The organism is Mesorhizobium sp. 43Arga (genome assembly GCF_053714255.1).
The window spans coordinates 280763-335953 of record NZ_JBSKBO010000004.1 but is presented as its reverse complement, the minus strand read 5'-3'; the positions used below and the strand labels follow the sequence as shown (position 1 = coordinate 335953).

The following is a 55191-nucleotide window of genomic DNA, read 5'->3' as shown; positions in this document are numbered from 1 at the left end:
AGCGACATCGCCGTCAACGCCTGCTCTCCGCCGGACAAGAGCGTCATGGTCTGCGGCTTCTTGCCGGGCGGGCGGGCCAGGATTTCAAGCCCTGCCTCGAGCGGATCGTCGGATTCGATCAGCTGCAATTCCGCCGTGCCGCCGCCGAACAGATGCGAGAACAGCCGCTGGAAGTGGCTGTTGACCACGTCGAAGGCTGCCAGTAGCCGCTCGCGGCCTTCGCGGTTGAGGCTCTGGATCGCCTGCCGCAGCTTGCGGATCGCCTCGATGATGTCCTCGCGCTCGGATACGATGGTCTCCAGCCGATCGGAGAGCTCCTTCTGCTCTTCCTCGGCGCGCAGATTGACGGCGCCGAGCCGTTCTCGCTCGATCTTGAGCCGGTCGAGCTGGCGTTCGATCTCGGCCATCTCGGGCATCGCGTCGTCGGCTTCCAGACCGGTATGGCGGATGACCAGGTGCGGCGGCGTGTTCAGCGTTTCCTGGATGCGCGCCTCGACCTCGAGCCGGCGCTCGTCGGCCGCCGTCAGCCTTTCCTCAGCACGGGCTCGGGTCTCGCGCGCCTCGGCCAGCGACTGGATGGCTGATGTGGCTCCCTTGTCCAGTTCGGCCTGCCGGTTTTCCGCTTCCTGCAGCCGGTCGGCGGCCGCCTTGCGCAAGGTCTCGGCCTCGGTGAGCTGCGACAGCAATGCGCGCCGCTTGGCGTCGATCTCATCGGGCGCATCGGCCAGCCGTTCGCGCTCTGCCTCGGCCTCGGCCTTGCGTTCGCCGAGCGAGGCGATCTGGGTCGAGGCGTTTTCGGCGCGTACCAGCCAGTTGCTGCGCTCGGCCCCGATGGCATCGAGCCGGCGCGTACGCGCCTCGGCCTCGCGCCGCAGCCCTTCATGGACGGCCCGCGCATCGGCAAGCGTGGCGCGGTCGCGCGAGACATTGGCTGAGGACTGTTCGAGCTGCAATTGCAGGTCGCCGAGATCGGGCGCGTCCTGCAGCAGCATTTCGGCTTCGACGAAAGCGGCCGAGGTTTCCTCATGGCTGTCGACGATGCGCGCGCGGGCCTCGTCGAGCGCCGCGCGACGGCTCGCCAGTTCGCCACCGGCCTTTTCGGCCTCGGCCAGCGCGTTGCGAGCCGCGTCCAGCCGGTGCTGGGCGTCGCGTCCGGCCTGGCGCGTGTTGCGTTCGGCCTCGCTCGCCTGGCGAAGCGCCTGCTCGGCCTGCGCCAGCACCTCCTCGGCCTGGCGCAGCACATGCATCGCCTGCACAGCTTCGGCATCGAGTTCGGCGAGCCGGTTCTTCTGCGCCAGCCTTTGCGCCGCGGCTGTCGGCGCATCGGCGCTGGCGGTCAGGCCGTCCCAGCGCCACAGCGCGCCTTCACGGCTGACCAGTCTCTGGCCGGGCGCAAGCAGCGCCTGCAGCCGGCGGCCGTCCGCGGCCTCGACAATGCCAATCTGCGCCAGGCGGCGGGCAAGCTGCGTCGGGGCGCCCACCACGCTCGCCAGGCTCTTGATGCCCTCCGGCAGGGCCGCGTCGCCGGGCTGGATATGGCTTTCGCCCCAATGCGCGGGCGCGCTGCGGTCGAGCGGCACGTCGAGGTCTTCGCCAAGTGCAGCACCCAGTGCCGTCTCGAAACCGCGCTCGACGCTGATCTGCTCCAGCACCGAAGGGAAGAGATCGCCACTGGCGGCATTGAGTATCTTGGCCAGCGTGCGCGCTTCGGTCTCGATCCGCGCCAGCTCGGCCTTGGCGTCCTGAAGCGGCGGGCGGGCAGCACTTTCGGCGGCGCGGGCGTCGATGACCGCCTGCTCGGCCTGCGTCGCGGCGGCCTCGGATTCTTCCAGCAGCGCCATGGCCTGCTCGACAAGTTCCTGCTTCTCGGCCGGATCCGGCAGGCCGGCGACCTTGGAGAGGATGTCCGACAATTCGCGGTCGACTTCGGCGAGTTGGCGGGCGAAGCGGTCGCGGCGCTCGGCGGTTTCGCGCAAAGTCCGTTCGATCTGATGGCGCGAGGCGGCGGCTTCGGCCCGTTCGGCGGTCAGCGCTGCGAGCCTGGCTTCGCTTTGCGCCAGCGTCGATGCCGCCTGTTCGAACGCCGCGCGGGTGGTGGCCTCGCGCTCTGCGGCGCCGGCGTTCTCGGAATTCAGCGTGGCCTCTTCGACGCGCAGACGTTCGAGGACATCGGTATTGTCGCGCACCATCCGCTCCTCGCGGGCGATGTCGCCGTCGAGTTGCTGCAAGCGGCGCTCGATTTCGGCCTGGCGGTTGCGGATGCGCCCGGCCTCCTCCTCGATCTGCGACCTGGCGATCGACAGGCGCTGGAAGGCGGCGGCAGCGGCGGCTTCCGCGTCACGGAGGTCGGGCAGGCGATGAGCGCTGATGCCCTGCTCCTTGGCCGCGTTCATCTGCGCGGCGGCGCGGTCGCCGACCAGTGCCGTGGCAACAGCCAGCGCGGAACGCGCCTCGCCTTCCTGCGTCTTGGCCAGCGTCCAGCGCAGATGCAGCAATGTCGCCTCCGCCTTGCGGATATCGGCCGACAGGTTCTTGAAGCGCGATGCCTGGCGCGCCTGGCGCTTCAGGCTTTCGATCTGGCTTTCCAGCTCGCCGACGACATCGTCCAGGCGTTCCAAATTCTGTTCGGCCGCCTTCAGCCGCAGTTCCGCCTCGTGGCGGCGGGTGTGCAGGCCGGAAATGCCGGCCGCCTCTTCGAGCAACGCACGGCGCGCCTGTGGCTTGGCCTGGATCAGTTCGCCGATGCGGCCTTGCCCCACCATCGACGGCGAGCGCGCGCCGGTCGACTGGTCGGCGAACAGAAGCTGCACATCCTTGGCGCGTGCTTCCTTGCCGTTGATACGGTAGAGCGAGCCGGCCTCGCGCTCGATGCGGCGCGACACCTGCAACTCGTCGGCGTCGTTGAAGGCGGCGGGCGCCGAACGATCACTGTTATCGAGGAAAAGCGTGACTTCGGCGGTGTTGCGGGCCGGCCGCGTGCCTGAACCGGAAAAGATGACGTCGTCCATGCCGGACGCGCGCATGTTCTTGTAGGAGCTTTCGCCCATCACCCAGCGCAACGCCTCGACAAGATTCGACTTGCCGCAGCCGTTAGGCCCGACAATACCCGTCAGGCCGCGCTCGATGACGAACTCGCCGGGCTCGACGAAGGACTTGAAACCAAGGAGGCGAAGGCGCGAAAACTTCATTCGCGCCGCCCCATGGAGATGGGCACGCCGAAGCGCTGCCGCTTCAGCGCTGAGCTAGCGTCAGAGCAGAGGGTCGATGATGGCCGACATTTCCTCAATCGACATCGCCCCTTTGTAGGTCTTACCGTTGATGAAGAAGGTCGGTGTCGAGTCGACCTTGAATTCATTGGCGCCGCGCTTCTGGACCGATCTCACATCGTCCAGAAGTTTCTGGTCCGTCAAGCAGGCCTCGAAGGACTCCTGTGTAAAACCGGCGAGCTTCGAGATTTGCAGCAGCGCGTCCTTGGTGTTCGACACGCCAACCCAGTTCGGCTGCTGCCTGAACAGGACGTCCACCATCGGGAAATAGTTATCCTTGGCGCAGCGCGCCAGCATGAAACCGGCTTCCGCGCTCGGGTCGAACGGGAATTCGCGCAGGATATAGCGCGCCTTGCCGGTGTCGATATACTTCGTCTTCAGCTCCGGGAAGGTGGTTTCGGCGAAATGCGCGCAATGCGGGCAGGTCATAGAGGCGTATTCGACAATGGTGACCTTGGCGTCATCCTTGCCGAGCTGCTTGTCAGGCAGCGCGCCCGGCTTCAGCAGTTCCACCATGTCGACGGTGCCCTGGGACTCGGGAACCTTGGCGGCAGCCGGCGTGGCCGGCTTTGCGGGAGTGGCCGGGTCCGCGGGCTTCACATCCGCCGCCTTGGCCTGTTCGCCGGAGTCGCTGCAGGCGGCGAGCAGAGCCACCGCCGGAATGGCGGCCAGCGAAGACAGGACGTTTCTGCGAGACAGACTTTTGCCGAACGGAGGACGGTTCATACGAATCACCTGACAAGGGTTGAATTTTGCAATGCAAAGGCACGAAAAGGCGAGAGTTGGCGCGAATTAAGGCATCTCCATCCCCAATCCAATCGTGAAACCTGACAAAGGTGATCACGAATGCGAGATGTTGACGACAAATCCATGACTGTCTTCAGGGGGTTTTTGACTTCCTTTCACCCAAAATGGTTGCGCCAAGCCTTTCCAGCGAGGCGCGCAGCCCTTCATCCTCGATCAGTTCGACCGTATTGGACAATCTGGTCTGTTCCGCCGCCGTCAAGGGCCTGAAGGTCGGTTTAGGCCGTCCTTTGTCCGTCGTCACCGGTTTTTGCACGATCCTGATGCGGCCTATTGCCGTAAAGCCGAGGAAAGCGTTGACCCGGTTGATGATCTCGCCGGTCTCATGCTGCAGATGAAGTGCGGCCATGCCTTCGCAGGCAATGACCAGCACTGCCGGCTCGAACGGATCGTCCTCATGCAGGCGGCGCGGCCACTGGATCTTCTCGGGCCGCGAGCGGCTGGCCAGGCGCGGACCGGCGATCTCCTCCCAGGACTGGACGAGACCAATCGAGATGCCTGCCCGTTTGCGCAGCACCGGGTCGAGGATTTTGGTGGCAAGATCGCTCACCGGGACGGGATTGCCGTAGGGCGTTCTCCCTGCCATGTACGTTCTCCAGCCACGACCCCAGCAGATTACCGGCCAGGCCAACACACGATCAATGGCACCAGCAGACCAGACCCGCAAGGCCCAGACACGCCAGGCCCAGACACTTGAGGCCATGCCGGACGACACCGCGTCGCGCCTGCTTGCCTGGTACGACGTGCATCATCGCGAGTTGCCGTGGCGGGTGAGCCCGCGCGAGCATGCACGCGGCGTGCGGCCCGACCCCTATCGCATCTGGCTGTCCGAAGTCATGCTGCAGCAGACCACCGTCGAGGCGGTGAAATCCTATTTCCGCGCCTTTGTCGAGAAATGGCCCGATGTCGAAGCGTTGGCCGCGGCGCCGACCGAGGACGTGATGAAGGCCTGGGCGGGGCTCGGCTATTACTCCCGCGCCCGCAACCTCAAGGCCTGCGCCGATCTGGTGGCGGCGCGCGGCGGCCGGTTTCCCGACACCGAGGCCGGTTTGAGAGACCTGCCCGGCATCGGCGCCTACACTTCGGCGGCGATCACGGCGATCGCCTTCGACCGCCCCGCCGCCGTGGTCGACGGCAACGTCGAACGCGTCATATCGAGGCTGTTTTCGATCGCGACGCCACTCACCGAAGCCAAGGCCGAGATACGCGCCCATGTCGAGGCCATGGTGCCGGCGGCAAGGCCGGGCGATTTCGCCCAGGCGATGATGGATCTGGGCGCCACGATCTGCACCCCGCGCCGGCCGCGCTGCATGCTGTGCCCGCTGCGCGAGAACTGCAGCGCCGTCGTTTCAGGCGACCCTGAAAACTTCCCGGTGCGGCTGCCCAAAGCCGACAAGCCGCAGCGGCGCGGCGCTGCTTTCGTCGCGGTGCGCTCGGACGGGGCCATACTTCTGCGCAAACGGCCGGAGAAAGGTTTGCTCGGCGGCATGACCGAGGTGCCGACAACGGCCTGGACGGCGCGGGTGGACGGCGCCACCACACAGGCGGCGGCGCCCTTTCCCGGCGAATGGCGGCACGCCGGGACAATCACGCAGATCTTCACCCATTTCGCCCTGGAGCTCGAAGTCTTTCACGCCCACGTCAAAGGGGATGCGCCGGCAGGGCATTTCTGGTCGCACGCCCACGAGATTTCCGGAGAGGCCCTGCCCACTGTCATGAAAAAGGCAATCGAGGCTGCGATACCCGGCGCGACGAAAAAGCAACGCCCGCATTGAAAGAGGCTTCATGATCGAGATCCGCCACATCGTTTTCGACATCGGCCGCGTGCTGATCCATTACGATCCAAACATTCCCTTCAGCCGCCTCATCCCCGATGCCGCAGAGAGAAAGTGGTTCTTCGACAATGTCTGCACACATGACTGGAACATCGAGCAGGATCGCGGCCGGAGCTGGGAAGAGGCAGAGGCGCGGCTGATTGCGGACTATCCCGACCATGCGGAAAACATCCGCAATTTCCGCCGCCACTGGCACGACATGGTGCCGCACGCCTATGACGACAGCGTCGCCATCATGCTTGGCCTGATCGAAAGCGGACACGATGTGACCATGCTGACCAATTTTGCCTCCGACACTTTGGCGGAAGCCCGCGAACGCTTCGATTTCCTCAATCGTCCGCGCGGCGTGACCATCTCCGGCGAGATCGGCAAGATCAAGCCGGATCGTGAGATCTATGACCATCACGTGGCTGCGTTCGGGCTCGAACCTTCGGCGACGCTGTTCATCGACGACAGCCAGAAGAATGTCGACGGCGCCAAGGCAGCGGGCTGGCAAGCCGTGCTGTTCACCGACGCCAAGACGCTTCAAGCAGATCTTGAGCGCTTTGGAATCAAGGCGCGATCTGAATCGCTTGCGGCGATCCGCTGAGATCTTGATTCAACGCGATACGCGATAATTCGGCAAGGGTTCAGCCCCCTGCCCGTTCCATGCCGAGACGGGCGATGCGCCGCAGTTCGTCGATCGGGGTCAGCCCGCCGCTGCGCTCATAGTGCCAGAAGGTCCAGCCATTGCAGGCATCCAACCCCTGCACCTCGGCGCCGATCTTGTGGATCGAGCCGGCACTGTCGCCGATCGCCACCGTGCCGTCGGCGCGCACCTTGGCCGCCCAGCGTTTCTTGGCGTCGTAAAGCGTGGCGCCCGGCTGCATCAGCCCGGTGTCGAGCAGGCTGACAAAGGCAACGCGCGGTTCGGCGCGCTTGCCGGTCAAGACCGTCAAATCGGCATCCTCCAGCGGCCGTACCGCATCGATACGCTCGTTGGCGGCGTCGATATAGGCCTGCTCGCGCTCGATGCCGACGAAATGACGGCCGAGGCGTTTGGCGACCGCACCTGTCGTGCCGGAGCCGAAGAAGGGGTCGAGCACGATGTCGCCGGGCTTGGTCGAGGCCATCATGATGCGGGCGAGCAGCGCTTCCGGCTTCTGTGTCGGGTGCAGCTTGTCGCCATTGTCGTTCTTCAGCCGCTCGCCGCCGGTGCAAATCGGAAACAGCCAGTCCGAACGCATCTGGATGTCGTCGTTGGACGCCTTCAGCGCCTCGTAGTTGAAGGTGTAGCCCTTGCCCTTCTGGTCACGCGAGGCCCAGATCATCGTCTCATGCGCGTTCTGGAAACGGCGGCCACGGAAATTCGGCATCGGGTTGGTCTTGCGCCAAACCACATCGTTGAGGATCCAGAAGCCCAGATCCTGCATCTTGGCGCCGACGCGGAAGATGTTGTGATAGGAGCCGATGACCCAGATGGTGCCGTTGGGCTTGAGCACGCGGCGCGCCGCCAAAAGCCAGGCGCGAGTGAAGGCATCGTAAGCCTCAAAATTCTCGAACTGGTCCCAGTGGTCGTCGACCGCGTCGACCTTGGACTGGTCGGGCCGGTGCAGATCGCCCTCAAGCTGCAGATTGTAGGGCGGATCGGCGAAGATGACGTCAACCGACTTTTCTGGCAGGCGGTCGAGGGCCGCGACGCAGTCGCCCTTGAGGATCGTGTCCAGCCATTCGGATTGCTGGGGAGCGTGGGACAACTCGTGGAGAAGACGCACGGCAGACATTTTTACACCCAAGGCACGCGTTACTGTTTACTCCCCGTTATGGTTACCGATCAGCGTAAATATTCGGTGAAGGCTCGCGGATAGGCCCGCCAGGTTTGCGAAGGCCGGGCCATTGGTGTATGCCGCGCCGCCCGAGGCCCTCACGGCCGCTTTCATCCTTTCTTTGTCCGGATCACCATGCCCCAGCCAGACCTTGTCATCTTCGATTGCGACGGCGTGCTCGTCGATTCCGAAATCATCGCCGCGCGGGTCGAGGCCGAACTGATAATGCTCGCCGGATATGAAATCTCGGCCGAGGAGATTGCCGAGAGCTATGCGGGCCTGACGTTCAAGGACATACTGATGCGGATCGAGGAGAAGTCCAAAATCCCGTTCCAGGCGTCGCTGATCGACCGCGCCGAAGAACTCGTCGACCGGAAACTGCGCAGCGACGTTCGTGCCATCGAGGGCGTGCGCGAAGCGGTCGCCTCGGTCACGGCGCAGCGCTGCGTCTGCTCCAACTCACGCTCGGAGCGGATAGAATTCATGCTGGAGAAGGTGCATCTGCTGCCGTTTTTCGCCGGCCGCATCTTCTCGGCGTTGGAAATACCGAGCAAAAGGACCAAGCCTGCGCCGGACGTGTTCCTGCTCGCGGCGGAAAAGCTCGGCGCGAATCCGGCGAACACTTTCGTGATCGAGGATTCCGTGCACGGCGTCGCCGGCGCCAGGGCAGCCGGCATGCGGGTGATCGGCTTCACCGGCGCCAGCCACAGCTATCCAGGCCATGCCGACGCGCTGACCGAGGCCGGCGCCGAGACGGTGATCCGCCGCTGGGTAGAGCTGAAAAGCGTGATCGCGGCGCTGTCGGAATGGTCGGCCGACGCCTGACCACCGTGCGCCGCGACGCTCGTTGCCCCATAAACTACCGGGACTAGACTGCGACTAGTTTATCGCCGCGGCCCTCTTCCTGTGGGTCTTCTTCGGCTTGTCCGGTGCCTTCGGCGCGGTTTCGTCATAGCCGGCATAGGCCTGATAATCCTGCGCCGTCGGCGCTGGCACGACGACATTGGAATCGGTGAAGACGAACTGGGTGGCGACCGAGGGATCGGTGACCTGGACCTGATACTGGTGAATCTGAGAGTAGAGTACGTCGGTGCCGTGCATCACCGCGGTACGGATCGGCATGGTGATGGTGCCGGGCGTAAACTTCGGTCCCGGCACGATCTTGCCGGCAACCGCGATCTTCATGGTCAGCTGGCCATCGGCACGGCTGCAGTCGCGGGTCACGTCGGCAATCGACGCCTGGTAAATGACCCTCGCGGAATCGTCCGGCGGCGTGGCAGCGGCGGCGTCAGCCGCGGCCTGGGCAGCGGCGTCGCCGGTCTTCTTGAGCTTCGGCTTGGCCTTCTTGACCTCATTGGCATAGGTGTTGAAAAACGCCGTGCCGTCGCGCACCGTCACCCGCGGGCAATAGGCATTCAGCTGGCTGGCGAGAATCTTGGGATCCTGCGGGGGCGGTGGTGCCGTCGGGTCCTTCTTGCCAAAACCGAGGTTCAGGATGCCATTGTCGCCCGATTGGCAGCCGGCGGCGGCGAGCATAAAGCCGATGAGCGCAAGACCCGCCAAAAAGCGGCCACTGAGTGTACGAAACGCCATGAAACTGCACTTCCCTCTCGTAAAGCTGGTGACGTATATCAACGCCGCGGCAAAAATGCGACTGGAGCCGGCACAGAAATTAACCACCTTGTGGTGAACGGAAAAGCCAAGCGGCAACGGGACTGAGACATGCAATATGTGAGTACACGCGGGGAAGCACCCGCGCTTGGATTTTCCGACACCGTGCTGGCTGGGCTGGCGCGCGATGGCGGGCTTTACGTGCCGCGCGAGTGGCCGCGGTTTTCAGCTTCCGAGATCCGCGCCATGCGTGGCCTTGCCTATCCCGATCTCGCGATCCGTGTGCTGTCACCGTTCCTTGGCGGCGAAATTGCGGCGCCAGTCTTCGAACGCCTGGTGCGCGAAGCCTACGCCACGTTCCGTCACGAAGCGGTCTGCCCGCTTGTGCAGACCGGCCCCAACACCTTTGTCCTCGAACTCTTCCATGGGCCGACGCTGGCATTCAAGGATGTGGCGATGCAGTTGCTCGCCCGGCTGATGGACCATGTGCTTGCCGAACGCGACCAGCATGCCACCATCGTCGGCGCCACCTCGGGCGACACCGGCGGCGCGGCGATCGACGCCTTTGCCGGGCGCAGCCGCACCGACATCTTCATCCTGTTCCCGCATGGCCGCGTTTCGCAGGTGCAGCAGCGCCAGATGACGACGTCCAAGGCCGAAAACGTCCACGCGCTGGCGATCGAAGGCAATTTCGACGACTGCCAGGGGCTGCTCAAGGACATGTTCAACGACCACGCCTTCCGTGATCGGGTGGCGCTGTCGGGGGTCAATTCGATCAACTGGGCCCGCATCATGGCCCAGATCGTCTATTATTTCTCCTCGGCCCTGTCGCTCGGCGCGCCGGACAGGCCGGTGTCGTTCACCGTGCCGACCGGCAATTTCGGCGATATCTTCGCCGGCTACGCTGCCAAGAAGATGGGCCTGCCGATCGAACGGCTGGTCATCGCCACCAACGACAACGACATATTGGCGCGTACCTTCGCGACCGGCGAATACCGCACCAAGGGTGTCTTTGCGACCACCTCGCCGTCGATGGATATCCAGGTTTCGTCGAATTTCGAACGCCTGCTGTTCGAAGCCTCCAACCGTGACGCGGCGACCGTGCGACGCTACATGGAAGGCCTGAAGCAGTCCGGCGCCTTCACGATAGAAGCCCGCGAAATCAGTGGGATGCGGTCCGAGTTCGACGCCGGCCGTGCCACCATGGACGAGGTCGCCGCCACCATCCGCTCGACGCTCGCGGCCAGCAATTACCTGCTCGACCCGCATACGGCGGCTGCCGTGCATGTCGCGGCGGGCAGGGCGGCAAGAGCCGTGCCGATGGTGGTGCTGGGCACGGCGCACCCGGCAAAATTCCCGGCCGCCGTCGAGGCCGCCAGCGGCGTCTCGCCGGCCCTGCCCGCATGGCTAGGGGGATTGATGACATTTGAGGAAAAATACACGGTACTTCCATCCGACCTGAAAATGGTGGAAGATTACGTCAGCCGCCGCGCGCGGGCGGCGCGTTAGGGAGTACGAACCATATGGGTGTTGAGGTAAGCCGTCTGTCGAACGGCCTGACAGTCGCCACCGAAACCCTTCCAAGTATCGAATCGGTTGCCTTGGGTGCCTGGGTCAAGTCCGGCGCCCGCAATGAACGTGACGAAGAGCATGGCATGGCCCATCTGCTCGAGCATATGGCGTTCAAGGGCACGAAGCGGCGGACGGCCTTCGAAATCGCCTCGGAGATCGAGGATGTCGGCGGCGAGATCAACGCCGCCACCAGTGTCGAGACCACCTCCTACTATGCCAGGGTGCTGTCCGACGATGTGCCGCTGGCCGTCGACATCCTCGCCGACATCCTTCAGGAGTCCGAATTCGACCCGCAGGAGCTCGAGCGCGAGCAGCACGTCATCCTGCAGGAGATCGGCGCCGCGCACGACACGCCAGACGATATCGTCTTCGACCGTTTCACCGAGACGGCCTTTCGCCACCAGACCATCGGCCGCTCGATCCTGGGCACGCCGGAAACCGTCAAATCCTTCACTTCCAAGCAGCTGCACGATTTCATCGAACGCCAATATGGCGCCGAGCGGATGGTGATCGTGGCTGCCGGCGACATCAAGCACGACAATTTCGTGCGCGAGGTGGAGAAGCAGCTCGGCGGCTTCCGCAGCAAGGCCGACAGCACCATCCCGCAATATGCGCAATATGTCGGCGGCGATTTCCGCGAGGACCGCGACCTGATGGACGCGCAGATCGTGCTGGGCTTCGAGGGCCGCGCCTATCACGTGCGAGACTTCTATGCCTCGCAGGTGCTGTCGATGATCCTCGGCGGCGGCATGTCGTCGCGCCTGTTCCAGGAAGTCCGCGAGAAACGCGGCCTGTGTTATTCGGTCTATGCCTTCCACTGGGGCTTTTCCGACACCGGCATCTTCGGCGTCCACGCCGCGACCGGCCAGAGCGACATCGCCGAACTCGTGCCCGTCATCATCGACGAGTTGCAGAAGGCCGGCGAGGACATCCTGCAGGAAGAACTCGACCGCGCGCGCGCCCAGTATCGCGCCGGACTGATCATGTCCGCCGAAAGCCCGGCCAGCCGCGCTTCACAGATCGCAAGGCAGCTGCTTTTGTTCGGCAGGCCGATCGCCAAGGAAGAATTGATGGAGCGCCTGTCGGCGCTGACGGTGGAGCGGCTGACCGACCTGTCGTCGCGGATGTTCTCGACCAAGCCGACGCTTACCGCTGTCGGGCCCGTGGGTACGCTGGCACCATATGAGGCGATCCTCGATTCGCTTCCGGGTACGCAGACCACGGCCCGCAGGCTCGCCGTCTAAGTCCCCAAAGCGCCGTGTTCGCGCTCCCTTTCTTTCGCCGTGACCTGCCGGCGCTGAAGGGCAACCTCGTCACGTTGCGCGTGCCCTACACCAATGACTACCGGGAATGGTCGACGCTGCGCGGCGAAAGCCGGGCCTTCCTGGAGCCGTGGGAGCCGCGCTGGACCCCCGATGAACTCGACCGCACGGCATGGCGCCTGCGCATCAGCCGCTATCGCGAAGACTATGCACAGGGAACCGCGATCGCCTTCTTCATTTTCGAGAAGTCGAGCGGCAAGCTGGCCGGCGGCATCACGCTCGGCAACATACGCCACGGTGTCTCGCAAAGCGGCCATGTCGGCTACTGGATCGGCGAACGCTTCGGCGGCCGCGGCCTGATGACCGACGCGGTCAAGGTCGTGGCCCGCTTCGCCTTCGATACGCTGAGGTTGCACCGGATCGAGGCGGCCTGTATTCCCGACAACATCCGGTCGATCCGCGTGCTTGAAAAAGCCGGATTCCGGCGCGAAGGACTGTTAAGATCCTATCTCAGGATCAACGGCATCTGGCAGGACCATTACCTCTACGCCCGGATCGTGGACGATCCGCTGGACGCAGGAACGAAGGACTGATTTTTGACGAATTTCCTGCGAAACGGGCCGCTGTTCGCCTTTGTCCTCGCGGCAATCCTGACGCTGTGCGCGGCTTCGTCGGCCTTTGCCGTCGAACCGATCAAGATTGCCCGCGACGACGTCGCGCTCGACCTGTCGCGCGCCTTCGAGATCTACCGCAACCAGGGTGAGAATTTCCAGGTGTCGACCGCGCCCGGGCCGGACGGCATCGTGCGGCGCATCGAGGTCGAGGCCAATGACGCGCGCTCGACCGGCGACTGGGCGGTGTTCGCGCTGGCCAACACCACCGACCAGCAGCTCGACAGGCTGATCGTGGCGCCGCATTTCCGGCTGGTCAATTCCGGCATCTTCTGGCCTGATCTCGGCGCCACCCGCATTGCCGCGATCACGCCAAGCGAGGGCTTCGCGCTCGACCGCCAGACCAGCCCTGACGCCGATGTGTTCCGGGTGACGCTGAACCCTGGAACGGTGATCACCTTCATCGCCGAACTGGCCTCGCCCAAGCTGCCGCAGGTCTATCTGTGGGAGCCGGAAGCCTACAAGGACTCGGTCAACTCCTACACGCTGTTTCGCGGCATCGTGATCGGCATTGCAGGCCTTCTGGCGCTGTTCCTGACCATCCTCTTCGTGGTCAAGGGCACCTCGATGTTCCCGGCGACCGCGGCCCTTGCCTGGGCGGTGCTTGCCTATATCTGCGTCGATTTCGGCTTCCTCAACAAGGTCATCGAAATCTCGCCCGGAAACGAGCAGATGTGGCGGGCTGGAACGGAGGTGGCGCTTGCGGCGACCTTCGTGGTCTTCCTGTTCGCCTATCTCAACCTCAACCGATGGCACGGCCATTTCAGCTACGGCGCGCTGGTCTGGATCCTCGGGCTGGTGCTGATTGCAGGCGTGGCCATCGTCGATCCGGCGGTCGCCGCAGGCATCGCCCGCATCTCCTTTGCCGCCACCGCATTGACCGGGCTCGGCCTGATCATCTTCCTCGGGATTCGTGGTTATGACCGCGCCATCATGCTGGTGCCCAGTTGGGTCATGGTGCTGTTGTGGCTATGCGGGTCGTGGATGGCGATCACCGGCATGCTCGACAATGACATCGTCCAGCCGGCGCTCGGCGGCGGGCTGATCCTGATTATTCTGCTCATCGGCTTTACCGTCATGCAGCACGCCTTTGCCGGCGGTGCACTGCATCAGGGGCTGTTCTCCGACCTCGAACGCCAGGCGCTGGCGGTTGCCGGGTCGGGCGACACGGTGTGGGATTGGGACGTTCTGCGCGACCGCGTCGTCACCAAACCCGACGTCAGCATCCAGCTCGGCCTCGCGCCCAACAGCCTTGGGGGTGCGGCGCGCAACTGGCTGCCGGTGCTGCATGCCGACGACCGCGACACGTTCCGCACGACGCTCGACGTAGTGCTGGAGCACCGGCGAGGCCGGGTGGCGCAGAATTTCCGCCTGCGCGGCGCCGACGGGCACTATCACTGGTTCGCCTTGCGGGCGCGGCCAGTCATCGGATCGGACGGCGAGGTCATACGCTGCGTCGGCACTATGGTCGACGTCACCGAGCAGAAGAAGTCCGAGGAGCGGCTGCTGCATGACGCCGTGCACGACAATCTGACCGGCCTGCCGAACCGCGAATTGTTCATGAACCGGCTGGAAGCGATCATCTCGATCGCCCGCACCGAAGAGAAGGTGCGACCGACCGTCTTCGTCATCGACATAGACCGCTTCAAGCAGGTCAATGACGGGCTCGGCATCTCGGCCGGCGACACCATCCTGCTCACCATTGCGCGGCGCCTGCACCGGTTGCTCAAGCCGAAGGATTCGCTGTCGCGCTTTGCCGGCGACCAGTTCGCGCTGATGCTGTTGTCCGAACAGGACCCCGCCCGCATCGCCGGTGTGGCGGACGCCATCAAGCATGCGATCAACAACCCGATCACCTTCGCCAAGCGCGAGATCGTGCTGACCGCCTCGATCGGCCTGATCACCTGGACCTCGGCGCAGACCTCGGCCGAGGACATGGTCAAGGACGCTGAACTTGCCATGCACCAGGCCAAACGCTTCGGCGGCGACAGGATCGAACCGTTCCGCCCGGCTTTCCGCACCGTCGGCACCGACCGGCTACAGTTCGAATCCGATTTGCGGCGCGCCATCGAGCGGCGCGAATTCACCCTTGCCTACCAGCCGATCGTGCGGCTGGAGGACGGCAGCGTCGCCGGCTTCGAAGCCTTGCTGCGCTGGGACCATCCGCGCCGCGGCATGATCCCGCCGGCGGATTTCATTCCGGTAGCCGAAAGTTGCGGGCTGATCGTGCAGCTTGGGCTGTTCGCCATGCAGCAGGCGGCCGAGGACCTGGCCGGTTGGCAAAAGCAAATCGGCGACGCACCGCTCTCGGTCTCGGTCAATTTGTCCAGCCGCCAGTTGATCCGCCGCGACCTGGTCAGCGATGTCCGCTCGGTCATCGCGCGGGCCAATCTGAAGCCACGCTGCTTCCGGCTGGAACTGACCGAATCGCTGGTGATGGACAATCCCGAACAGACCGCCCATGTGCTGACCAAGCTGAAGCAGCTCGGCATCGGCCTGTCGCTGGACGATTTCGGTACCGGCTATTCGTCGCTCGCTTATCTGACAAGATTCCCATTCGACACGATCAAGATCGACAAGAGTTTCGTCGACGACAACACGCCCAAGCGCGCCGTTCTGCTCAAGTCCATGGTCAACATGGCGCATGAGCTCGGCCTGTCGGTGGTCGCCGAGGGCATTTCGGACGAACGCGATGCGCTGGAACTGCGCCAGATGGGCTGCGAATATGTGCAGAGCTTCATGTTCGGCGCGCCGATGCCGGGCGACCAGGTGCTGAAGACGTTGAAGGAACAGTATCCGCTGACGCAGGCCTGATGGGGTTCAGGCGCGTTGCCCAAGCGCGATAGCCTAGCGAGAAAAGGCCTCGGCGATTGGCCGAGACATTACTCGTTTCGTCATCCACGGGCGAAGCAAGGAACGAAGCGACGCGGCGGAGACCCTAGGATGACGAAGGTGGGGGACGGCTTCGGCTAATCTCGAACGTTGGCTGGCTTCAGGCGTGTCCGGCGGCCAGGCTGAGATGGGCCAGATCGATACCGATCGAGGCGAGGATGCGATCGTATTTGCGCTCGATGTCGGCGTCGAAGAGAAGCTCGGGGGTGGCCGGACAGGTCAGCCAGCCATTCTCGGCGATCTCGGTTTCCAGCTGGCCGGCGCCCCAGCCGGAATAGCCAAGCGCCATCAGTGCGTGACGCGGGCCGCGACCCGACGATATGGCGCGCAAAATGTCGACCGTCGCGGTCAGGCAGATGTCGTCGGAAACGGTCAGCGACGATTCCACGCGGTAGTCGCCCGAATGCAGGACGAAGCCGCGGCTGCGGTCGACAGGCCCGCCATTGCGCACGACGAAATCGCGCGCCTGCGCCGGCAGGCGGATCGCCTCCTGCTCGTTCATGATGCCGAGCTGCACCAACAGATCCGGAAATAGCATCTGCTGTGTCTGGTTGATGATCAGGCCCATCGCGCCTTCATCGCTGTGCGCGCAGATGTAGATGACCGAGCGCGTGAAGCGGTCGTCCTTCATGCCGGGCATGGCGATCAGGAACTGATCGTCGAGAAAGCCGCGTCCAGCAGCCGTCTTCTTGTGGCGCAACAAATCCATGGCAGCGAGGGTACCGTGTTTCCCCGGCGTCGAAAAGATGCGCCGCGCCGGATTCGACCAAAGCCCATGGTGCCAGGCCGCGATGGCTTGCCCGCGAAGGTCACGCAAATATGATATCAACAAAGCCGTGAAAACATTGCGCGGCCACGAACGGACGATCAAATCAGCGACATGCAAAGCCTGAAAATCCTGCTGCTCGGCGCCGCCATCGGATCGGCGAGCGTTCTCACCGCCTCCGCCTCCTCGTCGGCCTGGTACAATAGCGAAGGCGGCAAGGTGCGGCTGGTGACATCAGGCAAACCCGACGGGGCCGGCCGCATCCAGGGCGTTCTCGACATCGCGCTCAAGCCGGGCTGGAAGACCTATTGGCGCGATCCGGGCGACGCCGGCGTCCCGCCGCAGCTCGATGTTTCGGCCAGCACCAATATTGCCGATGCCACACTCTCGTTTCCGGCACCCCAACGCCACGACGATGGTTATGGCAAATGGGCAGGCTATAATTATCCAGTTTCGCTGCCGGTGGTGTTCACGCTGTCGGTGGCGAAGGATACGGCCGTCATCGACGCCGACGTCTTCCTCGGCATTTGCGAAACGATCTGCATACCGGTGCAGACGCGGCTGACGGTCGACCCCGGTTCCGACCCCGACAATGCGGACGATGCAGCCCTGGTGAAGGCGAGTTTCGCGGCGTTGCCGGCACCCGCGAGATCAGATTTCGGCATCAATGTCCTGCCGGGAGATCACGAGACGCTGGTTGTCGAGGCGCGTTTTCCCGGTGACCCCGAGGCCGCGGATTTCTTCGTCGCCGGTGAGCGGGACTACATGTTCGGCGCCCCTTCCCGCAGCGAAAAGGACGGCAAACTCATCTTCACCGTGCCGATCCTCGACCGCCCCTCGGCTACGCCAACGGATGGCGGACTTCACTACACACTGACGAGCTCGGCGGGCGCGGTCGAAGGGCTGCTGCCTTTCCCTTGATCCAGCTTGCCCGAACGGTTGCAGGACGCCGCTGAGTTCGCTACGCAAGCATGCATCCTTCCTTCCCATCCCCAAGCGAGGAACTCATGACCATTTCCGTTGGCGACAAGCTGCCTGATGCGACCTTCAAGACGATGACCGCCGACGGCGCCAAGGCGATCACCTCGGCCGAGATTTTCCCGGGCAAGAAGGTGGTTCTGTTCGGTGTTCCCGGCGCCTTCACGCCGACCTGCAGCAACAACCATCTGCCCGGCTATCTCGAAAACCATGACGCCATCCTGGCCCGCGGCGTCGACACCATCGCCGTCGTTTCGGTCAACGACGTTCACGTCATGGGCGCCTGGGCGCGCTTCACCGGCGGTGAGGACAAGATCCTGTTTCTCGCCGATGGCAGTGGTGATTTCGCCAAGGCGGTCGGCCTCGACAACGACCTTTCCGCAGGCGGCATGGGCCTGCGCTCGAAGCGGTTTTCGATGATCGTCGACGACGGCAAGGTCACCGCGCTCAATGTCGAGACCAAGCCCGGCGTCGACGAGTCCGGCGCGGCTCACATTCTGGGACAGCTCTGAGCTTCAACGGTTATGTCGGGCGAGGCCGCACGGCCGGCCTCGCCCGATGACCGCTTGCGCTTGAGAATTGCCCGCTTTCGGGGGGATTCCAACGATGTTCGACGTCTTCTGGCGCGCTGTCGCGATCGGCGTCGGCGCCACCGTGCTGATGGATCTCTGGGCGATCCTGCTTCACAAGGCGTTCGGCCAGCCACGGCCGAACTGGGGACCGGTCGGCCGCTGGGTCTGGCATCTCGGCGACAAGGTGTTTCACGATGATATCGGCGAGGCGGAGCCTTACGCGCATGAAGTGGCGCTGGGCTGGGCGTTTCACTATTTCGTCGGCATCGTCTACGGCATCATCCTGGTCGTGCTGGCCGGAACAGGCTGGCTCGCCGCACCGAGCTTCCTGCCGGCCTTCATCCTAGGCATCGTCACCGTCGGCGCCGGCTGGTTCCTGCTGGCGCCTGGCATGGGCGCCGGATGGGCAGCCTCGAAGCGGCCCAATCCCATGCGGATCCGTGCGCTGAACCTGGTGGCGCACACGGTCTTCGCGCTCGGGCTTTGGGGCACGGCGCTGCTGATCCGCTGAGGGTCTAGGCCTGTTCCGGCCTGTCGATCGGCCGCCATCCATGGACGACGCGGCGCGCACCGATATCGTAGGCAAAAAAATTGCCGCCGCCCGCCGGCTGATCCGCCTCGCGGCTGATCTCCCGTCCGCTGAGAGACAGCAGCAAGAGCGTTCCGACGCCGCCATGGCCGACAAAGGCTATGTCTCCGGCCCCGCTCTCATCAAGCACGGCCTCGACCTCACTCACAATTCGTTGCTGCGCGTCGATGGCCCGTTCCCATCCGCGAACGCTTTCGTGCGGGTTGGCGAAGAACTGGTCGGCAACCGCTTCGAACTCCGGCGGCGGCAGAAAGCCGGTCGCGGACCGGTCATTCTCATGCATGCGTTGCCTGACCTCGACAGCAAGGCCGAGAGGGCTTGCCAGGATTTCGGCCGTTTCCATTGCCTTGCGCTCGCCCGAAGACACGATGCGCCGGATTGCACCGACCCATGGCTGATCGAGCATGGCAACGGCTCTCGCCCTCCCGACGTCGGACAGCCCCCATTCCGGCACGGGAATAGCGGCGTCGATTTGAACCTGGGGATGCGTGACATAATAGAGGATCGGCACGATCGAGTTTCCCCTGCCCGAGAAGTCGGCCGGCTGCAGGAACTCAGTAGCTCTGGGTCGAACGACGCGCTTTCGTGGCCGGCGGCTGCTTCAGCTGGGCATCCGGCTTCGGCGCTGAAACCGCCGGCTTGAACGAGCCCTTCTTGAACGGCGCCATGCCTTCCCTGGCCAATTCGTCGGCGCGCTCGTTCTCGGTGTGGCCGGCATGGCCCTTGACCCAGTTCCAGGTGACCTTATGGCGCCGGTTGGCTTCATCGAGGGCCTGCCACAGTTCGCCATTCTTGACCGGCTTCTTGTCGGCGGTCTTCCAGCCGTTCTTCTTCCAGCCATGGATCCACTTGGAAATACCGTCCATGACGTATTTGCTGTCGGTGTGAAGCTCGACAGTACAAGGCTCCTTCAGCGCATTCAGCGCCGAGATGGCGGCCAGCAGTTCCATGCGGTTGTTGGTCGTTTCGGCCTCGCCACCGGAAAGCTCCTTGGTGGTGCCGTTGAAGCGCAGGATAGCGCCCCAGCCGCCAGGGCCGGGATTGCCCGAACAGGCGCCGTCAGTGAAGATTTCAACCCGTTTGCTCATGATACCCCATATCAGGCCAATCCATATTCCGAAGCCGATTTGATCGCCCGATGAAACCGCATTCGCCTGATATATTCGGTCGGGTCGCGCTTCATGACCAGGCCGCCATCGGGAACCGTCAACCAGTCGTAGAGCCGGGTCAGCATGAAGCGCAGCGCCGAACCGCGCGACAGCATAGGCAGCGCCGCCTTTTCCTCTCCGCTCAGCGGGCGCACGCTCTGATAGCCGGCGAGCAGTGCCTTGCCTTTGGTGAGGTTGAAGGAGAAATCCTTCTCGAAACACCAGGCGTTGAGGCAGGTGGCGACGTCGTAGGCATAGAGGTCGTCACAGGCGAAATAGAAGTCGATCAGGCCGGACAGTTTTTCACCCAGGAAGAAGACGTTGTCCGGAAAAAGATCGGCATGGATGATGCCTGCCGGAAGGCCCTTCGGCCAATCTTGCTCGAAATCGGCGAAGTCGGCATCGACCTCGGCCGCCAGGCCCGGCTCGACCTCGTCGGCTCGGTCGCGGGCCGCCTTCCAAAGCTTGCGCCAACCGTCGATGGCGAGCGAATTGGGGCGGGTCATCGGAAAATCGGCGCCAGCCAGGTGCAAGGCGGCCAGTGCCTTGCCGACCTCAGCGCAGTGCGTCGCCGTCGGCCGCCGCAGTGAGAGGCCTTCGAGAAAGGTGATGATGACCGCCGGCCGGCCGGCCAGCGTGCCGATGACGCTGCCGTCATGCGCGGTCACCGGCAGCGGACAGGACACGCCCTTGTTGGCGAGATGGCCCATCAGCCCAAGAAAAAACGGCAAATCGGCCTTCTCGACCCGCTTTTCGTAGAGCGTCAATATGTAGGAGCCGCTGGAGGTGTGAAGCAGGAAGTTCGAATTCTCAGTGCCTTCGGCGATGCCCTTGTAGGACAGGAGATCGCCGACCGGGTAGTGCTTCAGGAAAGCGCCGAGTTCGCCCTCCGCAACGTCGGTATAGACCGCCATCTGCCTTACGCGGCCCCATTGACGAAGGCCATGTCGGCCGGCGTGAGTTCGACATCGCGCAGTACCCGCATGACCGGAAAATCCTCTGTTTCGGTGGCCGTGATGGCCAGGTCGATGGTGACATCGAAGCGCTGGCGGAACGCGTCGATGATCTCGTCGACGATGATCTCCGGCGCCGATGCCCCCGCCGACAGGCCGAGCGTCGAAATGGTGCCGATGTCATTCCACGGAATTTCGGCGGCGCGCTGCACGAGAAGCGACATGGTGGCGCCGGCACGCTCGGCCACTTCGACAAGGCGGCGCGAATTGGAGGAATTGGGGGCGCCGACGATCAGATAGAGATCAGCGCCCGGGGCGGTGTCCTTGACCGCTTCCTGGCGGTTGGTGGTGGCGTAGCAGATCGATTCCGCCGCCGGTGCCTGCAGATCGGGAAAGCGCTCCCGCAGCGCACGGATGATGCCAGCGGTGTCCTCGACCGACAGCGTGGTCTGGGTGACGAAGCCAAGCGCCTTCGGATCGGCGGGCACGAGCCTGGCGGCATCGGCCTCGGTCTCGACCAGCGTGACGGCGCCCTCCGGCAATTGGCCCATCGTGCCGATCACCTCGGGGTGCCCGGCATGGCCGATCAACAGCACATGGCGGCCAAGCCGCTGATGGCGCATCGCCTGTTTGTGGACCTTCGAGACCAGCGGACAGGTGGCATCGAGATAAAACAGATTGCGCGCCTGCGCGTCCGCTGGCACCGATTTCGGCACGCCATGCGCCGAGAACACGACCGGCGACTGCCGGTGTTCGGCCGGGATCTCTGACAACTCCTCGATGAAGACGGCACCAAGGCTCTGCAGCCCTTCGACAACGTAACGGTTGTGCACGATCTCGTGGCGGACATAGACCGGCGCGCCATATTTCTTCAGCGCCAGCACGACGATCTGGATGGCACGGTCGACGCCGGCACAGAAACCGCGGGGCTGGCAAAGCCGGATCGTCAGCGGAGGCTTGTTGGTTGTCTGAAGCATTAAATCCTAGCCGGTTCGTCAGCGCCGAAATGAGGTGCCTACCCCTGTTCTGTCAAGAGCAGGTCCTGTCAAGGGCGTCGGTAGAAAGGGGGCGCTGCTTGCGTTCATTCCTCGTTCGCGGGACGGCGAAGCCGCAGGATGAGCACGGCGGCGAGTGCTGCTGCAAGCCCATACCAGGTCATCGCATACTGCAGATGGCTGTTCGGCAGGTCGATGATGGTGACGCCGCCTATCGGCAAACCGCCGGGATTGGGCGTCTTGTCGGCATCGATGAAGATCGGCACCAGCGTGAACCCGGCCGGCAGGCCGGCGCTCGCCGCCATGGCGTCGCGGTCCTTCCAGTAGAAGATGTTCTTCGCCACGTCATTGTCGGGAAGCATCATTGACGGCTTTGTCGGCAGCGGATTGCGGGCAAGCCCGGTGATGATCACCTTGCCTGGGATCTGCCCCTTGGCGCGCTTGGCCGGGTCTTTCAGATCATAAGGTATGAAACCACGATTGATGAGGACGAAGCGGCCGTCGTCAAGGGCAAGCGGCGTGTAGACGTTGAAGCCGGCGTCGCCTTCCCAGGTCGCGTAGAAATGCCGTTCGCCCGAATGCAGGAACGTGCCGGAGACCGTGACCGGCGTGTAGTCGACGTCACCGGTCGAGGCGAATTCCTTCTCGACTTCGGCCAGCGGGAGCGGCGCCGAATGGGTGCGCTGGTCGATGGTCTGCAGGAGACCTTCCTTCCAGTGCAGGCGCTGGACCTGCCAGGTGCCGAGTGCCAGCAGGATCAAAAGCAGCACCAGGCCAAGGCCAAGCAGCAATGCAGATCGTGGCCGCGATCGGCCGGCACCTTTGATGGATGCCTCGCTCATTCGCCGTGGTCCAGCCGGCCTTCGGCCGCCTTGTTGGCATATTGGAGAGTAAGCAGGACGCCCTTGATCAGCCGCAGCGCCGTCAGGCACAGCACAAGGGCCAATGGGATCCAGACCAGCAGATGCAGCCACAGCGGCGGGCTCAGCGTCACCTCGACCCACAGCGCCAGGCCGACGATGATGAAGCCGATGATCAGGATGACGAAGACCGCCGGTCCGTCGCCGGCATCGGCAAAGGAATAATCGAGGCCGCAATTGACGCAGCGTTTGCCGACGGTGAGGAAGCCGGAAAACAACCGCCCCTCGCCGCAGCGCGGGCAGCGGCCGTGCAGGCCGGCCGAAATCGGCTCGATCGGAGGCCAGATCGCCTTGTCTTCACTCATGGATTGGGCCGCCACTCATCCCTATTGCTTGATCTCGATCGGTGTCCCATCGGCCACCATTGCCCAGATTTCGTCCATGTCAGAGTCCGTAACCGCAATGCAGCCATCAGTCCAGTCGACCAATTGAAGCAGCCAGCCCCACCAGCCGAAACCATTCGGCTGGCCGTGGATCATGATCATGCCACCGGCGTCGACATTGCGCGCCTTTGCCGCCGCCAGATCGTCGGCATCGGGATAGGAAATGTGGATCGATCTGTGCGCGATGCTGTTGGGATTGCGCCAGTCGAGCATATAGCGCCCCCTCGGGTGTGCGCTGGTCGCCCTCCTGGTCCTTGTGGCCGACGGGATCCCCGCCAAGCGCGATACCATAGCTGCGCAGGGCTTTGCCGTCGCTAATCAGCTCCAGCCGCCGCTCCGCCTTGTGGACACGCACCAGATCGACCTTCTCGGCCGCAAGGGCCGGAAATGCCAGGAGGATGAATGCGCAGATCGCCCAGGGAATTGTCAGCCGCATCGGCGATCGATCGGCGATCATGGCGCCGAAAAGAAGAAGGCGGCCACGTCGCCGCGTCCGCCCCTCCCTGAAATCCAATCCCAAAGACCGGATCAGTGGCCTTCGATCACCGCACCAGCCGATCCCCAGACATAGATCGCTGAGAACAGGAACAGCCAGACCACGTCGACGAAGTGCCAGTACCAGGCGGCCGCCTCGAAGCCGAAATGCTGTTTGGGGGTGAAATCGCCCTTCATCGCGCGGATCAGACAAACCAGCAGGAAGATGGTGCCGATGATGACATGGAAGCCGTGGAAGCCGGTCGCCATGAAGAAGGTGGCGCCGTAGATGGAATCCTTGAAGCCGAACGGAGCGTGTATGTACTCGTAGGCCTGCACCATGGTGAACAGCATGCCGAGGCCGACGGTCAGCACCAGGCCGTTGATAAGGCCCTTGCGATCGCCATGGATGAGCGAATGGTGCGCCCAGGTGACCGTGGTGCCCGACAAGAGCAGGATGATGGTGTTGTAGAGTGGCAAATGGAAGGGATCGAGAACCTCCATGCCCTTCGGAGGCCAGACACCACCGGTAAATGTGTGGCGCGCATAGTTCTGCACCTCGCCGGCAAAAAGGCTGGCGTCGAAATAGGCCCAGAACCAGGCGACGAAGAACATCACCTCCGAGGCGATGAACATGATCATGCCATAGCGCAGATGCAGCGACACGACCCGCGTGTGGTGACCCTCATGCGCTTCCTTGATCGTGTCCGACCACCAGGCGAACATGGTATAGAGGATGATCACCAGGCCGATGAAGAACAGCCACGGATTGGCGATGTTGTGGCCGAAGATCGGGAACGATCCGCCCTTCAGATATTGCATCAGGGCAACACCGCCAAAGGCCATGACGAGCGCGCCTATCGAGCCCAGGAAAGGCCACGGGCTCGGGTCGACGAGATGATAGTCGTGATGTTTTGCGTGCGCGTCTGCCATATCAACCCCCGAGATTTGCTTCGGTATCTGAAATTGTCTTGCTGGTGCCTTGGACCGGCTCCGAAGAGGCGACCGGCTTGTTCTTCTCGACCGGGAACATCGTATAGGACAGCGTGATCGTCTTCACGTCCTTCAGTTCCGGCACGTTCACGATATCGGGGTCCACATAGAACAGGACCGGCATGTCCAGCGTCTCGCCGGGCTTCAGCGACGTATCGGTGAAGCAGAAACACTCGACCTTGTTGAAATACGGACCCGCCAGTTCCGGCTGCACGTTGAAGGTGGCGCGGCCGGTGACGGGGCGATCGAACTTGTTGGTCGCTTGATAATGCGCCTGCACGGTCTCGCCGATCTTCATCGTCATCGAGCGCTGGACCGGCTGGAATTCCCACGGCACGCCGGCGACATTGGCGTCGAAGCGGACGGTGATCTCACGGTCGAGCACGCGGCCGGCATATTGCTTCTCGACACGTTGCGTCGTGCCGCCATAGCCGGTCGCCTGGCAGAACATCTTGTAGAGCGGCACAGCGGCATAGGCCATGCCGATCATGCCGGTGAAGAAGGCAAGGCAGACAGCCGCGACGATGCGGTTGCTGTTCTTGCCGGCCGGCTTTTTGGACATCTCGACGCTCATCACATCGTGCCCAGATTGTGGCCGAACTTGATGATCGTGGCGATGTAGAAGATGACGACCAGCACCGCCAGCGCCACGCCGATCGCAATGGATCGGCTTCGCTGAGCCTTCCTCTGACGCTCGGTCAAGGTGACCGTCTCAAGCTTTTCCTCGACCATGATCATGCCCCACCCATGGCAAGGGCGCGTTCGACGACGCTGTCGGCCAGGTAGGCAGCGAAGATGGCGAAGAGATAAAGCAGCGAATAGGCAAACAACGCCTTGGCCGGCTTCATGGCGCGGTCGTCGTCGGCCATGCCGAGCACTTTCCAGGCGTACCAGACAAAGCCAAGCCCGAGCAGCATGGCGGCCACGCCATAGAAGAGAGTCGTGTAGCCGAGCAGCCAGGGCGCCACGCCGACCGGGGCAAGCACCAGCGCATAAGCGAAAATCTGACGGCGGGTCGACGCGTAGCCGGCAACATTGGGCATCATCGGAATGCCGGCACGCTCATAGTCCCCGGACTTGAACAACGCCAGCGCCCAGAAATGCGGCGGCGTCCACAGGAAGATGATCAGGAAAAGGACGATGCTTTCGAGGCTGACCGATCCGGTCACCGCGGCCCAGCCGATGACCGGCGGAATCGCACCGGCCGCTCCGCCGATGACGATGTTCTGCGGCGTCCAGCGCTTCAGCCACATCGTGTAGACGACGGCATAGAAGAAGATGGTGAAGGCCAGCAGCGTCGCCGACAGCCAGTTGACCAGCACGCCGAGCGTCATCACCGAGAGCACCGATAGCACCAGGCCGAAGCTGAGCGCCTCGTGCGGCTGGATGCGGCCGGACGGCACCGGGCGGCTTGCGGTCCTGGTCATCACCGCGTCGATGTCGGCGTCGTACCACATGTTGAGCGCGCCCGAGGCGCCGGCGCCGATGGCAATGGACAGGATGGCGATCACCGCCAGCAGAGGGTTGATGGTCACCGGAGCGGCGACCAGCCCGACAAAGGCCGTGAACACCACCAGCGACATGACGCGCGGCTTCAGCAGGGCGAAGAAATCGCCCGCCGTCGCTTCCGACATGCGGAAGCCCGCTTCGTCAATGCTAGTTTCGTCGACTAGGGCCATGCGTACTCAGTCCATCATTCCGTTGGCCAAAACCGCCGGCGAGCCGGCGGTTTCGTATTCGGGCGGGAGCCGCCTTACTTGATCTTCGGCAGTTGCTCCCACTGGTGGAACGGCGGCGGCGAAGGCAGCTGCCATTCGAGCGTGGTGGCGCCCTCGCCCCATGGGTTGGCGCCGGCGATCCGCTTCTTCTGGAAGGCTTCGAACACCCCGTAGAGGAAGATCGCCACGCCGACGGCCGAGATATAGGAGCCGATCGACGACACGTAGTTCCAGCCGGCAAACGCGTCCGGATAGTCGATGGTGCGGCGCGGCATGCCGGCCAGGCCAAGGAAATGCTGCGGGAAGAAGATCAGGTTGACGCCGACGAAGGTGACCCAGAAGTGGGTGTTGGCGATGACCGGCGAATACATGTAGCCGGTCATCTTGGGGAACCAGTAGTACCAGCCGGCGAAGATGGCGAACACCGCGCCCAGCGACAGCACGTAGTGGAAGTGGGCGATGACGAAATAGGTGTCGTGCAGCGAGCGGTCGAGGCCGGCATTGGCCAGCTGGACGCCGGTGACGCCGCCGATGGTGAACAGGAAGATGAAGCCCAGCGCCCACAGCATCGGCGTCTTGAACGAGATCGACCCGCCCCACATCGTCGCGATCCAGGAGAAGATCTTAACGCCCGTCGGCACCGCGATGACCATGGTGGCGAAGACGAAGTAGCGCTGTGTGTCGAGCGACAGGCCGGTCGTATACATGTGGTGCGCCCAGACGATGAAGCCGACGGCGCCGATCGCGACCATGGCGTAGGCCATGCCGAGATAACCGAACACCGGCTTCTTCGAGAAGGTCGAGACGATGTGGCTGATGATGCCGAAGCCCGGCAGGATCAGGATATACACTTCCGGATGACCGAAGAACCAGAACAGGTGCTGGAACAGCAGCGGATCGCCGCCGCCATCGGGGGCAAAGAAGGTGGTGCCGAAATTGCGGTCGGTGAGCAGCATGGTGATGCCGCCGGCCAGGACCGGCAGGGACAGCAGCAGCAGGAAGGCGGTGACCAGCACCGACCAGGCGAACAGCGGCATCTTGTGCAGCGTCATGCCCGGAGCGCGCATGTTGAAGATGGTGGTGATGAAGTTGATGGCGCCGAGGATCGACGAGGCACCGGCGATGTGGATCGACAGGATCGCCAGATCCATGGCCGGTCCGGGCTGACCCGAGGTCGACAGCGGCGGATAGAGCGTCCAGCCGCCGCCGACGCCGAAGGCGCCCGGCGCGCTCGGCACGAACATCGAGGTGAGCAGCAGGATGAAGGCCGGCGGCAGCAGCCAGAAGGAGATGTTGTTCATGCGCGGGAACGCCATATCAGGCGCGCCGATCATGATCGGCACCATCCAGTTGGCGAAGCCACCGATCAGCGCCGGCATGACCATGAAGAAGATCATGATCAGCGCATGCGCGGTGGCGAAGGCATTGTACATGCTCTTGCCGCCGTCGATCGCGGCGTCACCGTTCATGCCGTAGACCATCTGCGCCAGGCCGCTGAAGATCTGGATGCCAGGCTCCTGCAGCTCCATGCGAATGGCGACCGACAGCGCGCCGCCGATGATGCCGGCCATGATCGCGAAGATCAGGTAGAGCGTGCCGATGTCCTTGTGGTTGGTCGAATAGACCCAGCGCACCCAGCCATGATAAGGCTTGTGGTCGTGGCCGTCGTGAGCTGCAGCGTCTGCCATGTTCCGCTCCGTTCCCTAAATCTTGCTAACCCGCGGCATCAATTGCCGGCGGCCGCTACCTTGTTCTGGCCATCGACCTCGGCCATCAGCGTCTTGTTGGCGCCGGGCAGATCGGTCTTGGCCGCAGCCAGCCAGGTCTTGAACTGCGCGTCGGAGACGACGCGGATGGCGATCGGCATGAAGGCGTGGTCCTTGCCGCAAAGCTGCGAGCACTGACCATAATAGAGGCCTTCTTTCTCCGCCTTGAACCAGGTCTCGTTGGTGCGTCCCGGAATGGCGTCGATCTTGATGCCGAAGGACGGCATGGCGAAGGAGTGGATCACATCGGTCGCGGTGACGAGCACGCGCGTCATCGTGTTGACCGGCACCACCAGTTCATTGTCGACGGCGAGCAGGCGCGGATAGACCTTGCGATCCTCCTTGCCGGCCTTGGCGCGGTCGCCATCCTGAAGGATGGCCGAATTGAAGGAGAGCGTGTTGTCGGTCTGGTATTCGTAGTCCCAGTTCCACTGGTTGCCAGTCGCCTTGACGGTCAGCTTGGCTTCTTCCGGTGGAGTGTACTGCGCGGTCAGGAGCTGGAACGAGGGGATGGCGAGGCAGAGCAGGATCACGACCGGGCCGACGGTCCAGATCACCTCGATCAGCGTGTTGTGGCTGGTCTTGGAAGGAACCGGGTTTGCGCTCGCGCGGAACCTGACGATGCAATAGGCGAGAAGAAGCAGCACCAGAATGGTGATCGGGACGATGAACCACATCGTGTAGTTCCCGAACCATTCTATCTGCCGCATCATGTCGGTCGCCGGCGCCTGGAAGGTCGTCTCCCACGCCACGGGCTGGTCTGCATGGGCGGACGTACCGGCGAAAAGCGCGGCGGCAGCCCCAGCACTGGCTAGAAACTTGGCGTCTGCTAGGAAATTTCTCATCGCCCTCTTCGTCTCCCAGTTCCTCGCGGCGGTGCCAACGAGAATAACGAACAATGCCGGGACGGGAATCCCGACAGTCTCAAACTGGTTCAAACCATACTCTTTTTCCCTCCGCAAGAAAGGAGCGGAGGAAACTGTGCGGCATTTTTGCGCGCAAGCTGAGATGGCTCTTCCGTGGCGGCGAATCGCGTATGTTCGGCAGGCCGTCCGCCTCATGTTGGCATGGTGCGCGATGCGTCGTAATTCAGGCGAATTTGGCAGGGAAAAGCGCTGTATTGCCTGTTTCGGGACGGTTCGGCAGCGGTCTCGTCCTTTACTTGGCATTGGCGCGGCTTAAAGTGCCGTGATTCGCAATGGAGCCGTCATGAACTCTTGGCTTTCGAGACTGAGGCGTACGAAACCGGGGCTTTCAAGCACCTTGGTCAAGGCCATGTTTCTTGCCGCCTTGTCCGCGGCCGGTCTGTTCGTCGCGGGTCAGGCCAATGCCGCCCAGCCGAGCGGCACGGTGCGCTCGACGCATGGCGCCTGGTCGATCATCTGCGACACGCCGGCGGGCGCCACCTCCGAACAATGCGTGATGATGCAGAATGTCGTCGCCGAGGACCGTCCGGAGATGGGACTGTCGGTGGTCGTGCTGCGCACCGCCGACAACAAGGCAGAGATCCTGCGTGTGCTCGCGCCGCTCGGCGTGCTTTTGCCGAACGGGCTCGGCCTTAATGTCGACGGCAAGGACATCGGCCGCGCCTACTTCGTTCGCTGCTTCCAGGACGGCTGCTATGCCGAGGTCATCCTTGAAAAGCCGCTGCTCGACACGCTGAAGACCGGCACGTCGGCGACGTTCATTGTCTTCCAGACGCCTGAAGAAGGCATCGGCATCCCAGTCGACCTCAAGGGTTTTGCCGACGGCTTCGCCGCCCTTCCCTGACGGCCAAGGCGCTTGCGAAAAACCCGACCCTGACGCAGAATTCCCACGGGATGGGTTTTTGGCGGTGGGGATCATCATGCGCTCGTTTTCTTTGCTTTTCTCCGCTGGTCTGATTTTGACCGGCGCGGGTTCCGTTGCCTGGGCTGGAGACACCGAAATCATCACGGCGCCTGATCCGGCGGCAATTCTCGAAATCGCCAAGGGTTACGGTTCGGCCAAGCTGGAGAAGGATGACGGTGGCGACCCGATGGTCTCCGGCCGGCTCGAAGGCATGAAGTACGTGATCTACTTCTATGGTTGCGAAAACCACGAGAAGTGCAAATCCATCCAGTTTTCCTCGGGCTACACCGACGCCTTCACGGCCGAGCAGGCCAATGCGTGGAACAAGAAGTACCGCTGGGTCAAGGCGTTTTCGGGCGACGGATCCAACTTCAAGATGGACGTCTCCTTCATCGGCGGCATCACCAAGGCCAATCTTGAGGAACAGTTCTCGAACTGGGATTCGATGACCACCAACATCAAGGATTTCATCAACCAAAAGTGACGCTGGCGGCCCGCCGGCGATCGCATTTGCCCTCGCAGCGCGGCGGGACGATTGTCTCGGCGCAGCTTCGCGCCTACATCGTGGGAAACAAGCTCTCTTCCCATGAACGGATGCGCCATGAACAGCCTGATCGGCCAATTCGATATTTCCGACGATCGCATCAAGCAGATCGTCGCCGACACCATCTTCGGCGCCGACGACGGCGAACTGTTCCTCGAATACAGCGAGAGCGAGGCGCTGATGTTCGACAATGGCCGGCTGAAGACCGCCAATTTCAACACCGACCAGGGCTTTGGCCTGCGTGCCGTCGCGGGTGAAGCCAGCGGCTACGCTCATTCGAGCGACCTCTCCGAAGCCTCGCTGCTGCGCGCGGCTGCTGCCGTCTCGACCGTCAAGGGCGGCTATTCTGGAACGCTTGCCGCCGCCCCCGCCCGCACCAACCGCCATCTCTACGGCGACGAGAACCCGATCCCCTCGCCCTCCTTCGAGGTCAAGGCAAAGCTGCTGCAGGAAATCGACGCCTGGCTGCGTGCCGAGGATCCGCGCGTGCGCCAGGTGACGGCCTCGCTCGCTGCGTCCTGGCAACATGTCGAGATCGTGCGCGCCGACGGGCAAATGGTGCGCGATATCAGACCGCTGGTCCGCATCAACGTCTCGGTCGTGGTCGGCGATGGCGACCGCCAGGAAAGTGGCTCCTACGGCATGGGCGGACGCAAGGCGTTCGGCGACTTCCTGATCGAGGACAGCTGGAAGCATGCCGCAAGGGAAGCGCTGCGGCAGGCACTGGTCAATCTCGAGGCCATCCCCGCCCCGGCCGGCACATTCGACATCGTGCTGTCCAGCGGCTGGCCGGGCGTCATGCTGCACGAGGCCGTCGGGCACGGGCTGGAAGGCGATTTCAACCGCAAGAAGACCTCGGCCTTCGCCGGCCTGCTGGGCCAGCAGGTCGCCGCCAAAGGCGTCACTGTCGTCGACGACGGCACCATCCCGGAGCGGCGCGGCTCGCTCACCGTCGACGATGAGGGCACGCCATCGGCCCGCAACGTGCTGATCGAGGACGGCAAGCTGGTCGGCTACATGCAGGACCGGCAGAACGCCCGGCTGATGGGCATGAAAGCAACCGGCAACGGAAGGCGCGAAGGCTACGCGCACCAGCCGATGCCGCGCATGACCAACACCTACATGACTTCAGGCGACATGGAGCCGGACGAGATCATCGCCTCGGTCAAGAACGGCATCTACGCCGTCTCCTTCGGCGGCGGCCAGGTCGACATCACGTCGGGCAAATTCGTGTTCGGCTGCACCGAAGCCTACATGATCGAGAACGGCAAGGTGACGCAGCCGATCAAGGGCGCAATGCTGATCGGCAATGGGCCTGATGCCATGCACCGCGTCTCGATGGTCGGCAACGACATGAAGCTCGACAATGGCATCGGCATGTGCGGCAAGGCCGGACAGGGCGTGCCGGTCGGCGTCGGCCAGCCGCATCTCAGGATGAACCAGATGACGGTGGGCGGCACCAGGGTTTGATTGAGACCCCATAGCCTTGAAATCGGCGTCACTTCCGACTATCTTACGCTTGTCTTACATCGAGGCAAAGCGACAATGGCCGGCTCCGAAAAGCTCACCACCACCGTCTCAACCAAGGGGCAAGTGATCCTGCCGAGCGCGATCCGCAAACGCAGGGAATGGGGCGCCGGCACCCGCCTGGTGGTCGAAGACACGCCGGAAGGCGTTCTCTTGAAGCCAGCACCTGCCTTCGCCGCAACCCGGCCTCAAGACGTCTTTGGTTTGCTGCCTCATAACGGCAGGCCGAAGACGCTTGAAGACATGGACGCGGGCGTTCTTGCCGAAGCACGGCGGCGGCATGCTCGCGATTGATACCAATGTCGTCGTTCGGTACCTGACGAACGACCATCCCGAGCAATCCCGGCGCGCCCGGCGCGTGATCGATGACCGACCGATATTTGTCGCCGTGACGGTCATCCTGGAGGCTGAGTGGGTGCTGCGCAGCGCCTACGGCTATGACCAGGCCACTGTCGTCAGAGCTTTGCGGGCGTTCGGGGGCCTTCCCACGGTTGAAATCGAAGACGCGGCAATTGTCTCTTCCGCGCTCGATCTGGTCGAGACCGGTGTGGATTTCGCGGATGCGCTGCACCTCGGCAAGTCCGCGCATTGCACGGGATTTGCGACCTTCGACCGCAAATTGATCAAGACCGCGCAAGCCGCCGGGTTTGGGGACGTGCAAGAAGCATAGCGATGAGGGTGCAGGTGCCTTGTGCCGGCGCCACAGCGCGTTCGCAGGCCGCGAACACGAACATGTTAACGCCTTCTTAAATGTTTAATTGATCACACGCCGTCGCCACATTACCTTTTGACCGTGCTCTCGTGCGGTGGTGTTGCCAGTGCTGCGTTCCCTCGGCGTCCTGACTTCCTCTTTCCTGCTTGGTTGTGTTTCGCTGATTGGCGCAACTTCGCTGGATGTCGGTTCGGCGTCGGCGCAATCCACCTTGCCCAAGCAGTCGACATTGTTCGGGAAGACGCAATCATCCTCACTCAGCACCGCGGTTGGCGGTCCCACCAGCGTCCCCTACGGATGGGTCGACTTCTGCCATCGCCGACCAAAAGAGTGCAAGGTGCCCGCGCTGCCGGCCACGAATGTCAAGCTGACCGCGCAGAACCTGCGCACCCTGAAGCGGATAAACCAGAAGGCGAACAGTTCCATCAAGCCCGTCAGCAATTTCGACCACTGGGGCACGATGGCGGACCACTGGGATTACCCGGTTGACGGCAAGGGTGACTGCAAGATCTATGCACTCTACAAGCGCAAGCTTCTTCAGCAGGCCGGGTTCCCCAGGCAGGCGCTGCTGATGACGGTGGTGCACGACCTCGACAATGAAGGCCACACCATCCTGACGGTGAAAACCGACAAGGGCGATCTGGTCCTCGACAATCTGGTGGACGAAATCAGGCCCTGGAACGCGACCGGCTACTACTTCGTGAAACGCCAGTCGCAGCAGAACCCGAATATCTGGGTGTCGATCAACCGGCGGGGCGGTACGCCGCAGCCCCTCACGAACGTCGCCAAGCTCGTAGACTGAACAACCCAGCTCCGGACGAAAACCCGATTCATATTTGGGGACTGCCGCCAGCCTCCCCGGCACGGCAGGGCTGGCAACAATAGCCGAAATCAGCTGTTGATCAGGTGGCTTTGCCACCATTCTTCTTGCAGTCGGCCCGGAACTTCTCGCGCGCCTTGCCGTGGAGCTTCTTGGCGTCCGCAAGTGCGGAACATTGCTTGGAAATCGCGGTCTTCTCCGGCGTCATGGCAGAGGCCGCGGGCTTCTTCGCCGGGGCGGCCGTGGTGGCGGCCGGGGCAGTCGTGGTCGCCGCTGTCGTCGCTGCCGCGGCAGTTCCCGTCGCAATGAACCCGGCCAGGGCGATGGACGTCAGAAGGCTTGCAATCCTCATTGTGCTCACTCCGTTGAGGCCCCCGGCGCTGACTGGGTATCAGCGGGCCGGGGCACTGCGCAATCTTGGCCGTCGCCAACCACGCAGTTGTGATCCGATCGCAGCCGCGGCCCGGCCATGTTTTGTCGCCGGCCAACACAGCCGGGTCTCACACAACGCGACCAGCGACGCGTTTCAAAGCCGGACCACTTCCGGGCGACATGCGCTATTTCTTGCAAGCGGGCTCATTGGGGTGCCCGCAAGACGGCTTCTTGACGGCCGGCGGCTGCGGCGGCCTTGGCTGTGCCTGCCGCTGTACCTGCTGCATCTGCTGCTTCGGCTGGGCGTGGAACTCCGGCCTCTGCGGCCTGGGCTGACCCAGCACCTTCAGCTGCGGATTGCCGTTGCTGACCTTGAATTTCTGCTGGACATTGCCACCACCGTTTCCGTTGGCAGGCAATTTGTGGAATTTCGGCCCGTTGCCATTGCCCTGCACCCCATTGCCTTGCCCATTGGCCTGGCCGCTCGTCTGGCCGCCGCTTTGATTGTGAAGCTTCTTGAACTTGCCGTTGGGCGGGTTTTGGCCTGAATTCTGGCCATTGAGCGCCGATGGGTTGTTTACCCCATTCGCCGCAGGGGTGCCGTTGGCGCCCGGCAGCTTGCGGAACTTGGCATCCTTGCCGGTCTTGCCGGTACCATTCTGGCCCTGCCCATTGCCCTGGCCACTGGCCCCGATTTGCCCATTCGCCGGGTTGCCGGTCACGGCGTTTCCACCTGCCGTGGCCTGCTTGTTCAGGAGCTTCCTGGAGTTGTTCTTGGGCAGATTCGGGTTGTTGGGCAGGTTCTGTCCATTGAGCACCGGCTTGCCATTGACCAGCGGCAGCATGTTGCCGTTGGCGCCGGGCAAGGCGTGACCTGTCAGCTTGTCGGCAGGCAATGTCTTCGAGAGCGGCGTGACACCGCCCGGTTGCTGGCCCCCCTGCCCCGGCTTCAGCGGGAGGCCGCCCGGGTTCTGCTTGGACAGCACGGTTTCCCTTTTCTGCAGGAAGGCCGGCAACGCCACCTTCGTCGCCAGCGCGGCCGCACCCAGGCCCACCGCGCCAGCAGTCAGTTTCTGGCCGGTGGTCAGGCCACCGCCTTGGTTGTTGTTCTCGTTGACCGTCGTGTTGTTTATAATCGTGGTGTTGTGGATGTTGTTGAAGATGACGTCGTTCGGCGGTGGTGAGATATCACGCGGCGGGTTCACCCAGGCAGGCACCGGCACGAAAACAGGCGTCGGCAGAAGGAAGATTCCGGCCGGCGGCGGCGGCGGTGCCAGTTCGACGAAGTCGCGCGGCCGCGGCGGCAGGAAGATGACCGCCACGGGCGGCGGTGGCGCGAAGTCGAATTCCGGGTCGTCGAAATAGAGCACGGGCCGGTCGACATAGACGATCTCATCGGGCGGTGGCGGCGGCACGTCGTAAGCGTAGACGGCAAAACCCCGCGGCGGTTCAAGCGCGGCATCGAAATGTTCGAGCCGGCGACGCGCGTCCCAGGCATGAGGTCCATGCGGATAGCGATCGAGATAGGACCAGTAGGCTTCGGGCGTGTCCCTCAGCCAGGTCTGGCGCCAGGTGATCGCCTCGCGCCGCGCCGCCAGGATCGCGCGCACGCGCCTGGCCATGGGGTCGTGGGGATAGGCGCCCAGAAAATCCTCGTAGCCGCGCATCGTGTCGCGATCGAGAGCCGCGATATAGGCATCATGCGCATCGAAGTCGCGGATTTCCTTGGTCCGCATGGTGCCGACCTCGGCTGGCGACACCTGCGGCGGCGGGGCATCCGGCCCGCGGTCGAAGAAGAGGAAAGGCTGTGCGATTTTGGAAGCGTTCCAGGGCAGTTCGGCGCCCTGCGTCACCTCGTTGACGCGCAGGCGCGTGCGGTCAAAGACATCACCAAGCTGCAGACCGCCATCCCTGATCATCTCGGCAAGCGCCTGCGCATAGGCGCCGTACGGGCCCTTGCCTTCCGGCGCGACGGTGCCCGGGGCGGCGTTGAAGGCGATCAGCATGTTCGGGTCGGGATCGACCAGCGCCAGGCCGCCAGCCAGCGGTTGGTTCGACCTGGCGAAGGAATTTGGCCGCGCCGCGTCGAGCACCACGATGTTGACCTTGTTCGGCAGTGCGGCGAGCGGCTTGGTGAGGTCGGAGATCCGCACCGCGGCCATCGGCACGTCGGCGGCATTGGCGATCTGAGCGTCGACGGGCGCGAAATAGTTCTCGCCCTCGAACTGCAGGCCCTGGCCGGCCAGATAGACAAACACCACCGCGTCGGGACCAGCTGCCGTCACCTTGGCGAGGAAATCGCGATAGGCGCCACGCAGCGATTCCTGGTCGACGTCGCGCGCGCCGACCACGTCGAACCCCGCCGCCTGTAATGTCTGGGCAATCAGGCCGGCGTCGTTGGCCGGCGTCGCCAGCGCGCCAGAGGGATAGGCGGCATTGCCGATGACGAAGGCAAGGCGCTTCTGGCTTTGCGCCAGCGCCAGGGCTGTCTGCCCGAACGCGAAAATGGAGAGGGCAAGGAAGAAAGCGAGAAGTTTCGAGACCGTCCGCATTACGATCGTCCGTCAGGTGAGAGTGCCGATGCTTCCGCCCGGCAGGACTAGGCTGGTGCAAAAAGGCGGCTTTGCGGCGTCAATCCGGCCGCTTTGGGCCGGGAGAGGCTGAAGTGCCCGGTCTCAACGAAACGTGATCGCTGGCCGGTCTCAGCCGCGCCTTCTCCTGGGCTTTTCAAGCAGGGCGACCGCCTCGACATGGGACGACCACAGGAACTGGTCGATCGGCGTCACGCTTTTCAGCATGTAGCCGCCGTCGATGAGGATGCGCAGGTCGCGCGCCAGCGTCACCGGATTGCAGGACACCGCGGCAACGAAGGGAACATCCGAGCGAGCGATCTGCTTCGACTGGTCCTCGGCACCCGCGCGCGGCGGATCGAAGACAAGGCCGTCGAAGGCGTTCAACTCCTTGAACGTCAGCGGCCGGCGGAACAGGTCGCGGCGTTCGCCTGTCACCCGCTTCAGGCCGGTCGCGAATCGTGCCCCCCGATCGAGCGCCGAAAGTGCGGCCGCATCGCCTTCCACCGCATGGACTTCCGACTTCGCCGCCAGCCGCAAGGCAAAGCTGCCGCAACCGGCGAAAAGATCGGCGACCTTCTTGGCGCGTTTCAGATGGGTGCCGGCGATCTCGGCCATGGTCTGCTCAGCTGCCTCGGTCGCCTGCAGGAAGGCGCCGGGCGGCACGGCGACAGCGACGCTGCCGAACATCACCACGGGTTTCCTTGGCTCGATGATGATCTCGTCATCGATGGACAGTCTGGCAAAGCCTTGCGCCAAGATAAAATTGGAAGCGATGCGGCGCTGGTGTTCGCCGAGCTTGCCGGACTCATGCACAGCGACATCGAGGCCCGAACCCGTCACGGTGACCGCTACCCGGAACGATTTGGTGGTGGCGCATACCAAGTCGGAGAGCGCCCTCAACCGGCCGAGCGCGGCTACGATCTCGGGCAGCGAGATCGGGCATTCCGATATGGAAATGATTTCCGGTGACAGATGACGGTTGAAGCCGAGCAGCATGCCCGTCTCGGTGCGCCGCGCGGCGAGCACGACACGGCGGCGCGTGTGCGGCGCGCAAGCGACCAGTTCGTCGATGCTGCAATCGATGCCCTTCAGGGCGTGTACCACCTTGTCGCGCTTCCATTGGCGATAGGCTTCGGCCTCGAAATGCTGGAGGGCACAGCCGCCGCATTCGGTGAAGTGGCGGCAGGCGGGCTCGATGCGCAGCGGCGAGGCCTCCAGCACCGCCATCAGTGTGGCGCGGTCCCTTTCGCGCGCTGCGGTGACGGTCTCGCCGGGCAGCGTGAAGGGGATGAACAGATCACCGCTTTCGGTTTCGGCAATGCCGTCACCCTGCGCGCCAAGCTTTTTGATGGTGAAGCGCGCGCTCATCGGTCCTTGATTCCACCAAGCAGGAATTCGCGATTGCCGTCGCCGCCTTCGATCGGCGACAGATGCAGGCCGAGCGAACGCCAGCCCGAAAAGGCATCCAGCCAATCCTGCAGCAGGCCGGCGACGCGGGCGGCATCGAAGGGGTCCTTCAACAGGCCGCCCTTGCCGATCGCCTCGCGACCCGCCTCGAATTGCGGTTTGACCAGAAAGACCGCGGCGGCCCCAGCCTTCGCCATGGCGAGCGCCGGCGGCAGTGCCAGTCTCAGCGAGATGAAGCTGACGTCGGAGACGATGAAATCCGGGATGCGGCCGGCGAGATCCGCGGCGGTGAGGTCACGGGCATTCAGCCCCTCGATGACCGTCACGCGCGGATCGCCACCGACATCGGGATGCATCTGGCCGTGCCCGACATCGATCGCCGTGACATGGGAGGCACCACGCTCCAGCAGCACCTGGGTAAAGCCGCCGGTCGAGGCGCCGATGTCGAGGGCCTCGCGGCCGGCCGGATCGAGGCCAAAATGGTCGAGCCCGCCGATGAGCTTCAGCGCCGCGCGCGAGACATAGCCCTGCGCCGGATCGTCGATGGCAACAAGGCATTGCGGCGAAACATTCTGACCGGGCTTGCGGGCGATAGTGCCGTCAACCGTCACCGTGCCGCGCTCGACCGCGTCGCGGGCACGCGAACGGCTGGCAAACAGGCCGCGTTGGACGAGCAGGTCGTCGAGCCGCTGGCGGGTGCTGGCTGGCAGAGGCGAGTTCATCGGCCTTCATGGCGAAAGCCGGCAGCGAAGGCAAGGACATTGGGACGGACGAAGAACATCGTCGCACGCAGGTGAATGCATCAAGCCGCTCCGCGGCTTGCCGGAATCGCTTTGCGCCCGGCACAGTGTTAAGCAGGAGAGCCGTTTGCTGTCAGAACTCGGAGGTGAACGAATGCTGACGGGAACCTGCCATTGTGGCGCAACCCACTGGACCCTGGAAGGCGATCCCGGGCCGGTGACGGCCTGCAACTGCACACTCTGCCGGCGCTATGGCGTGCTCTGGGCCTATGACTATGTCGACGAACGCATTCGCGTTTCGGGACCGATGGGCAGCTATACGCGCGCCGGAAAAGACACGCCGTCGCTCGAAATCCTGTTCTGCCCGACCTGCGCCTGCGTGCTCGCCTGGCGTGGCTTGCGCGCCGAGGAATCTGGCCGAACACGCATCGCCGTCAATGTGCGGCTGGCGCCGCCCGAGGCGGTCGCCGATCTGCCCATCGATCATCTAGATGGCCTCGACACATATGACGATCTGCCCCGCGACGGGCGTTGCGTGCGCGATATGTGGTTCTAGAAGACGGTGCGGGACACCTGGCGCTCGACGGCCGGGAACAAACCGTTGTCGCGATCCCCTGATGCCTGCATAGCAGGATGCTCGGCGGCGATGGCGGGCGGCGGACCAGGATCCGGCAGGACCACCAGCTGAGGCACCTGCTTGTAGGAAAAGCCGCCGCGGATATCACCCATCTTGCTGGCAATGATGCCCAGCGCCGCCTTTTCGAGATTGCGGTCGTAGCGCGTCTCGGCGGCGGCCGGCGCGACCATGGTGGCCAACAGGGCCACGCCGCACAGAAGCGTCTTCATCGTTTTTGTCTCCCTGCCTGACGCCGGTCTAGCAGGGCGCCGTTGAAAAACGGCCAAGGGATACGGTAAGCAAAACGCCAAACGGCAGTGTTAACAATGCGTTACGAAATCAAGCCGGCAAACTGATTCAAGCGCTTGAGGTTTTGAGTCAGGCGCGCTGGGCGAGACTTTTAATTCAGGCGCGCTGGGCGCGGGCCGTATGATCGAGCGCGGTGAAAACGGTGCGCACGATGCCGGCGGCATCGAGCCCGGCATCGGCATACATCTTTTCCGGCTTGGCGTGGTCTGTGAACACGTCTGGCAGCACCAGCGGGCGCACTTTCAGGCCGCTTTCCAGCAATCCTTCATGGGCGAGGAACTGCAGCACATGGCTGGCGAAGCCGCCAATGGCGCCCTCTTCCACCGTCACCAGAACCTCGTGCGAGCGGGCCAGCCGGCGGATCAGATCCTCGTCGAGCGGCTTGGCGAAGCGGGCATCGGCAACGGTGGTGGAGAGCCCTGCCGCACCCAGTTCCTCGGCAGCGATCAGGCAATCCTGCAAGCGCGTGCCGAAGGACAGCAGCGCCACCTTTGTGCCTTCCCTGACGATGCGGCCCTTGCCGAGTTCGAGAACCGAGCCGCGCTCCGGCATGTCGACACCGACGCCATTGCCGCGTGGGTAGCGGAAGGCGATCGGGCCGTCATCATAGATTGCGGCGGTGCGCACCATATGGCGCAGTTCCGCCTCATCAGCGGCCGCCATCACGACAAAGCCCGGCAGGCTCGCCAGGAAAGTGGTGTCGAAGGCACCGCAATGGGTGGCGCCATCGGCGCCGACGAAGCCGGCGCGGTCGATCGGGAAACGCACCGGCAGTTTCTGAATCGCGACATCATGGACGACCTGGTCATAGGCACGCTGCAGGAAGGTTGAATAGATCGCCGCGAACGGCTTGTAGCCTTCGGTCGCGAGACCAGCGGCGAAGGTCACCGCATGCTGCTCGGCAATGCCGACATCGAACGTCCTTGACGGGAACACTTCGCCGAACAGATCAAGCCCCGTGCCGCTCGGCATGGCGGCGGTGACGGCGACGATACGGTCGTCCTCGCGGGCTTCCTGGATCAGGCTTTCGGCGAACACCTTGGTGTAGGCCGGTGCGTTGGCCGGCGCCTTGGCCTGCGCGCCGGTGATGACGTCGAACTTGTTGACGCCGTGATATTTGTCGGCGGCTTCTTCCGCCGGCGCGTAGCCCTTGCCCTTCTGGGTGACGACATGGATCAGCACCGGGCCTTCGCCATTGTCGCGGACATTCTTCAGCACCGGGATCAGATGTTCGAGATTGTGACCGTCGATCGGGCCGATGTGGTAGAAGCCGAGTTCCTCGAACAAAGTGCCGCCGGTGACGTAGCCGCGCGCATGCTCGACCGCTCTTGTGATCGCGCGATCGGCGCGCTTGCCGAGATAGGATGTCAGCTTCTTGCCGAAGTCGCGCAGGCCGGCATAGGCCTTGCCCGAGGCGAGCCGCGCCAGATAGGCGCTCATCGCACCGGTCGGCGGCGCGATCGACATGTCGTTGTCGTTGAGGATGACGATGAGCCGGGCATCGAGCGCGCCGGCATTGTTCATCGCCTCATAGGCCATGCCGGCCGACATGGCGCCGTCGCCGATCACGGCGATGACATTGTTGCGGCCGCCGGAGAGGTCGCGAGCGGCGGCCATGCCGAGGCCGGCCGAGATCGATGTCGAGGAGTGGGCGGCGCCGAAGGGATCGTATTCGCTCTCGGCGCGGCGGGTGAAGCCGGACAGGCCACCTTCCTGGCGTAGCGTGCGGATGCGGTCGCGGCGGCCGGTCAGGATCTTGTGCGGATAGGCCTGGTGGCCGACATCCCAGATCAGCCGGTCGTCAGGGGTGTTGAAGACATAGTGGAGCGCCACCGTCAGTTCGACCACGCCGAGGCCGGCGCCGAGATGGCCGCCGGTGCGCGACACCGCGTCGACCAGTTCGAGGCGAAGCTCGGAGGCCAGTTGCGGCAGTTCGCTTTCGTCAAGCGCGCGCAGATCCGCCGGAATGCGGACCTTGTCGAGTAGCGGCGTATGCGGCGTTGCGTTCACGGGTGCTCAGGCTTTCTGTTCAACGGCGGGATAGGCCGCCGGCCGGCGAAAGTAAATGCGTGTCAGTGACGCGGGCCTGTCCCCCAAAAGGATAGCGCGTCGAAGCAGCTTATGCGACGCGCTTTCAAGTCCTTGTTTTCGTGTGTATCGTGGTCCCGAAACCGGGCCGCTTTTGGGCAAGGTTCATTAGTTTTCTGGCAGCGGGATGAACTCTTTCTCATCTCCAGGAACGATATCGAAGCGGCCCGTCTTCCATTCCTGCTTGGCCTGCTCGATGCGCTCCTTCGACGAGGAGACGAAATTCCACCAGATATAGCGCTGCGAGCCGAGCGAGGCGCCGCCGAACAGCATGAAATGCGCACCGGTTTGCGACGATATGATGATCTCGTCACCAGGCCGGAACACCAGCAGCCGCTCGGCCGGAAAGACGTCGCCCGAAATCGCGACCTCGCCTTCCAGCGTGTAGACGGCGCGCTCCTCCGCATCGGCCGGGATCTTCACGCTGGCGCCGGGCGCCAGTCGGAGGTCGGCATAGAGTGTCTCGGTGTCGGCCCGTACCGGGGAGCGCAACCCTTGAAAATCCCCGATGACGATGCGGCCGCGGACACCTTCGCTGTCGATCTCGGGCAACCGCAAGGCACCGGTGTTCTCGAACACCGGCGCCACTTCCTCCTTGTTGTCGGGCAAGGCCAGCCATGTCTGCAGGCCGGAGATCGACATCGGCGCGCCGCGCAGTTCCTCCGGCGTGCGCTCGGAGTGCACGATGCCACGGCCGGCGGTCATCAAATTAACGTCGCCGGGCTGGATCACCATTTCGGTGCCAAGGGAATCGCGATGACGAATCTTGCCGTCGAACAGGTAGGTCACGGTCGACAGGCCGATATGCGGGTGAGGACGGACGTCGAGAGCCTGTCCTGCCCGCAGGATCGCCGGACCCATGCGATCGAAGAAGATGAACGGCCCGACCAGCCGCCTCCTGGCGGTCGGCAGCGCGCGACGCACCTCGAAGCCGCCAATGTCCTTGGCGTTCGGGATGACCATCAGCTCGATCTGGTCGCTGGCAAAGGCGTCGCCGGCTTCAGGGTCTTTTCCGGGAAAGAAGCTCATGGACTCTCCTTGTCAGCGGTCGGTGGCCGCTTTAGCCGCGTCAGGCGAAGCGGATCGCCGCCTTCGCCCGCAGTTTGGCCGCCACCTCTTCGCGGTTGCGCGGATGCTGATGGGTTTCAAGCGAATCGAGCAGTTCGCGCGCCGATGCCGCAATGGCTTCGACGGCGTGGTCAAACGCATGCTGGTTCTGTTTCGAGGGCCGTGTCGTTCCGCTCAGCTTGCGGACGAACTGAAGGGCCGCGTCGCGGACTTCATCATTGGTTGCCGGCGGGTCAAAATTGAACAGGGTCTTGATGTTTCTGCACATCGCTTCCGTATCTCCTCTTGTCCTGGAGCCGTTTCAGGCGGGACGAGCTTAATCCTCAACCTTGATCGTGTCCAAAACCGGTAGGCTGCTCCGTGCCTCAATCCGCGTCGAGCGGCTCGGTTCCGACCGGCTTGCCGTCGCGCGACAGCCTGATCTTCTCGACCTTGTCCTCGGCCGCCTTCAGCAGGCGGTCGCAATGCGCCTTCAGCGCCTCGCCGCGCTCGTAGATCTTGATCGACTGGTCGAGCGGCACGTCGCCACGCTCCAGATCATCGACGATCTTCTCCAGCGCGTCGAGCGCCTGCTCGAAGCTCATCGCCTTGACGTCTTCGTTGGTTTCACCAGCCATCATTCATCCTTTCATCAGTCGCCCGACATGGGCGGCGACCGAAAATGCCAGTCCCTGCAGATCGTAGCCGCCCTCGAGCAGGCTGACGAGCCGGTTGCCGCTGTGGCGCGCGGCACGCTGCACCAGCTGGCCGGTCGCCCAGTCGAAATCGTCCTCGGTGAGGTTGATCTCGGCCAGCGGGTCGCGATGGTGCGCGTCGAACCCGGCTGAAATGATGATCAGATCGGGCGCGAAATTGTCGAGCGCCGGCAGCACGCGCGACAGGAAGGCATCGCGAAACACCTCGCTGCCGGTCTGCGGCGCCAAAGGCGCGTTGACAATGTTGCCGGCGCCGGTCTCGTTCTTCGCGCCGGTGCCGGGATAAAGTGGCATCTGGTGCGTCGAGCAATAGAGCACCGAGGGATCGTCCCAGAAGATATCCTGCGTGCCGTTGCCGTGATGCACATCCCAGTCGACGACCGCGACACGCTCGGCGCCATGCTTGTTCTGCGCATAGCGCGCAGCGATCGCCGCCGTGTTGAAGAAGCAGAAGCCCATGGCGGTGGCCTTTTCGGCATGGTGGCCGGGCGGCCGGGCGGCGACGAAGACATTGTCGGCACGGCCGGCAAAGACGTCGTCGACGGCGGCGTTGGCGGCGCCGATCGCGGCGATCACCGCCTGCCAGCTCTTCGGGCTGGCGGTGGTGTCGGCATCGATGCGGGCAATGCCCTCTTCGGGAATCGCGGCTCGCACACGGGCGACGAAATCGGCGGGGTGGGCGTAGAGGATGGTGGCCTCGTCGCCCTCCGGCGCCTTGACGCGATCGAGCGCGGCAAAGGCCTCGTCATCAAGTACGCGCTCGATGGCGCGCAGGCGGTCCGGCCGCTCGGGGTGACCGGGCGGCGTGATGTGCTCAAGGAAGATCGGATGCGTGTAGAGACGGGTTGTCATGCTCCCTATCTAGTGCCCCGGTGCAGCGATGGCCATGCATTGCAGCTTGATGACTGGGGAAAATCGCGCCTGCGTCCATTGGCGTCGCTGCGGGGATTGGCGCAGCCGCGGCTTCGGCGTAAGGTCGCCGTCACTGCCTGGTGCCCGCCGCAAGCGGGAGAATCGGGAACACGGTTGAACTCCGTGGCGTGCCCAACGCTGTGAGGGGGACCGCGCCGGTATATGCCACTGTCGATGACGGGAAGGCACCGGACGCGGGTTGATCCCGAGCCAGAAGACCGGCCTGGCAGGCATCGTCATCCGCATGGTCAGGCGGCTGGCATCAGAGCCACGTGCGTCCACTCGGACGCACAAAGTACGCTCTGGCGGTGTGAAACTATTGCAATCGCAAGGGGACGAGCGATGCCGGAACACATGACCGCTCCTATGGGCGACGGATTTGACCAGATGGCGCGTGACGCGGTCTATCGCGCCATGTTCACGCGGCGCGACGTGCGCAGCCATTTCCTGCCCGACGCGCTCGATGACGCGGTGCTGGCGCGGCTTCTGCTTGCCGCTCACCACGCACCGTCGGTCGGCTTCATGCAGCCGTGGAATTTCATCGTCATCCGCGACGCCGCGCGGCGGGCTGATGTGCGCGACCTGTTCCTGGCCGCGCGCGAACAGGAATTGCCTGAAATCGAAGTGGAAAGACAGGCGCTCTACCGCAAGCTCAAGCTTGAAGGCATCTGCGAAAGCGCCCTCAACATCTGCATCACCTGCGACCGCGAGCGCTCAAAAAACTCGCCGCTGGGACGCTGGCACAATCCGGAGATGGATCTCTACAGCGCGGTCTGCGCGGTGCAGAATTTCTGGCTGGCCGCGCGCGCCGAAGGCGTCGGGGTCGGCTGGGTCAGCATCATCGAGCCCCAAGCGTTGAAGAGCCTGCTGTCCATTCCCGAGCACGTGACGCCGATCGCCTATCTCTGCGTCGGCCGGGTTTCCGAGTTCGCACCCAAACCCGACCTTGAAACACACGGCTGGGGCCGGCGGCTGCCGCTGCCCGAACTGATCATGAGCGAGACTTTTTGCGGGCAAGGTGAGGCGCCGCTCAAGTCAGCGGTGGCGCGCCTCAACGCCTCCGATGCCGCGCCGACGACCACATGCCCGGCTGATCAGCGCGTCGCGCCAGCCGTGCCCCAGCGCGAGCCACCAAAGGAGGCCAGCGCCTTGTCCTTCAATTCCCGGAACTTCGACGACGCCTCGGCCAGTCTGATATCCCAGGCGGGGTCAGGCACCTGGCCGGCGATGGTCTTGAAATAGACCTGCATCAGGCAAGCGATGGCGAAGGGCTCGATGAAGGCCGCCTTGAAGGCCCAGGCGAAGACGATGGCGAGCACGAAGGCCCAGCCGGCGAGTTGTCCGGGCATGATGAAGAGAATGGCGCCGGCCGGAGCCAGCATAGCCAAGAAGATGACGAAGGACACGCCCCACATGATGACCGCCAGCCAGACCGCATTCTTGACCATGGTCTTGCCGTTCTGGGCATAGAGCACCACGCCTTGGCGCGCCGTCTCGAAGGGCGAGGACGAATTGATGCGGATGTTGTAGCCGAGGATGATCTCGTCGACATAGGTCAGCGACAGGCGGATCACCGTGTTGATGAAGGAGACCAGGCCGCTCAGGCCCGGAATGGGCAGGAAGGCGGCAATGCCGCCGAGCAGGCCGGTGATGGCGCGGATGGCGCCCTTGACCAGTTGGTCGACGACGAAAAGGATGTTGGCCTCGGCGAAACGCTCGGTCACGACCTGCCTGGCATAGGCGATCTGGTTCTGGCCGTCGGGGACATCCCGGCCGTCGATCAGATGGACCATAACGGCGATATGGCCGGCCTTGACGACGTAGAGAATGTATTCGCGGATCCAATAGACGGCGATCGAAACGACGCCGAAGCCGACCACGCCGCCCCAAAGGGCAAAAGACATCGGCCCGTCAGGATCGGTGGAGATATGGCCGACGCCGTAGCCGACCGACGCACCGGTGCCGGTCGCCACGATATAGGCCAGCGTGATGCCGAAATAGATGATCATGCGAAAGACAATGAAGGGCCAGGTCCGCATCATGATGGACACCGACCTGCCGATATCGAAATCCCACATGCCCGAATCTCCCCTCAGAGATGGCTGGGAAGGATGCGCTCAGCCTCGCGATTGTCAATCGCGGGCTGTGATCAGCGGGGCGCCCAACGAGGATTTAGTTCTATTGCAAAGCTGGTTTTCTGAGCAGTCCCTCGAGCAGTTGCTTGAACGCCGCAACGACGATCTTCGACGTCGCTTCGGGGTCGTTCGAATTGGCGATCCGCTGCGCCGCCTGGCTGCTCGCCCCGTTGATCAGCCGCGCGGCGGTCTCGGGGTCGACGCTCGGGACGACCACCCCTTCCCCCTGCAGTGCGGTCAGATGATCGGTCATTGAACCGACGCAGGCATTGGCATTCGGCCATTGTGCCGGATCGCCCAGCACGGCCGGACCGTCGCGGAACATGATGCGCTGGATTTCCGGCTCCAGCGCCATTTCGATATAGGTCGTGCATTCGTCGACGAAGTGCTGCCAGCGGGTCGGCGCTCTCGACGCGACCTCATTCACCCGGGCCGCCATCTCGCCGTCGATTTCGGCGATAACGGCCTCCAGCAGCCCCTTCTTGTCGCCGAAGTGGTGATAGAGGGCGCCGCGCGTCAGCCCGGCCGATGCCGTGAAATCATCCATCGACGCTTCGGCATAACCGATCGTGCCAAAGGCCTGGCGGGCGGCGGCGATCAGCTTGGCGCGCGTCTCGGCGATCATTTCCTTGCGGGGTCTGTGCATTTCCGTCTGGTCCTATTCACATACGCTTCGTATGCCAATTGACATACGTCACGTATGCCCTATCTAGTTCTCATACGCTTCGTATGTAATTGTCGAACCGGCCTTTGTCGAGGAACCCCATGCAAAACCCCTATTCGGAAATTTTCCGCGCCCCAGGAGCCAAGGGCTTTGCAGCCGCCGGCTTCATGGCCCGCCTCCCCATCGCCATGGCGCCGATCGGCATCGTGGCGATGCTGTCGCAGACGCGCGGCGAATATTGGCTGGCCGGCGCTGTCTCCGCGGCATTCGCGCTGGCCAACGCTTTCCTGGCGCCGCAGATATCAAGACTGGTCGATCGCCTTGGCCAGACGCGGATCGTCGTGCCCACGACGATCATCTCCGTGCTCGCCTTCATCACGCTGGTTGCGGCCGCCAATCGGGACTGGCCGGTCTGGACGCTGTTCGTGTCGGCGCTGCTGGCAGCGGCCATGCCCAGCATGCCGGCCATGGTGCGCGCGCGCTGGACCGAACTCTTCCGGGGCCGCCCCGAAATGAACACCGCCTTCGCCTTCGAATCGGCGGCGGATGAACTGGTCTATATCGCCGGGGCATCGCTGTCGGTCGGCCTGAGTGCGGCCCTGTTCCCCGAAGCGGGCATGCTGGCAAGCACACTGTTCCTCGCTCTGGGCTCGACCGCGTTCATCCTGCAGAGATCGACCGAGCCGCTAGTGCGCCCGGTGGACCATGGCTCGACCAGCTCGGCGATCCGCCTGCGGCCAGTGCAGATCATCACCTTTGCCCTGATCTTCATCGGTGCCACCTTCGCGACGACGGAAGTGAGCACGGTGGCGATCACCAAAGAACTCGGCCAGCCCGGCGCCGCCAGCCTCGTCATCGGTGTCTACGCGCTGGGGTCGTTCGTGCTCGGCATCATTGTCGGCGCGCTCAATCTGAAAGCACCACTGCAACGCCAGCTTGCCATCGCGGTCGCGCTTGTCGCGCTCGGCACCTTGCTGCCGCTCACCGCCAACAGCGTGCCGCTTCTGGCACTGACTGTCTTCATCAGCGGCGTGGCGATCTCGCCGACCTTCATCACGGCCTTCGGCCTGATCGAACGGCATGTGCCCGAAGCGATGCTGACCGAGGGCATCACCTGGGTGACCACCGGGATCGGCATCGGCATGGCGCTGGGCTCCTTCGCCGCCGGCGCCGTGGTGGATGCGTTCGGCGCCCAGAACGGGTTCTGGGTCTCGGTGGCATCAGGCACGATCGCGCTCGCCACCGTGCTGCTCGGCCAGCGCATCCTGGCCACCCATAAATGCGACTTGGACGGATGCGAAGCAGCAGCCGTCCCCGTGGAATAGCTCGGCCTCTGCTAGGGCCGGGCGTGCCGCCCTATGCGGCAGGATCGGAAATACGCATCCAGTGCAGTCGTGGCAACGCGAAAAGCATTGTCGGCGCGCCATGCAACATCACCTCCCGCTCGAAGGCGAAGCCGCATTTCTCCAGCACCCGCCGCGATGCCGGGTTGGCGGCGCGGACGAGGCCAATGACCCGGTCGGCATGCAGGGAGCCGAACGCGGCGTGCAGCCCGGCCCTGACCAATTCGGTGGCATAGCCATGTCCCCAGCTCTGGGGGTGAAGATGGTAGGACAGGTTCATGCCGTCGAAATCCGCCGATACGGTGACGCCGCCGAAGCCGACCAGCTTGCCGTCGGCCTCGACCGCCCAGCGGCCGAAGCCATGCTTGTCCCAATGGCCGATGTCACGCGCCAGCCTGGCGGCGCTCTGCTGGGGTGTATCCGCGACGGGGTCGGGGCGATGGGCGACAAGTTCATGGCGCGAAAAGAGATCGACCAGGAAATCCAGATCCGCCTCCGTTGGCCGTCGCAGCAAAAGCCGTCCACCGCGCTGGCTCAAAGGCAATGACGCGTTCATGCCGCCATCTCCCGGCAAAGGGGTCGGTTACCCCTTCAGAGGATCTCGGTCTTGGCGATGTGGATGCCAAACCCTTCGAGGCCGACATAATGGCGCTCGCGCGAGGCGATCAGGTTGATCGAGGAAATGCCGAGATCCTTCAGGATCTGAGCGCCGAGGCCGATTTCGCGCCATTCATTCTCGCGCCGGCGGGCCTCTTCATGATCCTCGCGGTCGCCGCTCAGCGGGCGCTTGCGTTCCTGATGCGCGACGCCGACCGACCCCTCTCTGAGATAGACGATGACGCCACGCTTGCGTTCGCCCATCGCCTTCATGATGCCGTCCAGGCGATGGCTGGTACCGAAGACATCGGTCACCACATCCTCGGAATGCAGCCGAACCGGCACATCCTCGCCGTCGCGTATATCGCCGAAGACGACAGCGACGTGATGCATGGTGTCCCAGGGCAGCGTGTAGGTGAAGACCTGCGCCTTGCCGCCCAGCGTATCGATATCGGAGCAGGCGACGCGCTCGACCAGCGTTTCCTTGCGTTGGCGATAGGCGATGAGGTCGGCGACCGATACTTGTTTCAGGCCATGCTCTTCGGCGAAAGCCTGCACCTGCGGACCGCGCTTGACGGTGCCGTCGTCATTGACCAGTTCGGAAATGACGCCGATCGGCGGCAGGCCTGCGAGCTTGCAGAGATCGACCGCCGCTTCGGTATGGCCCGAACGCATCAGCACGCCGCCTTCGCGCGCGATCAGCGGAAAGATGTGACCCGGACGGACGAAATCGGAGGCGCCGACATTGCCGTTGGCGAGGTTGCGCACGGTAAGCGTGCGGTCGTCGGCCGAAATGCCTGTCGTCGTGCCATGCTTGAAATCGACGCTGACGGTGAAGGCTGTGGTGTGGGCCGAATCATTGTCGGCGACCATCGGCTGCAGGTTGAGCCGCTTGGCCTCCTCGCGCGGCATCGGCGTGCAGACGATGCCCGAGGTGTTGCGCACAATGAAGGCCATCTTTTCCGGCGTGCAGTGAACGGCGGCGACGATCAGGTCGCCCTCGTTCTCGCGCCCGTCATCATCCATGACGACGACGATCTCGCCGCGTTCGAAAGCGCGGATGGCTTCGACAATCTTCTTCTGGTCGTAAGGCATGGGCGGCTCGCTTCGCTCGCAGGAATAAGGCAGTAGGCAGTAGGCGAAGAAAAAAGGCTGTTTCGGGCGGCCTACGGCCTATTCCCTACTGCCTATTCCCTTCCCCGTCTGTCCCCTATGGCGCAAATAGTGATCGGCAATGGCGCAGGCAACCATCGCCTCGCCGATCGGCACGGCGCGGATGCCGACGCAGGGGTCGTGGCGGCCCTTGGTCATCACCTCGACGTCGTTGCCGTCCTTGTCGATCGATTTTCGTGGCGTCAGGATCGATGAGGTCGGCTTGACGGCGAAGCGGGCCACGATCGCTTGGCCGGTCGAGATGCCGCCAAGGATGCCGCCGGCATTGTTGGACAGGAATACCGGCTTGCCGTCATTGCCGATGCGCATCTCGTCGGCATTCTGTTCGCCGGTGATGCGCGCGGCCTCGAAACCATTGCCGATCTCGACGCCCTTGACGGCGTTGATCGACATCAGGCCCGACGCAATGTCCTGATCGAGCTTGGCATAGATCGGCGCACCAAGCCCCGGCGGAACGCCGTCGGCGACGATCTCGATCACCGCGCCGACCGAGGATCCGGCCTTGCGGATACCGTCCAGATACTGCGTGAAAGCGGGAACCGAAGCGGGATCGGGCGTGAAGAACGGATTTTCCGCATCGCCGATGAAATTCCAGTTCCAGTTGGCGCGGTCGATCGATTTTTCGCCCATCGAGACTAGCGCGCCGCGCACCACCAAGCCGGGCACTACCTTACGGGCGAGCGCGCCGGCGGCGACCCTGGCCGCGGTCTCGCGGGCCGAGGAGCGGCCACCGCCGCGATAGTCGCGGATGCCGTATTTGACGTCATAGGTGTAGTCGGCATGGCCCGGCCGGTATTGGCGGGCAATCTCGCCATAGTCCTTCGAACGCTGGTCGACATTCTCGATCAGCATCGAGACCGGCGTGCCGGTGGTGATCATCGTCTCGCCGTCCTCGTCGAGGACGAAACCCGACAGCACCTTCACCTCGTCGGGTTCGCGGCGCTGGGTGACGAAGCGTGACTGGCCCGGCCGGCGCTTGTCGAGTTCAGCCTGGATTTCATCACGCGTGAAGCGGATGCCGGGCGGGCAGCCATCGACCACGCAGCCAAGTGCTGCGCCATGGCTTTCGCCCCAGGTGGTGACGCGGAAAAGGTGGCCGAACGTGTTGTGAGACATGGAAAAGTGCCCTGCCCGGCAGCGGAGCCGGTTGAAGCCTGCCTTCTATTGGCGTTTTTTGCGGTGGTCAAACTGTCATCCCTGCCGTTTAAGTTTTGACACATTCGGCTGGTTTCTGCTTTCTTCCATCCGCCGTTGAGGATCCGCCGCCACAGTGCCGGCGCAATGACCAAAGAGGACGATCATGCGTACCCTGATTGGCGCTGTTGCCGCCACCCTGCTCTATTCCACCGCCGCCTTCGCCGGACAGACCGAAGGCCTGATCAAGAAGATCGACAAGGACGCGCTGACCATGACGCTGGACGACGGCAAATCCTACAAGCTGAACGCCGAAACCGATCTCGACTCGCTGAAGCCGGGCATGGACATCGTCATCGCTTACGACGTGACCAATGGCGAGAATGTCGTGACCGATATGCAGTTGCCGGACAGCGACACGAACTAGGGTTTTAACTATTTGAATGGACTTCGAGAGCGCTCGGCGTTGCGCCTCTAAAGCCACTCGAGGCTCTGGCCTTCAAGTTTGAGCACGCGATCCTGCGGTATTTCCAGGTTCGCGGCCTCGTCCTCGGTCACATCAAGCACGAAACGGAACAGGGTGCGCATGACGCCGCCATGCGTCACGCAGATCGTCTTGCGATCGATCTCGTCGAAGCAGGGTTTCACCCGTTCGAGCAGCATCTGGTAGCTCTCCGCACCGTCGCCGGGCGGCTGGAAGTTCCACTTGTCCCGCGCGCGTGACCGCTTGGCTCCGGGAGACTGCGTCTCCAACTCGGCAAAGGTAAAGCTCTGCCAGTCACCGAAATTGACTTCAATCAGTCTGGTATCGGTTCGATAGGCGAGCGGATCGACCTTCATCGCGGCGCGGATGCGTTCCATCGTTTCGCGCGTCCGCCGCATCGGGCTGGCGACGAAATCGAAATCCCTGACATCACCGACAAGTTCGGCCAGCCGACGCCCGTTTCCGGTCGCCTGCTCGCGGCCAAGGGCATTGAGATCGGTGTCGGCCTGCCCCTGAAGCCGGGCCTCGGCGTTCCACGCGGTCTGGCCGTGGCGCACGATATAAACCAGCGGGTACATCAGGTCTTCCGGAGGTCGGGCCAGGGCCTGGGCGGAGGATGAGCGGAGGGCGTTATTCCTTGACCGTCGAAATATCAGGCGCGTCGACCGCCTTCATGCCGACCACGTGATAACCGGAATCGACATGGTGCACCTCACCGGTGACGCCACGCGACAGGTCGGACAAGAAATAGACGCCGGAATCGCCGACCTCCTCCTGCGTGACCGTCTGCTTCAGCGGCGAATTGTATTCGTTCCACTTCAGTATGTAGCGGAAATCGCCGATGCCCGAGGCGGCCAGCGTCTTAATCGGGCCGGCCGAGATGGCGTTGACGCGGATCTTCTTGCCGCCGAGATCGACGGAGAGATAACGCACGCTGGCTTCGAGCGCGGCCTTGGCGACGCCCATGACGTTGTAGTGCGGCATCACCTTCTCGGCGCCGTAGTAGGTCAGCGTGAGCAATGAACCGCCATCGGTCATCAGCGCCTCGGCGCGCTTGGCGATGGTGGTGAAGGAAAACACCGAAATGTCCATGGTGCGCAGGAAATTGTCGCGCGTCGTCTCGACATAGCGGCCGGTCAGCTCGTCCTTGTCGGAGAAAGCGATGGCATGGACGAGGAAATCAAGCTTGCCCCAATGCTTGGCGACATTGGCGAAAACCTCGTCGAGGCTCGCCGAATCGGTGACGTCGCAATGGCCGGCGACAAAGGCGCCCAGTTCCGCCGCCAACGGCTCGACGCGCTTCTTGAACGCCTCGCCCTGATAGGTCAGCGCAATCTCGGCGCCATGGTCGACGCATGCCTTGGCAATGCCGTAGGCAATCGACCTGTTGTTCGCGACGCCAAGAATAAGGCCGCGCTTGCCGGCCATCAGGCCCAGTCCACCCGCCATGTGAGCGCTCTCCGCAAGGTTTGTTCTTTGTGGAGTGCCTATCGCACAGGCACACAGCCCCTTCAAGCGCTCAAACCGGACAGTTCGGGGGACAAGAGCGCTGGATCAGCCTTTTTGACCACGCAGCAACGCTTCGAGAGCGCTGTCGCCACCCTCCGGCAGCATGATGCGGACATGCGCGTAGAGGTCGCCATGGCCGCCCGCTTTTTCCGGCAAGCCCCTGCCCTTGAGCCGCAGGACCTTGTCCGAGCTCGACCAGGGGGGGACGTTGACCGCCAGCCTGCCGGTCGGTGTCTCGACCGGCACCTTGGCGCCCAGCACCGCATCCGCCAGCGACACCGGCAGATCGGCATGCAGGTCGCGGCCCTCGATGCGGTAGCGCGGATGCCGGCGGATATGGATCTTGACCAGCGCGTCGCCGGGCTGGCCCGGCCCCTGCTCGCCCTGCCCCTTCAGCCGGATGGTCTGGCCATCCTCGACAAAGGCCGGCAGTTTGACCGCCACCTTGCGGCCATCCGGGAACATCGCCGTCACCTTTTCGGCGGTCGCGGCTTCCTCGATGGTGACGTCGAGCGTGACGTTCAGATCGGCCGCCGTCGCTGGCTGGCGGCGGTCGCCCATGCCGGCACCGCGCGCGCCGGAAAAGGCGTCGCCGAAAATCTGGCTGAAAATATCGCTGTTGCCGTCGAACGGATCACCGCCCGGGCGCCCCGAACGGAATTCGAATCGCGAACCGCCGGCGCCCTGCTGGCGGCGAAACCCGGCAAAGGGGTCGCCGCCACCGGCGGCACCCTCAAAACCTTGGAAGCGCGGCTTGCCGTCGGCGTCGATCTCGCCGCGATCGAAAGCGGCACGGTTCTTCTCGTCGCCGACGATCTCATAGGCCTGGTTGGCCGCGGCAAAACGGTCCTTCGCCTTGGGATCATTCGGATTCTGGTCCGGATGATGTTTCTTGGCGAGTTTCCGGTACGCCGATTTTATGTCCTTGGCCGATGCGTTCTTTGCAACGCCCAGGACCTCATACGGGTCGCGCATGCTTCCTGCCCTGGAAATGAGTTGAGTCCATACTTGCCTCCTATATGCGCTCGCATAGGAAGAAATTCCAGTGGCGGATGGCCATATTGGAAGCGGAAACTCAGAGCGCCTTGAAGCCCTGCATGCGCCAGCCGCCGGCGCTTGCAAGGCAGAGCTCGCCCTCGAACATGGCAACGCCGTCAAAGCTTTCGCGCGAGGCCTTGAAGCGGCGGCAGGTCTGGCCCCTGTCCTTCAATTCCGCCAGTTCGGTGATGGAGCCACGAGAGCCGGTGCCGGCATTGGCCCACGGCACGGCCTGGCCGCCAAGCTGCTCGATGTCGGCGGAGGACACCGCGTTGCCGATCGTCGTCTGGTCGGAGTCGCGATCCGAATCAGCAGGCGCCGATGGAACCTGCGTGCTGCTGGTCAGGATCGAGCGATCGACTTCGGCTTTTTCCAGGCTGAAGCCACCCGCGCCGCAGGCGGCAAGCGGCAAGGCGGCCGCCACGATCGCCGCTTTCGCGCTGGCCGAAGCGATAACGCCCCATTGCCTGCTGTCAAAAGCTTGCGCGATACGCGACAATCGGCAACCTCCCTGATTTCGTGACAATTTGAGAAAAACTATGAGTGACACAGAGTTAACAACCGGTGACTTTACCGAAGCGGCCGAGCCGTTTCGCCTTTTTGCCGCATGGCTGGACGACGCCACCAAGAGCGAAATCAACGATGCCAATGGCGTGGCGCTGGCGACCGTCGACCCAGAAGGCATGCCGGATGTGCGGATGGTGCTGCTGAAGGGGTTCGATGAAGGCGGCTTTGTCTTCTACACGAATTTCGAGAGCGCGAAGGGCCAGGAGATTCTTGGCAGCATGAAGGCGGCGATGTGTTTCCACTGGAAGTCGCTGCGCCGGCAGGTCCGCATTCGCGGCCCGGTGGAGATCGTCAGCGATGCCGAGGCCGACGCCTATTACGCGACGCGGCCACGCGGCAGCCGCATCGGCGCCTGGGCGTC

Annotated in this window: 57 protein-coding genes, 2 pseudogenes and 1 riboswitch (2 of these 60 only partly in view); of the genes and pseudogenes, 21 read left to right on the top strand and 38 right to left on the bottom strand. The window is 63.6% G+C overall.

Going from position 1 to position 55191, the window contains the following annotated elements:
* From smc to ACWGS8_RS17250, 3 genes are all read right to left on the bottom strand, one after another.
* On the bottom strand, positions 1-3188 hold the 5' portion of the coding sequence (smc, locus tag ACWGS8_RS17260; RefSeq protein WP_454582059.1) for a chromosome segregation protein SMC. It extends 271 nt beyond the left edge of the window; 3188 of the gene's 3459 nt are visible here — the first part of the coding sequence; the start codon lies at positions 3186-3188; the stop codon falls past the left edge of the window.
* Between the two features lie 60 nt (positions 3189-3248).
* Positions 3249-3992, bottom strand: coding sequence for a DsbA family protein (locus tag ACWGS8_RS17255; RefSeq protein ID WP_454582058.1), 744 nt, complete (start codon positions 3990-3992; stop codon positions 3249-3251).
* Between the two features lie 154 nt (positions 3993-4146).
* Positions 4147-4656 carry a DUF721 domain-containing protein gene (locus tag ACWGS8_RS17250; protein ID WP_454582057.1) on the bottom strand — a complete coding sequence of 170 codons (510 nt, stop codon included), beginning with the start codon at positions 4654-4656 and terminating at the stop codon, positions 4147-4149.
* 55 nt (positions 4657-4711) lie between these two features.
* Here ACWGS8_RS17250 and mutY point away from each other — a divergent pair, with 55 nt between their 5' ends.
* Positions 4712-5845 carry an A/G-specific adenine glycosylase gene (gene mutY, locus ACWGS8_RS17245; protein ID WP_454582056.1) on the top strand — a complete coding sequence of 378 codons (1134 nt, stop codon included), beginning with the start codon at positions 4712-4714 and terminating at the stop codon, positions 5843-5845.
* A gap of 10 nt (positions 5846-5855) precedes the next feature.
* Positions 5856-6494, top strand: coding sequence for an HAD family hydrolase (locus ACWGS8_RS17240; RefSeq protein ID WP_454582055.1), 639 nt, complete (start codon positions 5856-5858; stop codon positions 6492-6494).
* Positions 6495-6534: 40 nt separating this feature from the next.
* On the opposite strand, the gene ACWGS8_RS17235 is transcribed toward ACWGS8_RS17240, so the two are convergent.
* Positions 6535-7668 carry a DNA methyltransferase gene (locus ACWGS8_RS17235; protein ID WP_454582054.1) on the bottom strand — a complete coding sequence of 378 codons (1134 nt, stop codon included), beginning with the start codon at positions 7666-7668 and terminating at the stop codon, positions 6535-6537.
* A 177-nt stretch (positions 7669-7845) separates the two neighbouring features.
* Between ACWGS8_RS17235 and ACWGS8_RS17230 the strand changes: the two genes are divergently transcribed.
* The gene (locus tag ACWGS8_RS17230; RefSeq protein WP_454582053.1) at positions 7846-8535 is read left to right on the top strand and encodes an HAD family hydrolase; all 690 of its coding nucleotides are present in this window, start codon (positions 7846-7848) and stop codon (positions 8533-8535) included.
* A 54-nt stretch (positions 8536-8589) separates the two neighbouring features.
* Here ACWGS8_RS17230 and ACWGS8_RS17225 read toward each other — a convergent pair whose 3' ends face one another.
* Entirely contained in the window at positions 8590-9303 is a 714-nt protein-coding gene (locus tag ACWGS8_RS17225) for a hypothetical protein (protein WP_454582052.1), read from the bottom strand.
* Between the two features lie 129 nt (positions 9304-9432).
* Between ACWGS8_RS17225 and thrC the strand changes: the two genes are divergently transcribed.
* The 4 genes from thrC to ACWGS8_RS17205 are packed head-to-tail and all read left to right on the top strand — an operon-like array spanning position 9433 to position 15640.
* Positions 9433-10830 (top strand): threonine synthase, encoded by a 1398-nt coding sequence (gene thrC / locus ACWGS8_RS17220; protein ID WP_454582051.1) that lies wholly within the window; start codon positions 9433-9435, stop codon positions 10828-10830.
* A 14-nt stretch (positions 10831-10844) separates the two neighbouring features.
* Positions 10845-12137, top strand: a complete 1293-nt coding sequence (locus tag ACWGS8_RS17215; protein WP_454582050.1) for a M16 family metallopeptidase — start codon at positions 10845-10847, stop codon at positions 12135-12137.
* A gap of 14 nt (positions 12138-12151) precedes the next feature.
* Entirely contained in the window at positions 12152-12748 is a 597-nt protein-coding gene (locus tag ACWGS8_RS17210; RefSeq protein ID WP_454582049.1) for a GNAT family N-acetyltransferase, read from the top strand.
* A gap of 3 nt (positions 12749-12751) precedes the next feature.
* Positions 12752-15640, top strand: a complete 2889-nt coding sequence (locus ACWGS8_RS17205; protein WP_454582048.1) for an EAL domain-containing protein — start codon at positions 12752-12754, stop codon at positions 15638-15640.
* Between the two features lie 178 nt (positions 15641-15818).
* On the opposite strand, the gene ACWGS8_RS17200 is transcribed toward ACWGS8_RS17205, so the two are convergent.
* Positions 15819-16427, bottom strand: a complete 609-nt coding sequence (locus ACWGS8_RS17200; protein ID WP_454582047.1) for a YqgE/AlgH family protein — start codon at positions 16425-16427, stop codon at positions 15819-15821.
* A 171-nt stretch (positions 16428-16598) separates the two neighbouring features.
* Here ACWGS8_RS17200 and ACWGS8_RS17195 point away from each other — a divergent pair, with 171 nt between their 5' ends.
* From ACWGS8_RS17195 to ACWGS8_RS17185, 3 genes are all read left to right on the top strand, one after another.
* Positions 16599-17405 carry a protein-disulfide reductase DsbD domain-containing protein gene (locus ACWGS8_RS17195; RefSeq protein ID WP_454582046.1) on the top strand — a complete coding sequence of 269 codons (807 nt, stop codon included), beginning with the start codon at positions 16599-16601 and terminating at the stop codon, positions 17403-17405.
* Positions 17406-17491: 86 nt separating this feature from the next.
* Positions 17492-17974 (top strand): redoxin family protein, encoded by a 483-nt coding sequence (locus tag ACWGS8_RS17190; RefSeq protein WP_454582045.1) that lies wholly within the window; start codon positions 17492-17494, stop codon positions 17972-17974.
* Between the two features lie 94 nt (positions 17975-18068).
* Complete coding sequence (locus ACWGS8_RS17185; protein ID WP_454582044.1) at positions 18069-18545, top strand: DUF2938 domain-containing protein; 477 nt, start codon at positions 18069-18071, stop codon at positions 18543-18545.
* Positions 18546-18549: 4 nt separating this feature from the next.
* Here the strand turns inward: ACWGS8_RS17185 and ACWGS8_RS17180 are convergent, their stop codons facing one another.
* The 13 genes and pseudogenes from ACWGS8_RS17180 to coxB all read right to left on the bottom strand — a co-directional run bounded on the left by ACWGS8_RS17180 (position 18550) and on the right by coxB (position 28818).
* On the bottom strand, positions 18550-19134 hold the full coding sequence (locus ACWGS8_RS17180) for a histidine phosphatase family protein (protein WP_454582043.1): 585 nt from the start codon (positions 19132-19134) through the stop codon (positions 18550-18552).
* A 43-nt stretch (positions 19135-19177) separates the two neighbouring features.
* On the bottom strand, positions 19178-19711 hold the full coding sequence (gene rnhA, locus ACWGS8_RS17175; protein WP_454582042.1) for a ribonuclease HI: 534 nt from the start codon (positions 19709-19711) through the stop codon (positions 19178-19180).
* An 11-nt stretch (positions 19712-19722) separates the two neighbouring features.
* On the bottom strand, positions 19723-20685 hold the full coding sequence (locus ACWGS8_RS17170; protein WP_454582041.1) for a homoserine kinase: 963 nt from the start codon (positions 20683-20685) through the stop codon (positions 19723-19725).
* A 5-nt stretch (positions 20686-20690) separates the two neighbouring features.
* The gene (ispH, locus tag ACWGS8_RS17165; protein WP_322418440.1) at positions 20691-21701 is read right to left on the bottom strand and encodes a 4-hydroxy-3-methylbut-2-enyl diphosphate reductase; all 1011 of its coding nucleotides are present in this window, start codon (positions 21699-21701) and stop codon (positions 20691-20693) included.
* Between the two features lie 104 nt (positions 21702-21805).
* Positions 21806-22561: an SURF1 family protein gene (locus ACWGS8_RS17160; RefSeq protein ID WP_454582040.1), complete on the bottom strand. Its 756-nt coding sequence runs from the start codon at positions 22559-22561 to the stop codon at positions 21806-21808.
* Positions 22558-22944, bottom strand: coding sequence for a DUF983 domain-containing protein (locus tag ACWGS8_RS17155; RefSeq protein ID WP_454582039.1), 387 nt, complete (start codon positions 22942-22944; stop codon positions 22558-22560). Before ACWGS8_RS17155 ends, ACWGS8_RS17160 begins: the two co-directional genes overlap by 4 nt.
* Positions 22945-22965: 21 nt before the next feature.
* Positions 22966-23458 (bottom strand): annotated as a pseudogene (locus tag ACWGS8_RS17150) (L,D-transpeptidase family protein).
* Between the two features lie 92 nt (positions 23459-23550).
* Positions 23551-24429 carry a cytochrome c oxidase subunit 3 gene (locus ACWGS8_RS17145; protein WP_454582038.1) on the bottom strand — a complete coding sequence of 293 codons (879 nt, stop codon included), beginning with the start codon at positions 24427-24429 and terminating at the stop codon, positions 23551-23553.
* A gap of 1 nt (position 24430) precedes the next feature.
* Entirely contained in the window at positions 24431-25063 is a 633-nt protein-coding gene (locus ACWGS8_RS17140) for a cytochrome c oxidase assembly protein (protein WP_454582037.1), read from the bottom strand.
* A complete protein-coding gene (locus tag ACWGS8_RS17135) occupies positions 25063-25221 on the bottom strand; it encodes a hypothetical protein (protein WP_080512128.1) in 159 nt (52 codons plus the stop codon). The genes ACWGS8_RS17140 and ACWGS8_RS17135 overlap by 1 nt, the downstream gene beginning before the upstream one ends.
* A 2-nt stretch (positions 25222-25223) precedes the next feature.
* A complete protein-coding gene (locus tag ACWGS8_RS17130) occupies positions 25224-26168 on the bottom strand; it encodes a heme o synthase (RefSeq protein WP_454582036.1) in 945 nt (314 codons plus the stop codon).
* Between the two features lie 74 nt (positions 26169-26242).
* Complete coding sequence (gene ctaD / locus ACWGS8_RS17125; RefSeq protein ID WP_010914889.1) at positions 26243-27895, bottom strand: cytochrome c oxidase subunit I; 1653 nt, start codon at positions 27893-27895, stop codon at positions 26243-26245.
* Between the two features lie 38 nt (positions 27896-27933).
* Entirely contained in the window at positions 27934-28818 is an 885-nt protein-coding gene (gene coxB, locus ACWGS8_RS17120; RefSeq protein WP_454582035.1) for a cytochrome c oxidase subunit II, read from the bottom strand.
* Between the two features lie 364 nt (positions 28819-29182).
* On the opposite strand from coxB, the gene ACWGS8_RS17115 reads away from it, so the two are divergent.
* From ACWGS8_RS17115 to ACWGS8_RS17090, 6 genes are all read left to right on the top strand, one after another.
* Positions 29183-29743, top strand: a complete 561-nt coding sequence (locus tag ACWGS8_RS17115; protein WP_454582034.1) for an invasion associated locus B family protein — start codon at positions 29183-29185, stop codon at positions 29741-29743.
* A 76-nt stretch (positions 29744-29819) separates the two neighbouring features.
* The gene (locus ACWGS8_RS17110) at positions 29820-30287 is read left to right on the top strand and encodes a YbjN domain-containing protein (RefSeq protein WP_454582033.1); all 468 of its coding nucleotides are present in this window, start codon (positions 29820-29822) and stop codon (positions 30285-30287) included.
* 117 nt (positions 30288-30404) lie between these two features.
* A complete protein-coding gene (gene tldD / locus ACWGS8_RS17105; protein WP_454582032.1) occupies positions 30405-31817 on the top strand; it encodes a metalloprotease TldD in 1413 nt (470 codons plus the stop codon).
* Positions 31818-31892: 75 nt separating this feature from the next.
* On the top strand, positions 31893-32168 hold the full coding sequence (locus ACWGS8_RS17100; RefSeq protein WP_454582031.1) for an AbrB/MazE/SpoVT family DNA-binding domain-containing protein: 276 nt from the start codon (positions 31893-31895) through the stop codon (positions 32166-32168).
* On the top strand, positions 32155-32544 hold the full coding sequence (locus tag ACWGS8_RS17095; RefSeq protein WP_454582030.1) for a type II toxin-antitoxin system VapC family toxin: 390 nt from the start codon (positions 32155-32157) through the stop codon (positions 32542-32544). The genes ACWGS8_RS17100 and ACWGS8_RS17095 overlap by 14 nt, the downstream gene beginning before the upstream one ends.
* 148 nt (positions 32545-32692) lie before the next feature.
* Positions 32693-33388 carry a transglutaminase-like cysteine peptidase gene (locus ACWGS8_RS17090; protein ID WP_454582029.1) on the top strand — a complete coding sequence of 232 codons (696 nt, stop codon included), beginning with the start codon at positions 32693-32695 and terminating at the stop codon, positions 33386-33388.
* A 100-nt stretch (positions 33389-33488) separates the two neighbouring features.
* Here the strand turns inward: ACWGS8_RS17090 and ACWGS8_RS17085 are convergent, their stop codons facing one another.
* The 4 genes from ACWGS8_RS17085 to ACWGS8_RS17070 all read right to left on the bottom strand — a co-directional run bounded on the left by ACWGS8_RS17085 (position 33489) and on the right by ACWGS8_RS17070 (position 38480).
* A complete protein-coding gene (locus ACWGS8_RS17085; protein WP_454582028.1) occupies positions 33489-33758 on the bottom strand; it encodes a PsiF family protein in 270 nt (89 codons plus the stop codon).
* Between the two features lie 205 nt (positions 33759-33963).
* Positions 33964-36330 carry a caspase family protein gene (locus ACWGS8_RS17080; protein WP_454582027.1) on the bottom strand — a complete coding sequence of 789 codons (2367 nt, stop codon included), beginning with the start codon at positions 36328-36330 and terminating at the stop codon, positions 33964-33966.
* A 150-nt stretch (positions 36331-36480) separates the two neighbouring features.
* Entirely contained in the window at positions 36481-37719 is a 1239-nt protein-coding gene (locus tag ACWGS8_RS17075; RefSeq protein WP_454582026.1) for a class I SAM-dependent RNA methyltransferase, read from the bottom strand.
* Complete coding sequence (locus ACWGS8_RS17070; protein ID WP_454582025.1) at positions 37716-38480, bottom strand: TlyA family RNA methyltransferase; 765 nt, start codon at positions 38478-38480, stop codon at positions 37716-37718. Before ACWGS8_RS17070 ends, ACWGS8_RS17075 begins: the two co-directional genes overlap by 4 nt.
* Before the next feature lie 172 nt (positions 38481-38652).
* Here ACWGS8_RS17070 and ACWGS8_RS17065 point away from each other — a divergent pair, with 172 nt between their 5' ends.
* The gene (locus tag ACWGS8_RS17065) at positions 38653-39054 is read left to right on the top strand and encodes a GFA family protein (RefSeq protein WP_454582024.1); all 402 of its coding nucleotides are present in this window, start codon (positions 38653-38655) and stop codon (positions 39052-39054) included.
* On the opposite strand, the gene ACWGS8_RS17060 is transcribed toward ACWGS8_RS17065, so the two are convergent.
* The 6 genes from ACWGS8_RS17060 to ACWGS8_RS17035 form a co-directional block, all read right to left on the bottom strand.
* Complete coding sequence (locus ACWGS8_RS17060) at positions 39051-39344, bottom strand: hypothetical protein (RefSeq protein WP_454582023.1); 294 nt, start codon at positions 39342-39344, stop codon at positions 39051-39053. The genes ACWGS8_RS17065 and ACWGS8_RS17060 overlap by 4 nt on opposite strands.
* Positions 39345-39519: 175 nt before the next feature.
* Complete coding sequence (gene dxs, locus ACWGS8_RS17055; RefSeq protein ID WP_454582022.1) at positions 39520-41433, bottom strand: 1-deoxy-D-xylulose-5-phosphate synthase; 1914 nt, start codon at positions 41431-41433, stop codon at positions 39520-39522.
* A 186-nt stretch (positions 41434-41619) separates the two neighbouring features.
* Positions 41620-42540: a pirin family protein gene (locus ACWGS8_RS17050; RefSeq protein WP_454582021.1), complete on the bottom strand. Its 921-nt coding sequence runs from the start codon at positions 42538-42540 to the stop codon at positions 41620-41622.
* Positions 42541-42580: 40 nt separating this feature from the next.
* On the bottom strand, positions 42581-42847 hold the full coding sequence (locus ACWGS8_RS17045) for a DUF2277 domain-containing protein (RefSeq protein ID WP_027035955.1): 267 nt from the start codon (positions 42845-42847) through the stop codon (positions 42581-42583).
* Positions 42848-42944: 97 nt separating this feature from the next.
* The gene (locus ACWGS8_RS17040; protein ID WP_027046614.1) at positions 42945-43196 is read right to left on the bottom strand and encodes an exodeoxyribonuclease VII small subunit; all 252 of its coding nucleotides are present in this window, start codon (positions 43194-43196) and stop codon (positions 42945-42947) included.
* 3 nt (positions 43197-43199) lie between these two features.
* Complete coding sequence (locus ACWGS8_RS17035; protein ID WP_454582020.1) at positions 43200-44126, bottom strand: histone deacetylase family protein; 927 nt, start codon at positions 44124-44126, stop codon at positions 43200-43202.
* Positions 44127-44247: 121 nt separating this feature from the next.
* Positions 44248-44427, top strand: a riboswitch (cobalamin riboswitch).
* A 101-nt stretch (positions 44428-44528) separates the two neighbouring features.
* Here ACWGS8_RS17035 and bluB point away from each other — a divergent pair.
* Positions 44529-45188 (top strand): annotated as a pseudogene (gene bluB, locus ACWGS8_RS17030) (5,6-dimethylbenzimidazole synthase); the annotation flags it as partial.
* A gap of 92 nt (positions 45189-45280) precedes the next feature.
* Here bluB and ACWGS8_RS17025 read toward each other — a convergent pair.
* Together ACWGS8_RS17025 and ACWGS8_RS17020 are read right to left on the bottom strand one after the other, a co-directional pair.
* Positions 45281-46264: a hypothetical protein gene (locus ACWGS8_RS17025; RefSeq protein ID WP_454582019.1), complete on the bottom strand. Its 984-nt coding sequence runs from the start codon at positions 46262-46264 to the stop codon at positions 45281-45283.
* A gap of 100 nt (positions 46265-46364) precedes the next feature.
* Complete coding sequence (locus ACWGS8_RS17020) at positions 46365-46967, bottom strand: TetR/AcrR family transcriptional regulator (protein WP_454582018.1); 603 nt, start codon at positions 46965-46967, stop codon at positions 46365-46367.
* Positions 46968-47086: 119 nt separating this feature from the next.
* On the opposite strand from ACWGS8_RS17020, the gene ACWGS8_RS17015 reads away from it, so the two are divergent.
* Positions 47087-48310 (top strand): MFS transporter, encoded by a 1224-nt coding sequence (locus ACWGS8_RS17015; protein ID WP_454582017.1) that lies wholly within the window; start codon positions 47087-47089, stop codon positions 48308-48310.
* A gap of 31 nt (positions 48311-48341) precedes the next feature.
* Here the strand turns inward: ACWGS8_RS17015 and ACWGS8_RS17010 are convergent, their stop codons facing one another.
* The 3 genes from ACWGS8_RS17010 to aroC form a co-directional block, all read right to left on the bottom strand.
* Positions 48342-48884 (bottom strand): GNAT family N-acetyltransferase, encoded by a 543-nt coding sequence (locus ACWGS8_RS17010; RefSeq protein ID WP_454582016.1) that lies wholly within the window; start codon positions 48882-48884, stop codon positions 48342-48344.
* 35 nt (positions 48885-48919) lie between these two features.
* On the bottom strand, positions 48920-50020 hold the full coding sequence (ribB, locus tag ACWGS8_RS17005; protein ID WP_019856966.1) for a 3,4-dihydroxy-2-butanone-4-phosphate synthase: 1101 nt from the start codon (positions 50018-50020) through the stop codon (positions 48920-48922).
* Between the two features lie 78 nt (positions 50021-50098).
* On the bottom strand, positions 50099-51214 hold the full coding sequence (gene aroC, locus ACWGS8_RS17000) for a chorismate synthase (RefSeq protein WP_454582015.1): 1116 nt from the start codon (positions 51212-51214) through the stop codon (positions 50099-50101).
* A 184-nt stretch (positions 51215-51398) separates the two neighbouring features.
* On the opposite strand from aroC, the gene ACWGS8_RS16995 reads away from it, so the two are divergent.
* A complete protein-coding gene (locus ACWGS8_RS16995; protein WP_454582014.1) occupies positions 51399-51659 on the top strand; it encodes a DUF1344 domain-containing protein in 261 nt (86 codons plus the stop codon).
* A 47-nt stretch (positions 51660-51706) separates the two neighbouring features.
* Here ACWGS8_RS16995 and ACWGS8_RS16990 read toward each other — a convergent pair whose 3' ends face one another.
* The 4 genes from ACWGS8_RS16990 to ACWGS8_RS16975 all read right to left on the bottom strand — a co-directional run bounded on the left by ACWGS8_RS16990 (position 51707) and on the right by ACWGS8_RS16975 (position 54762).
* Positions 51707-52294, bottom strand: a complete 588-nt coding sequence (locus tag ACWGS8_RS16990; RefSeq protein ID WP_454582013.1) for a histidine phosphatase family protein — start codon at positions 52292-52294, stop codon at positions 51707-51709.
* Between the two features lie 52 nt (positions 52295-52346).
* On the bottom strand, positions 52347-53165 hold the full coding sequence (gene fabI / locus ACWGS8_RS16985) for an enoyl-ACP reductase FabI (RefSeq protein WP_454582012.1): 819 nt from the start codon (positions 53163-53165) through the stop codon (positions 52347-52349).
* 105 nt (positions 53166-53270) lie between these two features.
* On the bottom strand, positions 53271-54200 hold the full coding sequence (locus ACWGS8_RS16980; protein WP_454582011.1) for a DnaJ C-terminal domain-containing protein: 930 nt from the start codon (positions 54198-54200) through the stop codon (positions 53271-53273).
* 100 nt (positions 54201-54300) lie between these two features.
* Positions 54301-54762: an RT0821/Lpp0805 family surface protein gene (locus ACWGS8_RS16975; protein ID WP_454582010.1), complete on the bottom strand. Its 462-nt coding sequence runs from the start codon at positions 54760-54762 to the stop codon at positions 54301-54303.
* 40 nt (positions 54763-54802) lie between these two features.
* On the opposite strand from ACWGS8_RS16975, the gene pdxH reads away from it, so the two are divergent.
* Positions 54803-55191, top strand: partial view of a pyridoxamine 5'-phosphate oxidase gene (pdxH, locus tag ACWGS8_RS16970; protein WP_454582009.1) — the 5' portion only. The gene runs 229 nt beyond the window's last position; the window shows 389 of its 618 coding nt (coding positions 1-389); its start codon is at positions 54803-54805; the stop codon falls past the right edge of the window.

Coding starts and splice junctions, on each gene's coding strand:
- ACWGS8_RS17015 (WP_454582017.1), top strand. CDS start 47,087: ATGCAAAACCCCTATTCGGAAATTTTCCGCGCCCCAGGAGCCAAGGGC.
- ACWGS8_RS17045 (WP_027035955.1), bottom strand. CDS start 42,847: ATGTGCAGAAACATCAAGACCCTGTTCAATTTTGACCCGCCGGCAACC.
- ACWGS8_RS17035 (WP_454582020.1), bottom strand. CDS start 44,126: ATGACAACCCGTCTCTACACGCATCCGATCTTCCTTGAGCACATCACG.
- ACWGS8_RS17185 (WP_454582044.1), top strand. CDS start 18,069: ATGTTCGACGTCTTCTGGCGCGCTGTCGCGATCGGCGTCGGCGCCACC.
- ACWGS8_RS17170 (WP_454582041.1), bottom strand. CDS start 20,685: ATGGCGGTCTATACCGACGTTGCGGAGGGCGAACTCGGCGCTTTCCTG.
- ACWGS8_RS16995 (WP_454582014.1), top strand. CDS start 51,399: ATGCGTACCCTGATTGGCGCTGTTGCCGCCACCCTGCTCTATTCCACC.
- ACWGS8_RS17020 (WP_454582018.1), bottom strand. CDS start 46,967: ATGCACAGACCCCGCAAGGAAATGATCGCCGAGACGCGCGCCAAGCTG.
- ACWGS8_RS17215 (WP_454582050.1), top strand. CDS start 10,845: ATGGGTGTTGAGGTAAGCCGTCTGTCGAACGGCCTGACAGTCGCCACC.
- ACWGS8_RS17050 (WP_454582021.1), bottom strand. CDS start 42,540: ATGAGCTTCTTTCCCGGAAAAGACCCTGAAGCCGGCGACGCCTTTGCC.
- ctaD (WP_010914889.1), bottom strand. CDS start 27,895: ATGGCAGACGCTGCAGCTCACGACGGCCACGACCACAAGCCTTATCAT.
- ispH (WP_322418440.1), bottom strand. CDS start 21,701: ATGCTTCAGACAACCAACAAGCCTCCGCTGACGATCCGGCTTTGCCAG.
- coxB (WP_454582035.1), bottom strand. CDS start 28,818: ATGAGAAATTTCCTAGCAGACGCCAAGTTTCTAGCCAGTGCTGGGGCT.
- ACWGS8_RS17140 (WP_454582037.1), bottom strand. CDS start 25,063: ATGAGCGTCGAGATGTCCAAAAAGCCGGCCGGCAAGAACAGCAACCGC.
- ACWGS8_RS16990 (WP_454582013.1), bottom strand. CDS start 52,294: ATGTACCCGCTGGTTTATATCGTGCGCCACGGCCAGACCGCGTGGAAC.
- ACWGS8_RS17130 (WP_454582036.1), bottom strand. CDS start 26,168: ATGGCCCTAGTCGACGAAACTAGCATTGACGAAGCGGGCTTCCGCATG.
- ACWGS8_RS17250 (WP_454582057.1), bottom strand. CDS start 4,656: ATGGCAGGGAGAACGCCCTACGGCAATCCCGTCCCGGTGAGCGATCTT.
- mutY (WP_454582056.1), top strand. CDS start 4,712: ATGGCACCAGCAGACCAGACCCGCAAGGCCCAGACACGCCAGGCCCAG.
- ACWGS8_RS17230 (WP_454582053.1), top strand. CDS start 7,846: ATGCCCCAGCCAGACCTTGTCATCTTCGATTGCGACGGCGTGCTCGTC.
- ACWGS8_RS17155 (WP_454582039.1), bottom strand. CDS start 22,944: ATGAGTGAAGACAAGGCGATCTGGCCTCCGATCGAGCCGATTTCGGCC.
- ACWGS8_RS17240 (WP_454582055.1), top strand. CDS start 5,856: ATGATCGAGATCCGCCACATCGTTTTCGACATCGGCCGCGTGCTGATC.
- ACWGS8_RS17225 (WP_454582052.1), bottom strand. CDS start 9,303: ATGGCGTTTCGTACACTCAGTGGCCGCTTTTTGGCGGGTCTTGCGCTC.
- ACWGS8_RS17135 (WP_080512128.1), bottom strand. CDS start 25,221: ATGGTCGAGGAAAAGCTTGAGACGGTCACCTTGACCGAGCGTCAGAGG.
- ACWGS8_RS17075 (WP_454582026.1), bottom strand. CDS start 37,719: ATGAGCGCGCGCTTCACCATCAAAAAGCTTGGCGCGCAGGGTGACGGC.
- rnhA (WP_454582042.1), bottom strand. CDS start 19,711: ATGAGCAAACGGGTTGAAATCTTCACTGACGGCGCCTGTTCGGGCAAT.
- ACWGS8_RS17115 (WP_454582034.1), top strand. CDS start 29,183: ATGAACTCTTGGCTTTCGAGACTGAGGCGTACGAAACCGGGGCTTTCA.
- ACWGS8_RS17010 (WP_454582016.1), bottom strand. CDS start 48,884: ATGAACGCGTCATTGCCTTTGAGCCAGCGCGGTGGACGGCTTTTGCTG.
- ACWGS8_RS17095 (WP_454582030.1), top strand. CDS start 32,155: ATGCTCGCGATTGATACCAATGTCGTCGTTCGGTACCTGACGAACGAC.
- aroC (WP_454582015.1), bottom strand. CDS start 51,214: ATGTCTCACAACACGTTCGGCCACCTTTTCCGCGTCACCACCTGGGGC.
- ACWGS8_RS17085 (WP_454582028.1), bottom strand. CDS start 33,758: ATGAGGATTGCAAGCCTTCTGACGTCCATCGCCCTGGCCGGGTTCATT.
- ACWGS8_RS16980 (WP_454582011.1), bottom strand. CDS start 54,200: ATGCGCGACCCGTATGAGGTCCTGGGCGTTGCAAAGAACGCATCGGCC.
- ACWGS8_RS17100 (WP_454582031.1), top strand. CDS start 31,893: ATGGCCGGCTCCGAAAAGCTCACCACCACCGTCTCAACCAAGGGGCAA.
- ribB (WP_019856966.1), bottom strand. CDS start 50,020: ATGCCTTACGACCAGAAGAAGATTGTCGAAGCCATCCGCGCTTTCGAA.
- ACWGS8_RS17200 (WP_454582047.1), bottom strand. CDS start 16,427: ATGGATTTGTTGCGCCACAAGAAGACGGCTGCTGGACGCGGCTTTCTC.
- ACWGS8_RS17110 (WP_454582033.1), top strand. CDS start 29,820: ATGCGCTCGTTTTCTTTGCTTTTCTCCGCTGGTCTGATTTTGACCGGC.
- ACWGS8_RS17160 (WP_454582040.1), bottom strand. CDS start 22,561: ATGAGCGAGGCATCCATCAAAGGTGCCGGCCGATCGCGGCCACGATCT.
- ACWGS8_RS17235 (WP_454582054.1), bottom strand. CDS start 7,668: ATGTCTGCCGTGCGTCTTCTCCACGAGTTGTCCCACGCTCCCCAGCAA.
- ACWGS8_RS17040 (WP_027046614.1), bottom strand. CDS start 43,196: ATGGCTGGTGAAACCAACGAAGACGTCAAGGCGATGAGCTTCGAGCAG.
- thrC (WP_454582051.1), top strand. CDS start 9,433: ATGCAATATGTGAGTACACGCGGGGAAGCACCCGCGCTTGGATTTTCC.
- ACWGS8_RS17145 (WP_454582038.1), bottom strand. CDS start 24,429: ATGGCAGACGCGCACGCAAAACATCACGACTATCATCTCGTCGACCCG.
- tldD (WP_454582032.1), top strand. CDS start 30,405: ATGAACAGCCTGATCGGCCAATTCGATATTTCCGACGATCGCATCAAG.
- ACWGS8_RS17195 (WP_454582046.1), top strand. CDS start 16,599: ATGCAAAGCCTGAAAATCCTGCTGCTCGGCGCCGCCATCGGATCGGCG.
- ACWGS8_RS17060 (WP_454582023.1), bottom strand. CDS start 39,344: ATGAAGACGCTTCTGTGCGGCGTGGCCCTGTTGGCCACCATGGTCGCG.
- fabI (WP_454582012.1), bottom strand. CDS start 53,165: ATGGCGGGTGGACTGGGCCTGATGGCCGGCAAGCGCGGCCTTATTCTT.
- ACWGS8_RS17190 (WP_454582045.1), top strand. CDS start 17,492: ATGACCATTTCCGTTGGCGACAAGCTGCCTGATGCGACCTTCAAGACG.
- ACWGS8_RS17065 (WP_454582024.1), top strand. CDS start 38,653: ATGCTGACGGGAACCTGCCATTGTGGCGCAACCCACTGGACCCTGGAA.
- ACWGS8_RS17080 (WP_454582027.1), bottom strand. CDS start 36,330: ATGCGGACGGTCTCGAAACTTCTCGCTTTCTTCCTTGCCCTCTCCATT.
- ACWGS8_RS17070 (WP_454582025.1), bottom strand. CDS start 38,480: ATGAACTCGCCTCTGCCAGCCAGCACCCGCCAGCGGCTCGACGACCTG.
- ACWGS8_RS17025 (WP_454582019.1), bottom strand. CDS start 46,264: ATGTGGGATTTCGATATCGGCAGGTCGGTGTCCATCATGATGCGGACC.
- ACWGS8_RS17255 (WP_454582058.1), bottom strand. CDS start 3,992: ATGAACCGTCCTCCGTTCGGCAAAAGTCTGTCTCGCAGAAACGTCCTG.